Origin of the sequence: Pseudomonas nitroreducens TX1 (assembly GCF_000313755.1) — a bacterium.
GTDB classification, from domain to species: domain Bacteria; phylum Pseudomonadota; class Gammaproteobacteria; order Pseudomonadales; family Pseudomonadaceae; genus Pseudomonas; species Pseudomonas nitroreducens_A.
Map to the genome: position 1 here is coordinate 1 of NZ_AMZB01000121.1, position 56171 is coordinate 56171.

Consider the following 56171-nt stretch of genomic DNA (forward strand, 5'->3'; position numbering starts at 1 on the left):
CGCCGCCGCCCACTCTGGCACCAGCACGTCGACCATCGGATCCCCAGCGGTCACCACGTCACCCGGCGCAAGCGAATAGGTGCGCTCGACGAAGCCGCCGGCGCGCGCTTGCAGCACAGCCACATCACGATCATTGAAGGCCAGCACGCCGGAGACCTGCAGCGTGCGGTCGAGCGTGCCGCGGGTGACGCTGGCCAGGCGCACGCCGAGGTTCTGCTGGATGCCTGGCTCGATGCGCACCGCTGGCGTGCTGTCGTCGGCGTTAACAGCGTCGGCGTACCTGGGTACCAGCTGCATATCCATAAATGGCGATTTGCCCGGCGCATCGAAGTGCTGTTGCGGAACCATTGGGTCGTACCAGTAGAGCGGTTTGCCCTCTGGAGTAGCGGAAACTACCGATGACTGGGCCAGATTCTGAGGTACCAGCCAATAACCGCCAGCGGCCCCAACGGCCAGGGTGAGGATGAGTAGCGCGGAAGTATTCCAAGGGAAACGGCTCATGCGCGCCCCTCCTCGTAGGTGAAGTAGAGACGAGCAGCGACCTGTGCCAGGGCGCCTTGCAGGTCGATCTGTTTGAGCCTGGCCTCGACTAATTGCTGGCGGGCGCTGACGACGTCATCAAGCCGGGTCTTACCGGAGCGGTAGCTGGCGGTGGCAAGGCGCACCTTCTCCTCGGCCAGCGGTACCAGAGTGGCAGCGTTGCGCTCGACGGCGCGTTGCAGGCGCTGGTATTCGGCCAGATCGTCCTCCAGCGCTTGCTCGTGCTCGCGAGCCAGTGCGTCGCGCTCAGCTTCCAGTTGCCGAACCTGGGCGCGCCGTGCGGCGATTTTCGGGTCTTGGCGGGTACCGGTGAACAACGGCAGGTCGAAGCTCACCTGCAGCGTCATCATGTCGCCGAAGTCGCGGCCCCGGCGCTGGTAGTCCACCTCCCAGCTCCAGTCCGGTTTCTTCTCCGCCACGGCCTCTCGCACTAGGGCTTCGGCCTCGCGGGTCATCGGGCCGTAGGCGGCAAGTTCAGGGTGCTGATGCAGGTGTTGCAACGAGTGAGAGGCGTCAATGAACCAATGCGGAAAGTCTCCACTCAGGTCTTGCGGGGCGTCCTGGCCAATCCAGCGCTTGAGCGCTGCCCGTGCTTGGGTAAATTGGCGCAGCAGATCGTCCTTCTGTTCGTCGAGCAGGGCTGCTTCCTGACGCGGGGCCACCGCATCGACTGCACTTGCGCTACCACCGGCCAGACGTGCGCGGATGGAAGTGTCGAGGAGGCGATTCTCGCGGTAGAAGTCGTCAAACATCGCCAGCTTGCGTTGCAACGTATAGGCCGCGATCCAGGCCTGGGCGGACGCGCTGCGAACTTTCAGCCGTTCAACTCCAGCTTCGGCATCAGCGCGTTCAACAGAGGCCTGTGCGGTTTCTATGCGCGCTTTGCGCTTGTCGCTGTTGGGCATCTCCTGCATCAGGCCGACCACCTGCATGGACATGTTGTCGCGCTGAGTGCTCCAGCGCTCATCACCCTCAATGGGGACGTTTTGCAAGCCAAGATTGAGCTTGGGGTCGGGAAGCTCTCCGGCGGGAATGGCGGCACTTCTGGCCGCAGAGACTTTCTCGCTCTGTGCGAGTAAAGAAGGGGCGTTACGTTCAGCCAGCAACAGGGCGTCGTCCAATGACAGGGACGACGCCTGCGCCGACAGACCCGGCAACAGCGCGAGCAGCAGCCAGCCGGGATGGAGTCGGACGTGAGTCACGATGAGGATTCCTCTGGAAAACCAGCGCATGAGCGCAATCCACCCGGCAGCCTTCAGGGCCGCGGGCAGGGTTCAGGTCGAGAGAGGAATCAGGCGCAGGGAGGTCGCCAGAGATCGGCGGGAGCCTGGCTCAGAACGAGGCCGTTGTAGACGGACGGGGTCTTGGGGGCGATAGGGTGGTGCGGAGACTTCAGGACGCTGACCTGGAGCAGGCTGCTGGTCTTGCATTCCTGCCCGGTCTTGCAGGTCTTCTTGCCATGCTCTGTCATCTTGCCCGAGTCCTGGCAGCAATCCTGTTCCATACCTGCCATTTGGCCCATGCCCTGGCTCTGCATAGGGCAAGGCTCCGCCGGCGCTTCGAATCCCGCCATCCCCGTTAGGGGAAGCGAGAAAATGAGGAACAAAGCGGTAAGAAATCGGAGGTGACGGAGCATAGTTCTTTCAGTGTATGTGCACTCATTTGCCGCGGCAACAGGAACAAAGATGCGTGTCAATTTGTAGCTAGACTGCACCGTCCGCGAAATCACATCCATTGGTTACGATTGATTGTCTTTACTCATGATGAGCCGGCAGCCGTGGGTGTGCAGTATTGGCCTCTACTGGGTGAGGATGTGTGCCGCTCTGGCCGGAGATAGAGCCTGCGGATTTCGCACCCCAAGGCCTATTAGGCGTTCAAGTAGATTTCATCGAAAACGGCGTCAGAACACGGCAGATTCCGCACTCATTTGCGCAATAGGCGCAGGCCGTTCAGGACAACTATCAGGCTGACCCCCATGTCGGCGAATACGGCCATCCACATCGTAGCCTGGCCTGTCAGTGTGACCGCCAGAAAAATAGCTTTGATGCCTAGGGCGAGCCCGATGTTTTGCATGAGCACGGCGGCGGTATGGCGCGAGAGCCGAATGAAGGCCGGTATCTTACGCAGGTCATCATCCATGATCGCGACATCTGCAGTCTCGATCGCAGTATCCGTACCGGCAGCGCCCATGGCGAAGCCAACATTGGCTCGAGCCAGCGCAGGAGCGTCATTTATGCCGTCCCCAACCATCCCGACAGTGTGCCGACGTTTGATGAGGTTTTCTATTGCGTTGAGCTTATCGTTCGGCAGCAGGCTCCCTTTTGCCTCGTCGATGCCAACCTGAGCAGCAATGGTCTCGGCGGTATGCGGGTTATCACCCGTCAGCATCAAGGTCTTTACCCCCAGATCGTGGAGTTCACCGATTGCCGTACGGCTAGTCTCCTTGACCGTATCTGCTACTGCGAACAACGCCAGTGCCTGGGTTTCATCGGACAGAATGACTACCGTTTTTCCTTGTCGCTCCAAGTAGCCAAGCGCGGCCTCGATTGTCGTCGAGCTGAGACTTAGTTCTTTCAACAATCGATGATTGCCTAAGTGGTAACGATGCCCATCAATCGTGCCGCGGACGCCGCGACCGAGTAGTGCTTCGAAATCCTCTACATTCAATAAGGACACGAACTGTTCGGCCGCTTGCATGGCGATGGCCTGTGATACGGGATGATCTGAGCGATCCGCAAGGCTAGCCGCGACGGCGCGATAGGTTCTAGGTGCTCCGTCAGCTAGAGGCAAGAAATCGGTTTGGACAGGTTTTCCGTGAGTGATGGTTCCAGTTTTGTCCAATGCCAAGTGGGTGATTTTGCGGCCGATTTCCAGGTACACGCCACCTTTGATCAGAATGCCTTTTCGGGCAGCAGCAGCTAGGCCGCTGACGATGGTAACTGGAGTCGAAATCACCAGCGCACAAGGACAGGCCACAACCAGGAGTACCAGGGCCCGATAGATCCACTCGAACCACTCGCCGCCTAGCAGTAACGGCGGCAGGATCGCTACAGCCAGAGAGAAAACGAATACTGCTGGCGTGTAGATACGGGAGAACTGATCAATGAAACGTTGTGTCGGCGCGCGAGCCCCTTGCGCCTCTTCAACCGCATGGATAATACGTGCCAGGGTGGAATGGCTAGCTTCTGCCGTTACCCGATATTCCAGCTCCCCGGCCTGGTTGATGGTGCCAGCGAACACCGGATCACCCACGGTTTTCTCCACGGGCAGGCTCTCGCCGGTGATTGGGGCCTGGTTGATCGTCGAGTTCCCTCTGAGCACTTCGCCGTCCAAACTGATGCGCTCGCCGGGACGCGCCCGGATCAGACTTCCGATTGCGATACCGACCACTTCCGTTTCTACCCAGCGTCCATCGACCTGCTGAACGGTTGCTGTTTCGGGCGCTAGGTCCATCAGGCCACGAATTGCGTTGCGCGCGCGATCCAAGGACTTGGCTTCGATTAGCTCGGCGACTGCAAACAGGAACATGACCATGGCCGCTTCGGGCCACTGGCCGATCAGAATTGCTCCCGTAACAGCGATGCTCATCAGGGCGTTGATGTTGAGATTATGATTTTTGAGCGCAATCCAACCTTTCTTATAGATCGCCAGCCCGCAGAGCAGCACGGCTGTAACGGAGATGACAGCTACCACCCATTCGGGCGCCAACTTGGAGAAATGGAGAATCTCTGCCGAGACTGCCGCCCCACCTGACAGCCCCAGCCGCCACCAATAGCTTTTTTCCGGCGAGTGAGCTTCGGCCGATACTTTTGTCTCTGTTTCCAGTTGGGGGCTGAAGCCGAGTTCTCGGATTGCGCTCAGGGCCTGCGCAAGCGTGTCCGGATCATGGTTAATCGTTAGGGTGCGTTGCAGCAGGTTGAACTGCAGGGCGGCGATACCTGGCATCCCAGACAGTTTGTCTGTGATCAGCCGTTCCTCGGTAGGGCAGTCCATCTGGGCGATCATCACCCGTGTACTTACGGTGGTCGCGAGAGGTTCCGCTCGCATGCCCGCAGAGGCGATGGCCTCGACAAGGACCTGATGTGCCAGCGGTGCATGTAGAACGTTGAGAGTGCGGTTCAGGAGATTGAACTGCAGCTCCCGCACCTCTGGGAGCTTCTCCAGCTTGCTGCGGATGAGGGCCTCCTCAGTGGGGCAGTCCATCTGCTCAATGCGAAACGTGCTCAACTGAGCTGCTGGCTCCCCAGGCACGGAGCAAGCCATGTTGCAGCCACTCGGCGTCGGCGTGCCACCGCAGGAGCCATCCTTAGGGGAAGCAGAACAACAATTGGACATACGGAGTCTCCTCTACCATTGCCTAGTGAGCACCCTATAGTCACTATAGAGTCAAGCCTATGTTTGGAGACCGCAATGAAAATCGGCGAGCTGGCTAAGTGGGCAAATTGCCAGGTTGTAACCATTCGATACTACGAGAGCGCCGGATTATTGCCACCGCCTGAGCGGACCGGCGGTAACTATCGCATCTATACCCCTACCCATGCCGAGCGCTTAGCGTTTATCCGTAACTGCCGAACTCTCGACATGACGGTGGAAGAGGTGAGGCGATTACTGAGCTACCGAGATAACCCGGAGGATGATTGTAACGGAGTGAACGAACTGATCGATCAGCACATAGAGCTTGTGGCTACCAGAATTGCTGCCCTTCAGGCTCTCAACAAACAGCTGACAGAATTAAGGAAAAGCTGTGCCAAAGGTCGTGAAGCTGCGGACTGCCGGATACTCCAGCATCTAAATAACAGCGGGCAGCACCTCGTCGAGGAGGTATCACCAACCCCCGCGCATAGCTGCGATGATTGATTCACTTCGTGAAAAATTCCAGCTGAGGCTCTGTAGCTGGATACGTTGACGAATATCAATCCGTATGCATGGGTCTGATGTAGGTTTCTAGGTGAAACCTCCTTGCGCAAGCTAGTCGAGTTGCGCAATCCACTCCAGTGGAGCTTAGCCATGACGACGCGAATTCTAAAAGTACTCGTAATCACCACCTCGCTTTTTTCTGCTCTTGCGTTTTCCGCTGAAGAAAGTGGGCAGGTCTCTCCTTCTCAAATTGAACATCCAGTTGTAGACATCCAACAGTTTGATAAGCAGATGGCTCAGGCGCAGGATCATCTGAATAAGATGCAGGAGCAAATGAGTCAAATGCAGAAGACCAAGGATCCTCAGCAGCGCCAGAGGTTGCTACAAGAGCATCAAGCAATGATGCAGAGCAGCATGGGCATGATGAGCCAAATGTGGGGTGACGGCGTGATGGGCTGCTGGGGAAATAAAGGGATGATGGGGCATCGCATGATGCATAGCGAAATGATGGGAAATAGCCACATGAACGGGTGGAGCCAGATGCGAGGGCGGTACTCGAACCTCACTCCGGATCAAATGAGAGAGCGCCAGTACATGATGGATCAGTACATGGGGATGCAGCAGAGGATGATGGAGCAGATGATGCAGCACCAACGCTATATGGGCATGTAACCGTGCCGGGCTGAAAAAAGCTAAGTTGCCGATCAGTATTGCCAGTAGGAGCAGCGAAGCCCTGCCGTGAACACTGTCCAGCGAGACCCGCACAAGCCCTGCATAGAAGCCCCTGCCTCAGCCAATGCCGAGCGGCGCGCTCCCCGCTAGGAAGTGCTGGTCGAACTTACCAGCGGTATGCAGCTGCAGCGACGCGCGCGCGACTCGTTGTTTGTATCGTGAGGCCATGCGGGGCTCCAAGGATGCAAGAATGTATGGGCGAACGGTGGCGCGAGCATATAGATGGAGCGATTTCGTCTTGGGTCGACGCTGTCGCTCTGATGAGAGATTGCTACCGATCGCTAGTGGACTTTTGCGAAAAGCCTTGTGGCCGGCTTCACCTGTATTCGCTATCCGCTTTTCGCGACCTGCAAAAGGGCCACCACAGCTGGACACACCACGGATCACCAGGATCATTCGGAATGCCATATCGCTCCGGATATCGGTCGTGAGTGAAATTCGCGGTTCCGAACAGCGTGTCCCAGATGAACAGCAACTGGGCGAAGTTGTGATGGGGCGGCTTGCCGTGCTCATCAAGCTCGGCGTGATGCGCGCGGTGCGTGCTAGGCAGCTGAACCAGCCGCTCTAGCAGCCAGGTAAAGGGAACCAGCCAGCGCCATTTGTAGAGCACCTTGTCCCAGGCGAACGCGCTGTGCACCAATACGTTGGCGCAACCGAAAATCAGGTGTGCGATGAGCACCGCTTCGCCCAGGCCGAGATAGACGAGAGCCCCGGCGTACCAGATGTCCGGCATGAACAAGAACCAACGCCAGTTCTCCCGGTAGGCAACGCTGATGCTCATTTCCGTTGCGGTGTGGTGGGTACGGTGCATGTGCCACATGAAAGGAACGGTGTGGCCCAGTCGGTGGTACCAGTAATGCATGAAGTCAGCAGGGATGATGACCAGCAAAACGGCCTGCCAAAGTGGAACTGAGCCCAGTTGGCCAGCTGCGCCAGGTGCCAGTTGGGCCAGGATCAATGCAGCTCCGGCGATGATTGCTGGTTTGATCAGCAGTGCGAACTGGGCAAGGCTGATCGCGTCAACGGCAAGCTCGTCGGATTGGCGCCTGTTGAGCATGCGTCCGGCGAGCAACTCGAAGCTTCCCAGTAAAACCAGAAGGCCGCTGACAGCCCAGGTGTCCAGATGTGGCATCTAATGTCTCCCTCAAGATGTGAGGGAGAGTTTCACCAATCCTGCAGCCAGCTTACTTGAAGGATTTTGTTGTTATTCGCCTGTGAAGGGCGAAGCCCGAAAGTCCGCAGGCAAATGCGCGACAGGTGGGCTGAATCGGCAAAACCTGCTTCATGAGCGACAGTAGTGGCTCCGTTCGGGTCATTGAGCCCCTCTAGCGCACGCCGGAGCTTTCGCCACAGCAGCAACTTGCGCAGTGGCAAACCGAGCGACTCCTGTAGCCAGTGCGAGCAGTGTGCTTGGGTACTGGAATAGCGAGACCGGAATGCTCCCCAAATCTGCTCAGCTGTGCTGTCCTCGCCTGACGCCTCGACCAGTGACAACAGATACTCCAGGCGCGGGTTTGGTGTGATCTCTGGCTGCTCATGCAGAGCAAGCAACTCATTCAGCGCGTCATCGAAGGTCTGCTGCGTGGTTGCGGAGGCCAGCCTGAAGCGAGAGCCAGCTGGTACGTCGACTCGAAGCGCCGCATCAGGGCTGCTACGGGCCCAGCGCAACATTCGAAGGTATGACGGGTGGCTTGGCTCTACGGTGATGCTCGTATGCGGCTGCGGGCGCAGGAAACGGCGACGTATTTCGGGTGCCAACAGCCAAGCCTCCGAGGAGACGGCTGGTAAACCATCGATCTCCAACTCGAGCGGCTCGCCGTCAGCCAGCAACAGGGTCATGCCAGGGCGCTGGTTGTAGCCATTGGGCAGAGACTGCGCCCTGACGATGAACGCTGATTTCCCGATCAGAAGCTGGTTTGGTGCCATGGTGAAGGTGTCAGCCTGACGATAAGTTGCACATGAAGTTTATGACGCCCTCTTGCCGCTAGGGCGTACAGCCACTCTTGAGGTAGTTGCTCCGGATAGCGGGAGCTCCATTCTCAATCTCGACATCGGAGGCATACGCTTCCAACAGAAGCTCGCAATTGCCTCGTTGGGTTAACACCACGCCAGTCAATGTCGCATCCCTGCTGATGCAATCGAATCCGCCCCTGACGGCATAGGTCGCCTGCTTTCCATTGATGCTGACCTGTCCGTCGCCAGAGGCCTTGCAGTCCCCCCAGCGCAGCCCCTCTGCAGAGATCGTGAGGAGGGCCGGACTCGATGCGGATGATGCTTCGGCCCGCCACTGACCATCGAACCAGCTGCCGGCAATCGGTTGCTCGATGCCGGCAACGGGTTTATGGGCCTCGCTCGGTTTGTCGCACGCAGTTAGCCACAGCGCTGAGACGAGAAGCGGTAGCAACCCTATCAACCTGTTCATGATGTGCCTCCACATTGCATCAGGTCTTCGGGCCTGCCTTGCCCAGGAAGGCAGGAGTCTCACGCATTCACACCCCCAGTCAGTTCGGGGTAGTCACCGCCTCTGCATGCCTGGGCAAGGCGATTGAAATGAGCGCGGCCAGGAGAACGAATGCCGCTGAGATCCACAGGCAGGCCACCAGCCCATATGCCTGGAATACCCATCCTGAAAGCACTGTGCCGATCAGGCGGCCCATGGCGTTGGACATGTAGTAGAACCCCACGTCCAGCGATACGCCGTCTTCCTTGGCATACGAGACGATCAAATAGCTGTGCAGCGAGGAGTTCACGGCGAAGAGCGCCCCGAACAGCATCAGCCCACCCAGGAGCACGGTCTGCGCGGAGAGGTTCATGTCCAGGCCAAGGGCGATGGCGGCCGGCAGCACCGCAAGCATCAGCGCCCAGATGAAGGCAGCACGACCGTCAGGGACGTGGCCGCGCTTCTTGCCGGTCAATGCCGGCGCGAAGGATTGGACGATGCCGTAGCCGATCACCCACGCGGCAAGGAAGCCTCCGACCAGCCAGAAGTCCCAACCCAGCGTCTCGCTCAAATAGACCGGGAGCGCGACGACGAACCAGACATCCCGAGCACCGAACAGGAACATCCGTGCAGCAGAGAGAATGTTGATTGCTCGGCTTTTGGAGAGCATGTCGCGGAACTTGGGCTTGGCCTTGGCTTTGCCCAGGTCTTTTTTCAGCGACAGCATGCTGCCGATCCAGATGAGGGCTAGCACCAGGGCCATGGCCAGCACGGCGCCTTTGAAGCCGAGCAAGGCCAGCAGCGCGCCACCCAGGAAGAAGCCCACGCCTTTGAGCGCATTCTTCGAGCCTGTAAGGATCGCCACCCACTTGTAGAGCTTGCCCTGCTGCGCGTCCGGAACCAGGAGCTTGATCGAGCTCTTGGCGCTCATCTTGTTGAGATCCTTGGCAATCCCGGAGAGCGCCTGGGCTCCCATAACCCACGGTATCGTGAGCAAGGCAGACGGCACGGTGAGCATCAGCAGCGCCACGACCTGCATGGCGAGTCCGATGTTCATGGTGCGGTTCAGTCCCAGCCGCGCGCCCAGGTAACCGCCAACCAGATTGGTGACGACACCGAAGAACTCATAGAACAGGAACAGGGCTGCGATCTGTAGCGGCGAGTACCCCAGAGAGTGAAAGTGGAGTACCACCAGCATGCGCAAGGCGCCATCGGTGAGCGTGAAAGCCCAGTAGTTGCCCGTTACCAGCAGGTACTGGCGAACTTCTGGTGAGAGCGACGATAGCGCCTTCATGATCGAGCCCTGCTCCTTCAGCCAGCCAGGCCGACCAGCTTTGCCAGTTCGACAGTGCGGTTGGCGTAGCCCCATTCGTTGTCGTACCACGCATACAGCTTCACCTGCGTGCCGTTAACAACCATTGTCGAGAGCGCGTCGATGATCGAGGAGCGTGGGTCGGTGCGATAGTCGATGGAAACCAGCGGGCGCTCCTCATAGCCAAGGATGTCCTTCAGCTCATTCTCGGCGGCACGCTTGAGCAACTGGTTGACCTCGTCCACGCTGGTTTCCCGCTCGACTTCAAAGACGCAGTCGGTCAGCGAAGCATTTGCCAACGGGACGCGAACAGCGTGGCCATTCAGGCGGCCGCGCAGCTCCGGGAAGATCTCCGCAATCGCGGTTGCGGATCCGGTAGAGGTGGGGATCAGGCTCATACCGGACGCACGAGCACGACGCAGATCCTTGTGCGGCTGATCCAGGATGCTCTGGGTGTTGGTCAGGTCGTGGATGGTGGTGATCGAACCATGGCGGATGCCAAGGTTTTCGTGGATCACCTTCACCACCGGCGCGAGGCAGTTGGTGGTGCAGGAGGCCGCCGTCACGATGCGATGCTGTGTCGGGTCGAACAGGTGTTGGTTGACGCCCATAACGACGTTCAGTGCACCTTTTTCCTTGACCGGCGCACTCACGACAACGCGCTTCACACCTTGATCCAGGTAGGTCTGCAGCACGGCAACGGTCTTCATCTTGCCACTGGCCTCGATGACCAGATCGCAGCCCGACCAGTCAGTGTCAGCGATGGCCTTGTTCGCCGTGATCTTGATGCGCTTACCACCAATAACCACCGAGTCACCGTCGGAGCTCGCTTCGTGATGCCAACGACCGTGAACCGAGTCGAAGTTGATCAGGTGGGCGTGCGTGGCAGCATCGCCCGCCGGGTCATTGATCTGTACGAACTCAAATTCCGGCCAGTCCCATGCCGCGCGCAGCGCCAGGCGACCGATACGTCCGAAACCATTGATGCCTACTTTGATGGCCATGTTTTTGTTCTCGAGTGCAGTTAGCGAGCGTTCGGCGATTTTTTGCCGAGCTGACTGATGTAGTTAATGTGTGCAGGGTGCTGAATCGCACGGGGCCGAAGCGCTTGTACCTGGGCAACGGCTTCGCGCATGGACATGCCGCACTCGATCAACAGCTGGGCTGCGATCAGGCCTGTGCGACCAGAGCCGCCCTTGCAGTGAATGGCAATCTTCTGGCCGCCATTGACCAGCTCTTTGAGGCGATCTCGATTGGTTTCCCACGCAGTGGAGAAAGCTTCACCGGGTGCCTGGTCATCCTCAACGGGCAGGTGGAACCATTCGATCCCTTGCAGTTGGCATTCCTCGGGAAGTAGATCGACTTCGTTCTGCAGCAGTTCTTCTTCTGGCATCAGGGTCACCAGAGCTACCGCGCCGGCATCGCGAAGCGTGGCTAGCGCCTCGGACACCGACGTGTCCTTGGTGCCGGGGCATGGGGTGAAGATCAGTTGGCCGCTCATATCGGACGCGGTAAGAACGGAATACGGATGCGATTGCACGTTCAAAAAGCCTCAGATGGATCGTTGATTGACACGTTTGGATAGTTCTTCCGCCGACTCCTTGCGCTCGGAGTAGCGGTCGACCAGGTAGTCGGCGCGATCACGCAGTAGCAGGGTGAACTTCACTAGCTCCTCCATCACGTCGACGACTCGGTCGTAGAACGGAGAAGGCTTCATGCGACCTGCCTCGTCGAACTCCAGGTAGGCCTTGGGCACGGAGGACTGGTTGGGGATGGTGAACATGCGCATCCAACGGCCAAGCACGCGCATCTGGTTAACGGCGTTGAACGACTGCGAACCGCCGCAGACCTGCATCACCGCCAGGGTCTTGCCCTGTGTGGGGCGCACGGCGCCCATGCTCAGCGGAATCCAGTCGATCTGCGACTTGAACACGCCTGTCATGGCGCCATGGCGCTCCGGCGAGCACCAGACCATGCCTTCCGACCAGAGCACCAGGTCACGCAGTTCTTTGACCATGGGATGGTCATCGGACACGTCATCCGGAAGGGGCAGACCTGACGGATTGAAAATCCGCGTCTCGGCTCCGAAGTGCTCCAGCAAGCGAGCAGCCTCCTCGGTCAGCAAACGGCTGAAGGAGCGTTCGCGCGTCGACCCGTACAGCAGGAGAATGCGCGGTTTGTGAGTCGATTTCTGCTCGATAGCCAGTTTGTCCGGGGACGGCAGATCGATCAGTTCGCTGTCGATATTGGGGATATGGTCATTGGTCATGATTTCACTCCTGGGAAAGGGCGCCAGAGGCTTGATCGAACCAGCGACGCTTGAGCCACCAGGCAACGCCGACCAGAGAGATCAGTACGGGTACTTCAACCAGCGGCCCGATCACGGTCGCAAAGGCGACGGGGGAGGCTAGGCCGAAGGTGGCGATGGCCACGGCAATGGCGAGTTCGAAGTTGTTGCTCGCGGCGGTGAACGCCAGCGCGGTGGTGCGTGGGTAGTCGGCCTCCAGCAGCTTGCCCATCCAGAAGCTGATGAAGAACATCACCACGAAGTAGATGGTTAGCGGGATCGCGATACGCAGCACGTCCAGCGGCAGTTGCAGCACCATGTCGCCCTTGAGGCTGAACATCGCAACAATGGTCAGCAGCAGAGCTACCAGCGTCAGCGGGCTGATCTTCGGAATGAAGCGATCCTGGTACCAGGCTGCACCCTTGCGGCTGATCAGGATTTTCCGGGTCAGGAAGCCAGCCAGGAACGGGACGCCCAGGTAGATCAGTACCGACTGCGCGATGTCGACGAAGCTCGTTTCAATGACGCTGCCTTCCAGGCCGAACAGGGGCGGCAACACGCCCAGGAAGATCCAGGCGTACACGCTGAAGAACAGAATCTGGAAGATGCTGTTGAAGGCGACCAGGCCCGCAACGTACTGGTTATTACCGCCCGCGATCTGGTTCCACACCAGCACCATGGCGATGCAACGCGCCAAGCCGATGAGGATCAACCCCGTCATGTACTCGGGCTTGTCGGAGAGGAACACCACGGCCAACACGAACATCAGTACCGGGCCGATCACCCAGTTCTGAATCAGTGACAGGGCAAGAATGCGCTTGTCCTTGAAGACTTGCGGCAGCTCCTCGTATTTCACCTTCGCCAATGGCGGATACATCATGACGATGAGGCCAATGGCGATGGGGATGTTGGTCGAGCCTATCGACAGGCTGTTCAGCCAAGCCGGCAGCCCCTGGAAGAAACTGCCGAGCGCTATACCAAGCCCCATGGCGAGAAAGATCCAGATCGTCAGGTAACGATCCAGGAAAGAAAGACGACTCTTGCTCATGATGGGTCTCCGTAGCTTCAGAGCGTGCCGATGCGTGCCAGCTCCGCCTTGAGTTGGGCTGCATCGAGTTGTTCAAGGGGCAGTGCGAGAAGCGCCGAAATGCGCTGCTTGATCTGCTCGAGCGTGGCATCGAAGGCAGCATCCATCTCTACCTCGCTACCTTGCAGGTCGGACGGGTCGGCAAGTCCCCAATGGGCCTTCACAGCGGGCCCGAAGAACACGGGGCACGCCTCGCCGGCGGCCTTGTCGCAAACGGTGATGACAAAGTCCGGTGCCAGGTCGGCATGTGAATCGGTGGACTTGCTGCTCAGGCCATCAGTGGCGATACCGGCGCGCTGCAGGGCTGTGATGGACAGCGGATTCACCTCCCCCTTGGGTTGGCTACCGGCGCTGTATGCCTTCATGCCGGCCGGGGCCAAGTGATTGAAGACAGCCTCAGACAAGATGCTTCGGCAACTATTGGCGGTGCAGAGGAACAGGACTTTCATCGAATCTTCTCGGCAGTCTTCAGCAGCAGGCAGCAACGCGCTCGGGGCGGTCGCCCATGGTGTCCAGTCGCTTGGAACTCGTGCTCAACCACTGGCGGTTAGCCTCAAGCGTCGTCACGAGAATCTCGCGTACCCAGGCGGGTAGGTTTGGATGCAGCCGGTAGTACACCCACTGGCCTTGCCGGCGGTCTTCCAGTAGCCCACAGGTACGCAGCTGAGCCAGGTGGCGAGACACCTTCGGTTGGCTTTCATCCAGGGCACAGGTCAGTTCGCAGACGCAGAGTTCTTCCTCGCGAGCGATCAACAGCATCATGCGGATGCGGTTTTCGTCAGCCAGGCATTTGAAAACCTGGGTCGGTGTCAGGGAGTCAGTCATGGCGGTTCTCAGTGTTTGGTTTTCACGAGGACGAACATCTTGATGCGCTCGTGAATCTCGTGAAGCGTGTGACGGAAAGCGTCGTGGCGACTGCTGGTCACCGGATCTTCGGAGTTCCACGCCAATGCCTCGCCTACCCCTGGAAGGGTTGTGCATTCCTGAGCGGCTTTGTCGCAAAGGGTGATGACGTAGTCGAAACGTTCACCCGTGAACTCTTCGATGGATTTGCTGTGCAGCCCGCTGGTATCGATGGCGAGATGATCGAGGGCGGCATAGGTTCGCGGGTCGATCACTCCAGGCTGAGTTCCAGCGCTAAAGGCCTCGAAGTGCTCACTGTCAGTGTGTCGAAGAAGCGCTTCGGCGAGCTGGGAGCGAGCGGCGTTGGTGGTACAAACAAACAGGACGCGGATCTTGTCAGTCATCTCTGAGTGCTCGAACGCATATGGTTTTTCGAATATACGTTTTTTCGTATAAACTTCAAGTGACAGTTCTGTGAAGAACAATTTGGGCCGACGTCCGGAGCAAGTCTGCGGGGCGTTTGGGCTGAGTAAGGGGCACTATCCTCCGGGGAGGGCGGCGACCACTGAAGGAGTACTAAGCGCGCTGTACCCGCGTACCTTGATTCTGCTTCTTCGCGTGAACCCTTCTCCTGAATCCATGCGCTGTTGTGGTGCCTAGACATTCGGTTGCCAGCGGAATAGCGTGCATGGCCGTCGCGCCACCCTCTTCGGAGACCTGGCATGAGGGCGCGCAATCCGATGAAGCGAGACGAGGCAGGAGCCGTATGAGCGCCGAAAAAGAAAAGAACAAAGTCGCAGTCTTCTCCGCTGGCTCCTTGATTGGTGCTTTAGGAGGGCTCATAGGCTTAGGTGGCGCAGAGTTTCGGCTTCCTCTGCTGATTGGCCTGTTCGGCTTCGGGGCTCTTGAGGCAGTTATCCTCAATAAGGCGATGAGTCTCATCGTCGTCGCGACGGCTTTGCCGTTTCGTGCAATGAGCGTCCCCTATGCGGACGTCCTCGAACGTTGGGACATCATTGTCACACTCCTTGCCGGAAGCCTTGCAGGAGCTTGGTATGGGGCGGGATGGGCAACCAAACTCAAGAGCCAGACTCTTTACAGAGTGCTGGCAGTGCTACTGGTAGGAATCGCCGTTGCATTGCTGTTTGGTCATGACGCAAACGCGACGGGTGAGCCACTGTTTCATGGCGCAGCGTTGATTCTGGTTGGTGTGGTCGTCGGTTTCGGAATCGGCGTCGTGGCTGCACTGATGGGAGTCGCAGGCGGCGAACTACTCATTCCCACTATCGTCCTGTTGTTTGGAGCCGACATAAAACTTGCCGGTAGCCTTTCACTGGCTGTGAGCCTGCCCACCATGATCGTGGGGTTCACCCGCTACAGCCGTGCCCAGAGCTTTTCGGTAGTTAGAACACAGCGGACGTTCATCCTGATCATGGCCGCCGGCTCGATTGTTGGAACCTTTATCGGTGGGCAGCTACTTGGACTGATTTCCACCACGTACCTGCTACCGTTGCTCGCCGCTATTCTGCTGATCTCCTCGGTGAAGGTCTGGCGACATAGCTGACACCGATGTCCCTTGCGGGTGTCGCCGCTTTCCCGAGGCAATATCCACCCACATACTCATTCGAAGGAGATGCCGAGCACACCAGAAGCCTTTCAGCCTTGGTGGTGCTCGGCGCAGCCTTTAGCTGTGTCCGACCAGCGATTGCAGACGATCTATGCCGACAGGTTCGTCTTTCAGCAGCGGGACAACCGCGTAGCGGGAGGAGTGCTTGGTTGCAACCGCATCGATTTCGCGGCGCTCATTCTCTGCTCTCCTGCGCAGCAACGCGGATCTTGGCGCTGCTGCAGCGACGCTGTTATTGATCACCCAAGCCCATGGCTCGATACCTGCGCGGCGCAGATCGTCCTGCAGGTTTGCCGCCTCCAGAACTGGAGTGGTTTCGGCAAGCGTTACCAGGAGCACCTTGGTCTGCTTCGGATCCTGCAACTGCATCATCGGCGTGGTGTAGTCCACCTTCGTGTCGCCCATCTGGCGGACAATCTCGCGGTGATAGGCCCCTGTGGCGTCCAGTAGAAGCAGGGTGTGTCCTGTGGGGGCCGTATCCATCACGACGAACTTCTTGCCAGCTTCCCGGATGACTCTGGAGAAGGCCTGGAACACGGCGATCTCTTCGGTGCAGGGCGACCGCAGGTCTTCTTCCAGCAGGGCACGGCCTTCCGCATCGAGACTGGCGCCTTTTGTCTTGAGTACGTGCTGCCGGTATCGCTCGGTCTCAGCCTGAGGATCGATTCTGCTGACCGTGAGGTTCTCCATGACGCCTTCAAGCGTCTCCGCGAGATGCGCTGCCGGGTCAGAAGTCGTGAGGTGCACCGGAAGGCCTCGGCGGGCCAGGTCGACTGCCACCGCTGCGGCCATGGTGGTCTTTCCTACACCGCCTTTGCCCATCAGCATGATCAGACCGTGCCCTTCGGCGGCGATGTCATCAACGAGCGGCGACAGCTTAGGTAAGTGAAGCTCGGTGTTCGTCCTGGTCTCCGCGACTGGCCCGACGGCCACATCAAGGAACAGGTGCTTCAGTGCATCAAGCCCTACCAGGTTGAAAGGTTTGAGTGCCACCTGATCGAGCGGAAGGCTACGAAGTACCTCCGGGATCTTCGCTAGTACCTGCTGCTCCCGCTGGTAGATGGCGGCTGCAAGTTCGTCGCCTTCTGCAGCGGCGGCCGGCAACACACCATTCACCACCAGGTACTGCTGCTTCAAGCCGATATCGGCAAGCTCCTCATGGGTGCGCGCAACTTCGCGGAGCGCAGCATTTTGGGCTCGTGCAACGAGTATCAGGCGAGTACGTACGGGATCAGCCAGCGCTGCTACAGCCGCTTTGTACTGGGCGCGATGCTTTTCCAGCCCTGCGAGAGGCCCGAGGCACGAGGCATCGCCCTTACCGCTCTCCAAAAAGCCGCTCCAGGCTCCTGGAAGCTGCAGAAGGCGGATGGTGTGCCCAGTCGGCGCAGTGTCAAAAATGATGTGGTCGAATTCAGCGATCAGCGCGTCATCGGTGAGTAGTGAGGTGAACTCATCGAAGGCCGCGATCTCAGTGGTGCAGGCCCCGGAAAGTTGCTCCTCGATACCTTTCACGACATCTTCAGGCAGCACACCTTTCACCGGCCCGACAATTCTGTCGCGGTATGCCTGAGCTGCCTGCTGGGGATCGATTTCCAGTGCAGCGAGACGGGGGACTTCCTGGATCTCGGTGACCTTGTTGCCGATTTCTGTACTGAAAACTTGGCCCACATTGGACGCTGGATCAGTGCTGACCAACAGGACGCGCTTGTTCTCGCCGGCCAGTTGGACGGCAGCAGCGCAGGCGATAGATGTTTTGCCGACGCCGCCTTTGCCAGTGAAGAAGAGGAAGCGGGGTGGGGATTGAAGAAATTGCATGGAATCCTCCTATCAGCAGCAACGACCGGAAGAGCAGCATCCGCTGCTCTCCGAGTCCGTAGAGGGTGAGGCTTGAAGGGCGGCCCAGTGAGCCAACTCTGTGCGCGATGGATAGCGCCCTGCCATAGCGATTTCGCCATCTACCAGGGTCAACGGCAGGCTGCCCTGGCCAGAACGCTGCAGAAATTCACGGACAGCGGATTGCTCGGCAAAGGCCTGAGGCTCATGCGCCAGATTGAAACGCTGAACATTGGCGCCTTGCCGGATTGCCCACTCGACATCACTCGCGAAGGTGACAAGGGACTGATCCACTTCAACCCCGCAAACGCCGGTGCTACAGCACAAGGCGGGATCGTATATCTGGATGAGATGCATGCTGGTTCTCCAATGACGACTGATGAAAAGTCAAAGAGCACCAAGGCTTGTGGCTGTTATATGCCAGCTTCGCTTCGCCGGTTTTGATCAAGGGCACGCCGGCGAAGCGTCGATGGGAAACGAGTTCTTATGAGCGACTCGTTGGTGTGCAGCAGGTCGATTTCTGGGCCACAACTGCAGCGGGAGACTCTTGCGTACCACAGCAACTGGCCTGCGCCGGTGCTGCGGGTGCACAGCAACTCGACGACTGCTCCTGCTCTTCGAACTGAAGGCTGCAGACTCCCGTTTCGGGTAGTTCGAGCTCGACACGCCGGGCAGCTTCCCAGTCGCCCGCGAGCCCTGCCGCTACAGAGCGAACTTGCTCATAGCCCGTTAGCATCAGGAAGGTCGGGGCCCGGCCGTAGCTCTTCATTCCGACAATAAAAATCCCCTCGTCAGGATGAGAGAGTTCATCGATGCCATGTGGGCGAACCGTCCCGCAGCTGTGCTCGTTCGGATCAATCAGCGGGGCCAGTTGGGTTGGGGCTTGAGTGGCAGGATCAATTGCCAGCCTTAGCTCTCCCAGCAGCTGAAGGTTGGGCCGGAAGCCCGTGGCTACGATGATTTCGTCGACTTCCGGCAGTGTTTCGCCATTGCTATGGACGACGAGTCCTTGGCCAGTGGTATCAACCCGGTTGATCGATATGCCTTGGAACAGAGTGATCTTCTCCTGTTCGAGCAACGCTCGGATGCGAAGGCCCAGGTTGCCGCGCTCGGCGAGCTTGTCGTTGGCACCACCGCCCAGAATTTTCTCCAGAGAGTGGCCACGAATGCCCCAGAACACCTTGGTGCCAGGCAGTCCAACCAGATCCTGCAAGGCGTTGAAGGCAGAGTGCCCGCCACCCACGACCAGTACGCGGCGGCCCACGTAGCGCTCACGTGCACCACCGGTTACATCGGGAATGCCATAAGCAATATGCGCGCTCGCTTCCAACTCGCCCAATGCGGGAATGCCTGAGGCGCCCATCCAGTTCGGAGTTTCATAGGTGCCTGAGGCATCGACCACGGCGCGAGCGAGGATGTCCTGCTCACCGTTGGGGCCAGCAATGCGCACCAGAAACGGTGAAGCAGTACGACCCTTGGTTTTCAGCGCATCAGCCCCCGACTTGGTCACCGCGAGGACGCGAGTATTCAGACGTGTCCGCTCCCGGATCAGCGGAAGAGCAGCGAGCGGAAGGAGATAGCGATCCAACAGCTCGCGTCCGGTGGGATATGTGTCAGGACGCGGAGCTTCCCAGCCAGTCGCGGCCAGAAGCTTGGCCGCCTCCTTGTCCACGTTGTATTCCCAGGGCGAAAACAAGCTGACGTGCCCCCACTGGCTGATGCTTGCTCCAGCCTGATTTCCTGCCTCAATGACTAGCGGATTCAGATCACGAGCCAGGAGGTGGGCAGCAGCGGCCAGTCCAACTGGGCCGGCGCCAATAACGACAACGGGAAGGTCAGTCAGGCTCATGCTGATTCTCCAGAGACAGGTTGATTCGAAGAGATGACCCGCTCGACGATGGCGCAGTCCAGCCAGCGGCCTTCCAGGCAAGCGTGTTTCTCGTAGACGCCAACCTGTCTGAACCCGCAGGAGCGGCAGAGCGCGAGGCTCGCCTCGTTGAAGGTGAAAATCCGAGAAAGGACTTTCCAGAATCCGCGTGCTTCTGCCTCCGCCAACAGGGCATTCAAGAGCACTTTCCCGATACCACGACCTCGCGCATCCCGGCGCAGGTAGATCGAGAAATCAGCGATACCGTCATAGCAGGTGCGCGCGCGATAGCTGCTCAAGTTCGCCCAGGCAACCACCTCACCATCAAGCTCAACCACCAGAACTGGGTAGCGCGACATATCGGCCACCTTGGGCTGCATGTCCTCGACGGTGCGCGGCTGGGTCTCGAACGTGGAGCTGCGATCTTCGATGCCTTGGTTGTAGATATCGGTGATGGCTTGGCTATCACTGAGCTTTGCGAGGCGGACTAGCATCGTGCTTTCCTTTTGATTGGTAGTAACAACAATATAGTTAAAAAAGGGGGAGCTACCCCCTCACTTGTCCTTGGTCTGACCTGGGCAGCATTCACTGACAAGGCCACAACGAATCTCGGCAGCTCGAGTGAGCTGGCGGAGTAAAGTCAGCGCACCCTGGCGAACCTCGGCCGGCATGCCGCTAATCATTTCCTTCTCTTCGGCGATCAGGTCGGCTCGAATACGTTCGTACAAGTCTGCGCCGGCTTCAGTAGCTTGAACTCGTACTGCACGGCGGTCTTCTGGATCTTCAACGCGCGACACGTAGCCCTTGCGCTCGAGGGTATCGACCACCCGGCTCGCAGTGCTCTTGTCCAGGAACATCTCCTCAGCGAGTGCCTGGAGGCGGAGCGGCCCCTGCTTCACCAAGGTCTCAACGGCGTAGCACTGAGTCACTGAAACGTCGTAGCAGCAAATACGGTCGCGGTCTCTGAACTGGTAGACCCGCACCAGTTGGTTCAGCGCTTCATACAGGGCTTCTGCATCCTGGCTCAGGTCGTCGGTACGCTTGTTCGGCATGTCATTTCCAATTGGTTGTTACATGCAACAATATTCCGAGCGAATACTACGGTCAAGCGCCTGCCTCCTTCGATTGACCAGAATGGTCACGTTGGTCTAGCTTGGTTGCTACTAACAACTATACGTGCAGGGTACCGTGACTCAGCTCGAATCACACGTTCCAGCCGCCCCTAATCGTCTCCGGTTGGTGTCCGCACTGGGCATAACCCAGATCTTTGCGTGGGGCTCCACCTTCTACCTGCCGGCAGTGCTGGCAAGCCCGATTGCACGGGACACTGGCTGGTCTCTATCGGCAGTTGTCGGTGGTCTGTCCTGGGGGATGTTAGTGGCAGGGCTCTGCTCGCCTGTTGCTGGCCGCCTGCTTGAGCGGCACGGAGGGCGTGTCGTACTCGCCTTCAGTTCGTTGATGCTGAGCGTGGGTCTCTTGGTGATGTCCACCGCAAGCAGTTTGTGGGTCTACTACTTGTCCTGGTCAATTCTTGGCTTGGGGATGGCCAGTGGTTTGTATGATTCGGCCTTCGCCACACTAGGTACGCTGCTGGGAGCGCGCGCTCGTGGGGCGATCACGGGACTCACCCTAATTGGCGGGTTCGCGAGCACTGCCGGGTGGCCCGCCATGGCTGCACTTGAATCCTGGTGTGGGTGGCGGGAGACCTGCTGGGTGCTCGCAGCGGTACATGCAGTGATCGGCTTGCCGATCCATTGGCTGGCAGTCCCCAAGCCAGTCAACGTGGCGAAAGAAGTGCCGAAGCAGAGGCAGATTGCCCTCGCTGAGGATCGATCTACTCGCCAGCTCTTCTGGTTAGTGGCTGGCCTGCTGACGGTCATTGCATTCGTTATGGCAAGCCTTTCGGTTCATCTGCTGACGTCATTGCAGCAGCTTGGGATTCCGACCGTAACAGTGCTGGCAATCGGCATGGTCATCGGCCCGGCTCAAGTGGTGGCGAGAGTGCTGGAGTTCTCCCTTGCGCGACATCTCCATCCGACCTGGTCTGCCCGAGTTGGTGTGCTGATAAGCCTGATCGGTATCTGCTTACTCATCCCAGGCACTCCATGGCTGGCATTCGTCGCTGCTGCGCTATATGGGGCGGGCGTCGGAATCCTCACTATCGCGAGAGGAACACTGCCGCTGGTGCTATTCGGCGCCGAAGGCTATGGAGCGAGGATGGGAGTCTTAGCACGACCAATGCTTCTGGCGCAGGCCGCCGGGCCATTCGCTGCAGCGTTTGTGCTGAGTGGGCAACGAGCGTCGGTGATGCTCGAGCTGATGGCGGTACTGGTCGCCATCGCATTGTTCGCAAGCCTCAAGCTACCGACAAGGTCGTTGGTTTGAGGGTAGCGCGATGGTCCGCTATTGGCCGTGTTCTGCCTGTCGCCTCTTCTGCGTGATTGGTCAAGTCGGATGCAAACGGTGGTCAGCGGCAATGCAATTGGGCGGTCAAGTGCGATGCAATTACGCACGCTTTCATGGAGTAGGCGGGAAACAGGACACCTTGGGTCCACGCGAAGCGTTCCCTTTACGATGCTGATGTGATTGACGAAGCCTTTTGCACCAGGACTGATTTCTACTGAAAGGCCGATTTCGCGCAGAAAAGCGACAGCCCTCTGAGCGTGCGGGCATTTCATCGCGAGTGGTGAGGTTTGTTCCACGATTAGTCTCATAGAGGCCGTGCCCCTCAGGGCACGGCTTGCAGTCATCGGGTGAGGACGCCCAGGTACTCGTAACCGATCGGGAGGGGCGTGCCATTTTGCAGCCAGGCGGTGCCATCGGTGAAGCCCGTGCTCATCTCATCCAGCTTTTCCGACCATGCGTCACGCTGTCCTTCCCAGGCTCCTTCGCTGTTCACTCCACTACCTTTGCCCGCCTTAGGCACAATCGTGTCAGTGAAGTTGGAGCGGGTGTGGAAACCAAGGCTGCGGCTGTTCACCTGAGCCAGCGCTACACCGTCGATTCGATGTGCCCCTCTGGTGTTGGAATCGATCTTTGTCGCGTAGATCGGCAACTGCGGCTCGGTCAGCGTGTCAGCGTTCAGGCTCGTCATCCGCATAGTCGCGCCGGATTTGTAGTCGAGCACCAATTCTCTGAAGTCCTTCTCGTCGTCGGACAGGAATACGCGATCCCGACGGTCCAGCTTGACCGTAATGCTCACCAGACCGACCGAGATGTCGTGTGGCTCCTCAAACCCGATTACCTTGAATTCGTGGGTGCGCTTCATCTCCAGGCGCAGCCAGTCCAGCACCAGCGACTCAAGGCGCATACGCTCAAGGGCGATCACCCGTTTGCCATAGCGCCAGATCAGCTTGTTGAGAAGCTGTTCTGAGGCCTGGGCCACGCAGTCCCGGATTTTCACGGCGAGTTCGGTCGAGCTCATCTTCTTCAGGGCCTTGGAGGTCCTGACCTCCGTCCAGAAGAGCTCCAGCACCAGGTGGATCATGGTTCCCTGAATGCGCGGGTCCAGGCCAATGACCGGCTCTGGGAACATCTCTGCGCGGAGTCTGTTGCGGGCGAAGGACAGGAATGGAGCCTCAGCGTAGTCCTTGAAGATGCGAACGCCGCCCTTGATCCAGGTGAGTTCCTCTGCAGATACCGGGCCCACGGTCTCGGGGACCACCAAGCTACGGTCGAGATGACCAAGCAACTGGTCGACAAACACACCGTGAGACTGCACAGACGGCGTTGCCGAGGGCCAGGCACCAAACAGTTCGCTGGGGCTCACCGCCGCGCCCTTATCGTTGTGCGCCGGGCACGACACGGTTACGTCCGGGCTGATGCTGAGGAGCGCAGCTACGACCTTGCTTGCGTACTCCAGCGCACCCTCGCTGGAGGCTGCCGGGATACCCGAGGAGATCTGCAGGTCGAGCGGGAGGAATGGCGAGGGGTCAATTCGCGCCGGAAGGACAGTGCTGGAGGCCCCGATGATCCAGACCGAGTCGAATTGCAGGCCTATGGCGTCCTCGTAACCGAGGATCGATACCGGAGCTACGTGGGAGATTCTCGGCTGGAACTGACGGGTATCGACGACCTCCCTCAGCCACATGAACGCGCGGGTGTATTCCACGCGGCCCAACTGGGTGTCCAGAGTCCGGAAGAGAGCCAGGGCTTCATCCCATGCCTTGAGCGTCTGGAAGTTCGCAGAGTCCAACTCTTTGGTACCGGGCCAGCCCATCCCGGTCAGGGCTTGGCTGAAGTGGTCAGCCCATTGAGAGGGATAGCGTTTGGATTCGCCATTGAGCTGCGCTGCGAGCATGCCGGCGAAGCGCTCACGGAAATCCGGAATCGCGTCCCCCTTGAACACGCCGATCGCTCGGAGGAAGTCTTCACCACCCATCGAGAGACCCAAGTTGTCGCGCAACCAGAGATCGACAAGAGCACGGGAGTTACCCTCATTCACATCGCCGGCAATCCACGGCGAACGCAGTACACGGCTGAAGGCCTCAGTGTCAGCCTCTTTCGGGGTAATCGAGAGGATATCCATTGCTGCGCGAATCAGCGGTCGGCTTCCCAGGGTGGCACCGCTGGAAATATCCCAGGGGGTTCGGCTATCGGCGTCAGACTCGCCGGGAATCAGAGATGCCGGACTGCAGTGGAGAGACAACGCCTCGATCAGCGGCGCTTGGTAGGTGCGGATGTCCGGCACGAGGATCGCCAGTTGCGGGGCTGCGAGGGGAGTTGCAACGTACGGAGACAGCTGCTGGTTCACCCATTCGGCAACCAGCCCAAATTCGTCGCCTTGGTTGCTTGCTTTCATCAGTTTGGGTGTGGATTGGGAGCCACAAAGCTCGACGTCCACCACCTCGGTTCCACGCGCGGTAATGGCATCGAACAGGGCCTTCTCGGCCGGGTTCATGTCGATGATGCCAACGATGACGATCTTGCTCGGCAACTTAACCTCACCGGACAGAACGGCCTTACGGAGCAGCTCAGGGAGCTGAGCGCGGAACACCATTCCTTGGGAAACATTCTCCCGGTTGAGGATGTCTTGGATCTGCCAGAACACCTCCAGCTCACGTTTGAAGCGGAATCGATCTTGATCCATCGGGATGCGGTACTTGAGAGCTTGCGAGTAGGCGCTACCGATGCGGCGGGAGGTGGCCATCGACGAAATGAGGGTCGCCGGCATCAGGCCGGACTGGTCTGCAATGCCCTTCACTACAGCAAGCTCCTGAATCGGATAGAGCAACTGCTCTGCCGGCATCAGTTCGAGCCAGGCGTTTTCAATCCAGGACGACACGGTCTGGATGTGGCCCTTGTTGAACCAGGCCTTCTTCCCGGTCATGGATTGAAGGAGCGCCGACTGGAGCCTGAGGTGTCGAGCTACGCGCTCGGTAGAGGTCAACACCAATGTGCTGTCGTTCAGTTCCGCCAGCTCTTTCAGGAATTTCATCTGATCTGATCTCCGTATGAGTTGGAGTCAGATTAACGAGGCATTTCTGTGCCACCACCCGTCGGAGTTGCCAGTTTCGCATCCGAATTTCGCATCCGAAATCCTGATTTGGAGCAGTCGCTGACCACTATTGGGGAAAGAACCCAAGCGATCCCTTCCGATGATGATCAGCCATCCCCGAAGTACCGCTGTTGCTGTGCCAGAGCTTGAGCTTGCGTTGGTTGTCCAGCCTGTGATGCGGGTTGGTAGTGGCCTTCCCATGCCTGTCGCCTATGAGTGCCTGCTTCGCGTCGTCCAAGCGGGGGAGTTAGCTCCTCCGGCTCGGATCATCGCAGCTGCCGAAGAGGACGGGTCAATTGTAGGTCTCGACATGTGGGTTGCCTCGCAAGCCGCCCGGATCGCTGGGGCCTTCCCTCACGCATCCCTGTGGGTGAACAGCTCACAGATCTCCATCGGTGACAGCCGCTTCATTGAGCACGCAATCTCGGAGTTTGATCGACACGGGGTCACTTCGCGTATGACCTTCGAGATCACCGAATCGGCAAATGGTGATGCATTCAAGATCATCCAGGGACTCGAGCGCCTGAACCTTCGGGCAATGCCGGTGATGCTGGATGACCTGCGTGACGGGTTCGCAAAGCGGCAGCTGTTGATGAACAAGGCCGTTACCGGGTGCAAGCTCTCACGGCGAACAACTCAGGAGCTTGCTACGAGTTCCTCTGTCCGAGCAGAGGTTGAGAGCCTGGTTCGATCTTGCAGGGCCGCGGGTAAGAGGGTGGTACTGGAAGGGATCGAGCATGCGGGAGAACTGGAGTTGGCACTGAACCTCGATATTGAGCTGTGCCAGGGGTTCTTCTTCGGGCGGCCGGCCCGGCCGGAGATTTTCCTACACGAAAGAGGCTAGCCAGGTCACCTATCCTCCTCCGCGTCGCGTGGGTTTGAGACTAATCCTCCACCTTGAATTGCCATTGGCCAATACTCAGCGCAAATTCTGGTTGATGGATCGATCCGCAGGGAGGAATGGATGACGGCGATGTCATCCACCGTGCTCCTGGCTTTGGTCAGATGTCGTTGATTCGACCTCGGCGTTCTGTGAACTCCCGAACCTCGTCGCGAGTAACCTTGCCTTGCGTTACCAGGGCCATCGCTGTTTCTGCCATCGACTTCCGCGCCTGACGTCTCATCTCGTTCGCCAACAGGGGGAGACTCTCTGGACCGCCTTGTAGTATCTGGCGCACTCCTGTCGTGACCTCGATCGACTCGAATACCGGAAGTGGATCACGAGATCTGTCGGAGAAACGCAGGAGGTGCTGCCAGAACACTCCACGCAGAGTTACCGGGAGTAAGCGGGCATACCTTGGATCAACCAGGGCTAACAGACGTGTGTAGGTGTCGGGAGCACCGTCGCTATGGATAGTGCCAATCACGCTGTGGCCCGTCGACGCTGCCAGCACAGCAGCGTTTGCTGTTTCTGGGTCACGGATCTCACTGACCATGATGGTCTTTCGGTTTTGACGGACGAAGTCACGGATGGCTTGTTCGAAGCTCTCCACGTGCTCTCCGACTTCTCGCTGGATTACGCCGCCCCCCTGGAACAAGTATTCGATGGGGTCTTCGCAGGTTCCCAGGAGACCGCGCTCACGGCGATCCATGTTCTCCAATGCGGCGAACATGGTGGTGGATTTGCCGGAGTTCATCGCACCAGCAAAGAGGGTCAAACCTGCCCCCTTCAGGAGCGGCTTGATGATGTTGTAATCGATCTTCAGGTCCTTGTTGAAGCTGGGAACCCCCTGAAGCAGGCGGCGCATGGCGATGACCCAGCCTTCATGACAGTTGGAGAGGTTGCAGCGGTACCTGAACCCGTTGAACGACTCGGTGAAATCTGAAGACTTCCGCTTATTCCCTTTCCCCTTCTCGGAGACCATTCGGTCATAGAAGTCCCTCCACATCGGCAAGATGTCTGGGCTTTGCACCTCGCCGAAGTTGTCCACCATCTCCATGACACTCTCATAGAGCGTGATATTGGTGGCCTCTCTGGAGAAAGCCTCGGCGTTGAACTCCTTGGAATGGTTCTGCATGGGACTCCTTATGCGGCTTTCCGATCAGCACAGGCAGTAGCTGCACCCGACGGCGTGCGCGATGAATTCTTCGATTGGATTAGTCGCCAGGTGGCGCGAAAGTACGCCCTGCAGTCGCCTTATTCAGGGCCCTTCTAGCGGGTTGTCTCGCCCTGTAGGACTCGCTTCTGGTAGGTAACCCAGGCGGTTGTCGACTTACCTGCCAGCTTCGTGGTGATGATGATCCTGGTGTTAGACCCGGCTGCCTCGGTCAAGTAACCGGCGTAGTTGTCCTCCTTGAATGGTAAGTCGACACCGACGTAGCAGCGCTCCGAGTCGAACTTCACAAGAATGTCTGATCCAAGTGGGTTCTTTGCTGGAATGCGATAGTCATTGCCCAGAAGGCCTTGCAAAACCGACGTCTTCGACCAACTGGCGAGAGCGCTGTAGGTGTGAGTGGCCTGGAGGTTTGCTCCAATCGTGGTACCGGTTGCCCTGGTGCGGGCAATCTCACAGATGGGGACCAGGTTCTTTGCCTGCTCGATGGAGGAGAAGATCTTGTGGTGTTGATAGCTCTGCATGAGGCTGGGCAGCACGGCGGCTGTGAGTACAGCCGCAATCGCAATGCATACCGCAATCTCGATGAGGGTGAACCCCTTCGTACGTCCCATCGTCTGCATCAGTGTTTCAGCGCCGTGGAGAGGCTTATCAGCGGTAGGTAGAAACCGATCGCGAACATCAAAATGCTCACGGACATTGCAGCAAAACCGATTACTGACGACATCTGCGCCACTCTCTCGGTGTACCGCAGGTAGTAGGCCTTGAGCGCCTCGGCCATGTTTACGAGTACAGTGTCCCGCCCCGCCGGGGTTTGGCTATCGAAGCCTTGAAAGTTCTGGGTGATGAGCGGAGGCCATTCGGGGTTGTCGAACACCTCGGATAATTCTCGGCCCTCGTCAATGAGTTGGGTGTACGCATCTTTGTAGAGACCGTGTGCCCGGCCACGGGACCGTTGCATCATGAACTTGAAGCTTTGTGGGTTCGTGAAACCGCTACTGAGGAGCAGCTGGTAGGTCTGGACAAACTCTAGCCCCATCCTGACTTTGTTCCGCTCGTTCAGGAACGAAAATCCAGGGAGTGTCCGGACCATTTCCCACAGGCGGTTCCGGCCCAGATAGCAGCCTACGGCCAGTGCTAGCAGGATGTAGAAATACTGGGTGTAGAGCGTATTAAGCCCCATCACCATGTGACTGAACGAGTTCAACGTGAGGTCTAGGCGCTGAACATTGATGAAGTCGTCGATGGTTCCGCCAGCCCACAACGGAATACCAGTCAGGAACGATAGGCCGAAGCCGGTGTTGATCATCGCCTTGCGCATCAGGGCCGAGAATTCCTTCTTGGCCTCCAAGCGTTCCGCGATCGACTTTGATGCACGCCTGAGAGACTCCGCCAGGCGGCCAGTTTTGTCCCCAGCTTCGGCAAGCAGGACTGCGGTTTCATCGAATCGGAGAAGGGTCAGGTAGTCCCGCGGGGTCTGGCAGGCATCTACTTGGGCGAAGGTCAGTTTGAGTTTCTTGTAGTCAACCGACTCCAGAATTGCTTTGTCGAAGACTTTACCCGACGCGACTTTCGATGCGATCGCCGACAGCATCAGGACCTGCTCGACAAGAGGGAATTTTTTGTCCAGCAGGGCCGATTTCAATCCACCCAGGTGATCGATTGCCACGCTGTGGACGATCGACTGCGGGATACCCGACATGGCAATGGCCTGCTCTTTGGTTTCCGCCTCGACGCTGACGGAAACCACTCCACCCGACTCACCGAAATACTTCAGTTGGTAGTAGGCCATTGCCGCGCTCTCAGTTGCAGGGGTAGGAAACGGTGACTTTGGAGTTGCCGGTCGCGGTAGCAGAGTTCGGCACGATGTTGTTGCCCTGGTTGAGGGAAGTGACCATGTCGGCCGCAGTGTTGCTGTCGGCACTCGAGAGCGTGTAGCTGATGGTGACCTGGGTGGCGGACACGGAATCAACCGTCCATGCAGTGTTCCAGACAGTCAGCGCTGGAACCCCCCGATCCTGGAGCTTCTGAGCGGTGATGGTGGTCGTGTTGCAGACATTGGTGCGGGCGACCTGGCGGGAGATTGCGCTGGGGAAGTCTTTCTGGAGCTGGCCGAGTGCGGTGCTGACCTTGGCGTCATCGCGTTGTTTCAGGAAGCCGGGCAGCAGGAAAGCGACCAGGACCGCCATGATGGCCATGGCAACGCCCAGTTCGACCAGAGTGAAGCCTTGTTGGCCTTTACGTTTGAATTTGCGTTCGATCATGGATCGGATTTCCTTCGTCTGTGGTGTATCGGGTGATTGAGCTTTGGGGGCTACCCGCCCCGCGGGTCAGGTGACTAGAGCTGCGCCACGAGGCCAGACATGCCCTGAGAGGGCACTCTTGAGCCAGCTGGCGTTTCGGTTCGGTCGGGTCTAGCGCCCATACGATGAGAGCTGTACGGACCAAGCTCTTTCTCGAGCTGTTCGAACCCAACAACGCCGTCGGCTACCAGTCGCAAACCGTCGTCCCAGAGGTCCTTGAAGGTCCCCTCCAACAGTTGTGAGCGTCTCAACTGACTGGCCGTGATTCCACCCAAAACGGCCTCCTGAATTTCCGGGGTCATTTCGAGAATCTCGATGACGCCACGGCGGCCTTTAAGCCCGCCAGACTGGTGCCCGCTGGTGTTGCAGATTTGGCAACCCTTCGGGTTGGCCCTGTATAGCTTCAGGTCGCCATTGCCGTTGAACACAGGGTTAGAGCCGTACAGGCTGAAGCGCTGCTCGTCAGATCGGAACAGGTACTCCACACGGCAGCTCTTGCAGAGGCTGCGCACAAGCCGTTGAGCCATGATCGCCCTGGTGTTGCTGACGATGATGTCGGCCGGGATATCCATGCGCGCGAGACGGTCCAGAGACTCGTGAGAGTTGTTGGTGTGAAGCGTCGTGAGTACCAGGTGGCCGGTTTGGCCTGCTTTGAATGCGTACTCCGCTGTCTCGTTGTCGCGCATCTCACCAAGCAGGATCACATCAGGGTCTTGCCGGAGCAGAGCGCGGAGAGCGGCGGCAAATGAGAGATGCTCGCCACACTCGGTGTGGGACATCCCTTCATGCTGCATCTCGACCGGCTCTTCGATTGTGTGGTAGTTGCGGTTCGGGTCCCGGCCGTAAATGTCCAGCAGCGTGGCATTGAGAGTGGTGGTTTTTCCCGATCCGGTAGGCCCGGTAACGATGATCAGCCCGTTCGGGGCGTCGGCGATTCTGCGGATCAAGGCAAGGTTTGACTTGGCCATGCCGAGCTTGTTGAGATCCGACAAACTTGAGTCATTGCCCAGCAGACGAACCACGATTTTGGGTGTGGCTTCGGAGCCGCGCGAGACGGGCAGTGTGCTCACACGCAGATTGATCTTTTTGTGAGAGGACAGGGAAAAGCTGTATTTGCCGTCCTGTGGTTTGTTCAGCTCCAATGTGAGGCCACAGTTGTTCTCAACGATCACCCGCAGGATCGCTTCGTGGATGACAGTGCTGTACCGCTTCCGGGTCAGAAGCTCTCCGTCAAGACGGAAGCGAACCTGGATCTGGTCACCCTGAGTTGGCTGTAGGTGGATGTCACTGGCATTGAGCTTTGCCGCTTCGCGGACGAGGTCCTCAACCCGTTGAATCGCACGGGCCTTGAGCTGCTCGCTGTCTTGGACCGAGCTGTCGTCATCTTCGGTGTCGATAGCCTTGATGGATTCGAGACGCGAGTGACTTACAACTCCCACCTTAGGGCTGGGGATGTTGTTCGAGCGTGCGAAGCCTGTCGCCCTTTCGACCATGCGCTTGTGGAAGGGGTTGGCGATGTAAATGGTATTGCCGTAGATGAACCACGGCTCACCATCCTGCCCCTGGGTGATCGTGAGGCCCTCCTCCACTTCATGGAACACATCTCGATCCAGTGCCTTCCCGATGGCATGAGCGACGGCCTCATCGTCCTTACACACGCGCAGGATGTCAGGCACCACCTGCTCCATGGTGTCTGATGCCGGCTGTGTATCTGCCTGCTGCTGTGTGATCTTCCCAGCTTCAACCAGGTGGCGAAGTATCTTGCGTTGGATTCCAACGATGTTGGCGCTCACGCTTACTCTCCCGCCAGGCGCTTGGAGTTGGTCCAGTCAATCACCAGTTCCCTGGTGCCCTTAGGGCCCTTGAGATAAGCCCTGTCGACGCCAAAGCGCAGCAGGGTGTAGCCATTCACCTTCTCGCCGTTCCGCAGGACCTGGCGACCTTCATTGGTCACCACTACGATGGAGTCCGCTCGAACTTCCACGAGCTGCAGGCGCTTGGTCGATGGGTCCTCTTCCGCGGGTTTTTCATCCTTGGCAGGTCCACCAGGAAGAGCTGCTGTGGTTTGAGCAGGGGTGCCCGTCGCAGGAGGGGGCGGCGGCGGTGTAGTCATGCTCGCCGGCGGCTGCTCACCCATGAAGGGCGGAGTTGTCGACATGGGGGTGTTCGGACCAAAGGGCAAATCAGTTTTTTCTGCCCGGCTTCCCGCCGATCGCACTTCCTCGCCCAAGGTGGCAATGTCTTTAACGCCAAGAGGTTTTCCGTCTTCGTTGACGATGAATCCTGCGTCCGACATTTTCTTGTAGGAGTCTGCCATCTCAGCTTGAAGTTTCAGCTGGTCACGCTTGTACTCCATGTCACCCAATTGCCGATTACGACTGCGATGAGTATCCGCGTCATCGGTATCGGCAAATGCATGCAGCGATACTGCAATCTGCGTTGCCAACATGATACTCGTGAAGGATTTATTCATTATCAGATACCCACTACGACAATATTGAGCTTCATTACTCCATTGGAAATAGAGTAATCATAGAGATAGACCGGGATTTCCTTTTGAAGCGCCCGGATGCTGGCGATTAAAACTTGAGGGTCGCCACTAACTTGAGCCGGCCAATTTGATATTGGCCCTGTGTAGCTATTGCCCATCTCGGCGATGTTTTTGCCCTCGAAAGGTTCAAATTTCAAACCGTCGAGTGCGAACGTAGAGGCGGCTTTTCTCCATGAGTTCTCGAGTTTCGGGAGCTTTTCCAGATCCGAGTAATGCTGAAGGTCTTGCCTTGTACTTTCGATAACTGCGTCGATCTGTTCGTAATCGCTTGGCAGCTTCCGGTTGTCCCCGAATGCCACGGTGAATCTCACCGCCAACAACACAGCTGCTGCGATGGCCAAGAGCATGAGGTTGGAGAAACCAAGCGAAGAAACCGATACCTTAGCGCGCTTAATTAGCATCAGTTCTTCCCTCCACTTTCATCGCTCTGAGCAATACGAATTACGTAACTGAGATGAGGGGTTAGCTCAGACTCCACACCAAGGACTTTCTTGGCGGGGTCAAAACTCAGGTTTTTACTGCTGAGGAATCGGTGCAGGGTAGTGAACCCAACCTTCGTTTCCCCTTCCGGGGCTGTAGAAAGGCCGCTGTCATACGAAATCAGCGTACTGATCTTAGTGAGCGTGCCCGAGTTATCTGGCCACTTATCCAAGTGTTCACGCTGAAGTTCTGCAAACTTCGAGTCGAGTTCGTCTCGCTGAGCTTGTTTTGAACGATAGGAAGCCATGTTGGCGTTGTAGAGTGTAAACATGGCGTAGTTGTAAACTGCTGTGGCGAACACAATCAGGCCACAAATGCTTGCGACGATGTACCACCGCTTTGTTTGATCGTGGCGTTGTTTCTCGAAAAGTTCCTGACGGGTGTAAGCGGGCTTGGCTGGGAGCACCAGGTCGACGTTATCGATGGAGATCCGCTTCGCATCAGCGAGTTCGTATTGTGGCAGTTCACTGATGAAGTTATCTGCGTACTCCGAAGAGAGTCGAATACTCCTCGGGTCGTGAAGGTCCCCTTCGGGGTCCAGGCGCAGGAAAAGCCCGCGGTCCTGGCCCAAATCGAAAATGATGACATCCGTCCCGAGAGGGACAGCGTTATTGGCGAAGAGAAGCTGCCAGAGGCCATAAACCTTGATGCCCGGGTAAGAGTCCCGCATCGACTTGAGTTCTTCTTCGTCGATGTAGATGGCTGGCCGGCCATCCTCGCGCGGGCCCTCAATGAGCGTGTAGACCTCTGACTCGCGGGAGCTTGTCAGCGCCTGCGAGCCGATAGAGTCACGGCAGATGATGACCTCTTCGCCACCAATCTCGATTGGTACGCCAAGAAGTAGCTTGGACATCAGAGGGCGCCTTCAGCCAGAGTGGGGGTTACCACCAGGACCAGTTCACGACGGTCGAGCTGGTTGTTGATGTCCTGGGTCAGAGGGTTCAGAACAGCCTTGGTGACCAGGTTCTGCCATGGGAGGTGGCGCATAGCTTGGTTCATCTTCTTGGTAATCAACCCGCCGAGATGAACTGCGCGGCCGGAGCTGGTGATCAGTTGGGTGCTGAATTCCTTCAGGTTCACTCGCGGGGTCTGGAATTCGTAATCACCAATGGCGATGGTGTCGTTACCACTGAGATTCGAAATGACCGGCCAGATGTCGACAAGCAACTGATCATCGTCCAGGACTCGGACAGTCACGCTCAGTGTGACGCCCACCTTCAGACGGCCCAGTTTCGGGGTGACGGTGACGTTTCCGGCCTCATCCTGCGACTGCTCAACGTCGACGATGTAGGTCAACTCCTCACCAGCGTAGATCTGAGCAGGAACGCCGTTACGGACTGTGATGTTCGGCTGGTCGGTCAACTCCACCCGACCGAAATTCTCAAGGAACCGCACCAGAACATCGGCTTTTACATGCTCCGATTCGTACGTGCCCTGCACGTTCCAGAATGGATCGCTGCTGCCATCAGTCTTGGTGTTGAAGAAGTTCAGGCCCAGGGGGTTGCCGTTGAGAGTGCCTTTGACCAGAAGGTTCCAGTCGACCCCCTTCTGCTTGTCATTGTTCAGGATGACGTCGTACGCCTCGACCTGGACGTTGACGATCTTGGTTGCTTCTCCGATCGCACGTTTCAGATAACGGTCCAGGATCTTCATCTTGGCTGGCTTGCCGCCGGCAGTGATGATGCCGACTGAGCGAATGCCTTCGATGTAAGGGGCAGTGCCATCGTTGAACGAGAGCATGCCAAGGTCTGCCGGAGAGGGAGCGTCAAAGTTCAACCCACTCGACATACCGTTTTGGCCTGCGCCAATCGGGCTTGGGCTAGTCGCTACTGCTGCACTACCAGTACGACCCGACTTGGCAGTTGCAGAATCCTTCTCTGCTCCAAGGATGGTGCGAGCGCCATCCATAACCTTTTGCCACTCGTCCTCGGACAGCTGCAGGCCGATCGTGGTACCTGTGGCGACGTTGGAGTCCTGCTGATTGCCGGAGTCGGTGTCGCCTGCTTTCGCACCGCGTGTCTGGGTGGATGCGATGACGTTATTAACGTTGCGGGTCGAGGCGAAAGTGGCAAGGTTCCATTCGCGGGTTTCGAAGTCGCTGACAAGTACACGCTTGCCGACGATTTCGATGTTCAGATCGCTCGTTCCTTCGATGTACTCAATGAAGTCCGCCAGAGACATGCCAGAGGATTGGACGTCGACCGGCTGATTCAGATCGACTTTCCCTTTAGGGATGATTGCGTACCCGGGCAACGTCTCTTGCAGGATGCTTCGCAGCGGACTTCCCTTGACCGTGAGGAATACCGGTCGTGCTTTAGCCAGGTCCTCAGTCCGAATCTCCCGGACAAAGGTGTTACCACGGGCTGCCTGTAGAGCATCTGCCGCGCCAGGGCGCAGAGGGGCATTCTTCGCTTCTTCGGAAATGTCGAATGTGTTGGTGCAGCCCAACAGGCCGGTAGCAACCAGCAGGGCCAATGAAATGGATTTCAGCTTCATGGTTGTGGTTGCCTTAGTTCGGGCGATCAGTGAGAAGGATCATGGGCGACGGATTGCCCTGCTCATCCTTCAGGTCCCAGAAATACTGGTAGCGAACACGTGCGTCGCGGACCGACGCGGTGAGCTTCCGCAGGGCGATGTCGCGGGCATCAGTAGAGATGAACTCGTAACGTCGGGTCTCGAGTTCCGGCTTGTTGTAGAACGCGGTCTTCACGCGCCAGCCAACCGGCATCATCCCTTCGACGATTTCCTTCAGGGTTGCCCCCTGGTATTCGGCTTCGACCGGCTCATTGATCACCACGGTGGGGTCAACACGTTCCAGGGTGACCCGCTTGCGCGCAGCGGTTTCGATCATCTCCGCGTTGTTCTCGGCCATCATCAGGAGCTGTTTGCTCTCGTGACGGATCTGCTCGATGTCAGTGAGCTGTGCGACTTGGACCTGATCAGCCTTCGCCTGCGCTGCCTTGTTCAGATCCAATGCTTTGCGAATCTCAGCCTCCTGCGCCAGCAGGTCTTGTTTGCGCTTGGCGGCAGCATCGATAGCCGTTTGCTGGGCTGCGATGAGGTTACGCTCCGCCTCCCCGCGCGCCGCGGTCAGTGCCTGGCGATTGCTTTCCAGGTCCTCCAGGGTCTTGCGGTACTGACGCTCGGTCGCGGTTTCTTCGATTGAAGCAACCGGGTTGTCGATGGAAAGGTCGAGCTTCGCAGCCGGCACTTCTGTCGTGCGCTTGTAGTCGATAGGCTGCATGACCTGCTGGGCCCGGCCGGCTTCGTAGGTCCGATCAAACGGTGAAAGGTTTTCGCTCCGCGCGAGATGCGAGTCATCGTAGGCGGAAGCGAAAGAGCCCTGGCTCAAGAGGCTGATGCCCAGGATGAGAATCGGTTTTTTCACTGCGGAGTCCCGTAGAGGCTTCTGTTACCTCAATAGTGGGAAGGCAGTGCTCCAAATCCTGGCCTATGGGTTTGGTTGGAAAATCTTTTTTAAAACCCGCATCGTGACCTCGTGTTCAAAACGTCGAGATCGTCATGTCTGCTACAACTCCGAAGGTCAAAGCCTCCTCCGGGATCGTTGCTCTGGTTGTCATGCTTGCCGTGGTGATTCTGGGGTACTCGATCTACCTCGAATCCTCACATAAGGCCCTCGATTTCCAGGCTGAGGCGCTCTCGCCACACCTGTTCATGTTTAAGCCTCATGTGGTCATTCAGATCATCGGCGCCGGCGGCTTCAAGGGCACCTTGGTTGCCGTTCTCGTTGAGGTCCTTCACTGCATCTTTGCTGCTGCAATGGCCTACTCCATCGCCCGGCTCGTTGGTGCTCAATACTTCAGGCCCAGGAACGTAGCTCCTGCAGAGGAGAAACTTCAGGACCCCAACGAGTACGAGTGCGCCATCCCAGGCTCAAGCATGATGATCCTGCTTCGGGGCAACAAAGATCCTCGCACCGGGGAAGAGATTGAGGGTGTGACTGATACCGACCCCTACAATCAACGCTTCTTCCGTTGCAACCGAAAAAGCGTTGCTCTGAGCCGCCCTCCGACCACCCCCATTGAACACCTTGAGTTGGCAGTTCACGAGCTCCTTGCAGCGCATGCCACGGTGCCTGCAAGCGTCGGTGCTCATCACGCGGATGCCACGCTGCGCGAACATTCAATGGCGATCGCGAAAGAGGTCCGCTCCTACATGAAGCGCCAGCAAGTTCAGGAGCCACTGGCATACTTGGCTGGGCTTGCCCACGACCTGGACAAACTGCTGGCCTACACCGAGAAGTCCCCCGGTAAGTGGGCGAAGAACAAAGATGCGACGCACCACAACACGTACAGCGCCTACATCGTCAGGCAGCTCCCTGAGTTCATGAACCTCTCCCCTGAGGATCAGAACGTCCTGACTCTCGCCCTACGGTACTACCATCACCCAGCCATGTTGCCGGTCCACTCTGGGCCCCGCGTTGAGAAGCTGATCCAGGCTCTTCGTATGGCAGACGGGTTCGTGATCCGAGCCGAGAAGCAAGACGGAATTCGCGCTGCGAAAGAGAGCAACCAGACGGATGAGCTTATTCGGGAGGCTCTGTTGAAGCTCTTGAATGAGGCAAACATCAACAACTTCCGTGAGACCGGGAATGCTGAGGGTTGGACCAAGGATGCGATGGAGTTCGTCATCATCCCGATGTCTGGAATTCTCGAGGCCATCGGCGCTCACCTTCCTGTCGAACTCAGCCGGCAACTGCAGATGGGGGTGGACACCCGCACCTTCACTCACCCGGCGATTCCTCTGATGCTGGAAACCCTTGAGGGTATGAGGCTGCTGATCCATAGCTACAACCAGCATGACAGCGCATCCGGGCTTTTTGACGTAAAGATTGGGGTGGTGAACTTCAATGCCTGCGTACTTCTCGACAAGGAGAAGATCCAGGAATTGGTGCCTGGCCTCGTCGAACGCTGGGGGATGTCGACCTACAAGATCCACATCCGGCGGCCGACCAGAGATGGTGCGGCAGAAACAGAATCGGGCGGTGAGTAACCGCCCGATTTAGCATGCGAAATCTGGCTTGAAAAGCCGCCTTACTCCGTGCCGAGTATTCGCAGAGCGGCCTCGGTACGGATAGTCCTCTCAGCGCGGTCTTCATTCCCGATCTTGTTCCAGCAGGCGTACGCTTCCGGGAAGTGAGATTGCCGTTCCGCGAGCCGACACATGGTGATCTGGTATTCATCACCGCTCAGATACGCCTTCGCAAACTGAGCAAGTGTCTGGTCCCGACCCGTCTCCCAAAGCAGAGACACCACCGTGTCGATCGCCATCTTGCGACTCTTCCCGTTCATCCCCAATTGCTGGATTTTGAGGTCCCCTTCCGGGGTCCGGTACACGAACTTCGACAGGAGCTTCTCAGCGTCTTGGAACTGCCCTCGTTGAATTGCCTGTTGAGCCCCTACGATTAGGCTTCGATCCTGCAGATCGGTCTCGGTGACTGGGAGCAACGATCTGCCCCCAGAGCACCCCGCCAACACCAGGCAGGCGGCAAGCGCGAGAGTCCTCATCGCTACTCCTTGAAGTGGGTGACAAGCGTGAATGCATCGCCGGCACTGAAGAGCACGTTGTGTCGGTTCTGCAGCTGCCTCAGGAGCGAGGGTTTGACGCCGAACATGCGGCTGACTTCGCCGTATGTGGTTTCGGGAGTCTTCAACAGGAAGTAGGTGGCCACGTTCTTCAAAAGGTCAGGAGTTACCTGATCAGGCTGCTGCACACCTGCCCACACCCCTACACCGTAACCACGGCCTTCCGTTGCGATCCGGTTTACTGGGCTGAGCGGTGAGGAGGATATCTGTTTGACGTGTTTGCCTTCGTCCGCGATCAGGATGTGGCTGGGGTACTCAGGGTTGTAGAGGCCGGTACGGCGGGTATCCATCACCCCCATAGCGAATACCCGGCTGGCAACAATCCGCATGATGATCTGCTGATGCTCGGATGAGATGTCGGTGATCACGTATCGGTTGATCTTGCCCGCGGCCGATCTCGCTGGATTACCCGTGAACAAGCGAGACTTCACCATCCCCTGGATGATGCTACGGAGACCGAAGAGCGAGTCCTTCGACCAGAACTCCCAGAAGGTCCCATTCCCAGTAGCCTTGTTCTGCAAGGCTTCGAAGTTCAGGTGCTTTACCGCGTACTCATGGAGCTTGTCTTCAAGGTCTTGGCGGATGTCGAGCACCTTCTGCTGAATAACCGTCAGATCGTCTCCCTCGGCTTTCATCTTGAAGATGGCTTTCTCAGCTTTCGATTTCGCCTGGCCGTATGCCTTCATGATGTCCGAGACGGAACCCGAGTCCATGCTGGCAGAGATCGAGTTGAAGACCAGGTCAATCTCGTCCAGTACCTGGTCAAGAGTCGGTGAGGTGCGGGCCCAGGAGTCCATGTCATCCTGGGAAATGCCAGCCTTCCTGTACACCTCGGTGAGGATCTCTTCGAGGTAGTCCAATTGCCGCTTACCGGTGTTGGGAGCAAACACCTTCACCAGTTGCTTCATTCCTTCGATGGTCATGAGGACCCCACCACCTTCTTTGGTCCGAGGAACCTGCAAGGGGTTGAGGGAGCCACCACCTTCGAAGTAGTCGAAGGTGATGTCATTGAAGTCCTCGGGCCTTACCAAGTGACTGAGGCCGGCTTTCTCGAAGCTCTCGTAAGAAAAGTCGCCCTTGATGTCCAGGACGTGGAAGGTCATTCCCCGCTCATAGACCCTCGCAAGCAGGTTCTGAATGGTGTGGGACTTACCCGCGCCACTCGCGCCCTCGAACAGGACGTTGAAGTTGCTGGACTTCGCGACGGTCCAGTCGACGTTTTGACCTTTGCTGTCAGCCCCGATTCGGATTGGATCGTAATGTGAGAGGGAGCCAACTGCCCGGCTCAACGCTGTAGGGGTGGATGGTGCAGCTTGATACATTTGATCCCCTCAAGGAATTTCAGATCCGCAGCTATCCGCTCAGGAAGCTCGGAGCCTGGAGTAAGGCGGTGGTAAGGAAACTTGCAAGAGGTGCACTCAAGCTCCTCATCTCGGAGTTTTTGCGCACTGCCCGTGGTGTCAGCGATGACTGCGATACCATCTTCTCCACCACATTCGCACTCGACCGCCAGGCCACCCTTGCTAAGCTTGACCGGCCTCTCGTCGAAGTTGCCTTTCACCTTTGCCGACGGGGTTGCGTCAGGGGCCAATGTGAACAGCCACTCCTGCCAGTCCTCATCGTGTGCTTTCGCTATCTCCTCATCTTTCTGCTTGGCATCCAGGGCATGAAGGATGTGCGCAAGCTCATGGGGTACCGCCTCGTTGACGATGGTCTCCATGTCCTGGTGTAGATAGAGGGGCTGGATGCGCAGTACAGCGATGCCGTGGGCTTCGCCGCTGATCATCATCAAGTCGGTAGTGGATGAAGTGGGGTCCGTGATCGAGGGGTCGAACCGGAGATCAAGCCAGACACGCTCCGCAGGGAAGTCGACACTAGCTAGCAGCCGATTTACCTCCTTTGCGACGTAGAGCTCGCGGGGGTACTCGGCGTTGTGCTGCTTGATACGTGTGAAGTTGGGGGTATGGGCACTCATACCCCAATAGTGGTTGTGGAGTGCCCTTTTCGGCCTGGTTGGCCAATGCTGCTCAGGAACGATTGTAGGTCGAGGCTATCCGGTCCCAACCAGAGAAATCGCCGGCATTCCCCTCGCGGATAAGCGTGTCCATCACTTCGATGCTGGCGGTGTCCTGGATGAACTCGATGACATCTCGTGATCCCTTCCAACGGCGGACCCCCACCGCAAAAATAGCTATGCGGCATCGCTCCAGAGCGGACGGGTCTTCATCATCGAGCCCCCTCTTAGGTGAAGGCTGATACGGCGCCTGGTGGGCGATGGGCGGTTTAGCATGCGAAATCGGGCTGTCCGGTGGTGAGCACGGCGCCGACGCAGGATGCTTGCTCAGCAGACCTTGTATGGCCACGTCAGAGAAGGTTGGATAGAGCAACTTGATCAGGCCCAGGCAGTAGAACTGGAGATGAAGTACATCGTCCTCTGACAGCCCTACTCTGATGTCCACCGGATCGGTTCCATCCTGACCGCACTCCAAGGCGCTGATCATCTTTCTGAACTGCCCGTCCAATAGCGTGAAGCCCTTGAGGGTTTTGGGGGCTGAGCCTGCCCGGACGACCTCATAGTCACAGCGTGGTTGCTCGTCTGAGAGCCACCTGTATAGCTCCCGTACAGCACCTGGCCCGAGGTTCAGGCTCAGCTTCTCAGGGTCGTCGTTGAGGAGGTACTTCCCACTATTCTTGTGCGTGAAGGTCAGACGTAGTGCCGAGTGGACTGCGGTGCATACGCCGGCGCTATTCACGTCATTGCGCACGTAAATCGCGCAGTTCAAACCGTTGTTGCTAAACACCTGGTGTGCCGCCAGGTACTTCCCTTTGGCAGGCATATCCGGATTGGCTGGAGTGAAGCGAAATTCCCTGCCTGATCTCTTGGGTACCAGGTGCTCCGCGTGGATGCCCTTGAAGTCGATCAGCATGGTCTGCGACCTCTGAGAATCTGTCTGAAAATTTGGTAGGCGAGCGGAAGCCCTCCGCGGGTGCCTGTGGCACGCAGAGTCGTTTGAAATTGAGGGTGGACTTGGCTTGGTTCAGACATGACAGGGCTTCTTGAGTCGATGCCCTAGAGATTACCGGGAGACGCGATGCCTTCCAGTCAAACTTGCAGGGAGAGCGCCAGGGGGCTGCAGAGCAACCCCCTTCAGCGTGACCAGGTTCACGCGCGTCCCTTATCCGAGTTGCGCTGCCGCGGCAGTTACCGCAGCAGCTGAACATTGGAGTCGAAGTCCCACAGTGAAGTGAGTACGTCGATCTTCTGGACGCCGCCCATGAAGGCTTCGAAAAAGGTGTCATCGGCGAAGAGAACCAGCACGTGGTTCCCCGGGTTTGCCATCTCATCCATAGGACTGAATGCGTAGTAGCCCATGCCAGGGAACTGCTGCTGCAGCTTCTGATTCCAGCCCTCGATGTGATCGCGAACGAGTTCAAGCGGCATGGAGTCTGGAAACATCAGCTTCGGCGCAGTATGGCGGGCTACGTTGCCCTCAACCCCTCGGGGGAAATGACTCTCGAGAGTGAGACCTTTGAAGGATTTCAGCTGGTCAAAGGCTCTGTTCGATACACCGTTCATGATTCACCTCTCGATTTCGGATTTGGGCGGGCGCCACCTCCAAACGCCCTCATTGAGGAGGCTTGGAGGTGACGCCCGCCTTCCCCCGAAAGGGAAAGGCGGTGTCACTGCAGGCTTAGAACATGTTGAGCACCGCTGTAACCAGTCCTTCGACGGTTGCAGCAATGGACCAGCCGATACCGGCCATGAACAGGTACCAGCCGAGCGCGCGGGCGCTTCGACTTGATGCGTCGTGGTCGGTGTACATGTGGAAGTATTCGCGGTCACCGAGGTTGGCTTCGCCAACGATCAGGTCCACGTTTTCTTCCTTGGAGATACCCAGGGCAAGTTTGGCGTCGTAGTCGAGGGCCACCGAATCTTTCTTCAGCGGACGGCCCTGATTTGCACCCATGGCGTAGAGGATCACGAAGTGACCATTCGCCGGGTTGAACAACTTCACCAGCTTTTTACGGCCGACGATACCCGAGGGTTTGTTCTCCGATTGGATGTGCTGCCAGCCCAACCGAACAATCGACTGCCCAACATCAGCATCAGGGAGACTGAAGACGTTGGTGAACATCACCCCATTTACCGGCGGGCGTGCAGCGAAGTGCTCCTGGATCGGGCGCGGGTCAAAGACCTTTACCAGCTTCCAGATGGCACCAGCCACAGTCAGAACTACCGAGTCGGCAAAGTGGGTGAGTTTGGATTTCAGGTTGGCTTTCAGTACATGAGTCATGGTCTATCTCCTCTGGGGGCCGGGCCCAGCTCGCACACACGAAGGTGGCTAAATGAATTTGCAGATCCCCGCCGGCGCTGGGGTCTGTTCACAGTGAGTTACTCGGTGTCGTCAAAGGCGTAGTCGTCGCTCTCCATGTCGCGCATCAGCGCTTTGGAGACCGGCTTTTCCTCCTTCGTTTTCCGCGCCGCTGCACGCTTCTCCCGCATCTGGTCCCTTCGGGTCAGGTTGCGGATCGTTTCCCCCTTGCGGGAGTTGTCGATGAAGTCGTGTTGCGTCATGACCTGCAAAAACGCCTGCAGGCATGCAAACGGATCTTCGTCCTCATCCATCATGCGCAGCCGAATCGACAGCACGTAGACAGAGTTGGAGATCAACCAGCAGCAGGGGTCGGTAAACATCGGCTCCAGTGCTTCCCTCGCAGAGGACAGCACGCAGTTCCGATTGAGCTCCCAAACCATGGAGCCCCGTTTGCCTAAAACACGCTTCCCTGTGAAGGGCTTGCCAACGCGGCGATACACGTATCCGAGCTCATCGGTTTGCCACTTGCCATCCTTGATGACAGGCGACAACCCTAGGGCCTTCTCGAGTCGCTCGATGGTGGAGTTGTCCGAACGAGTGTCAGAGGTCGTAGTTACCTCGGCCACATCATCGTCCTCGTCCAGTTCCTTCAACCCAGCCAGATAACCGGAGGTCGACCAGAGGGCCTTCCTGTCGATCACTATCTTGGTGGTTGGCTTCCGTGCTGCTTTGGGTTTCTCAACTGTGGGATTGCTGATGGCGTTGCCAAACAGATCAACCTGAGCACCCATTTCTGGTGTGCTGGTGTCGACCAGGTCGGCGTAGCCAAAGAGATTTGCTTGCATCGTGCGCTCCATAAGGGCGCACCACTCCCCTGACGGGGTGTGGTGAGCCCGTCAGGGGTGGGAGGGAGGTAGTTCTTAGAGGAACAGCGCGAAGTTCTGCGTCATGGAGTCTTTCGACTCTTCCTGCACAACAGGCGCGGAATCGACCTCGTCCGGGACCGAGGTTTCTTCCACTTCGTCAGTAGCCTGGGCCACCACGGCCGGAGCCAGGATGGTTTGAGCTACAGCTGCTGCGGGAGCAGCAGTACCGGCCTGAACGGTGCTGACAGCCGAAGCTGCCGGCACAGTTGCCGCGGCCACCGGAGCGGTCGTGGCAGGCTGGTTCGAAGTTGCTTGTTGGGGTTGAACCGGGGAGGCCCCGGTGATCGCAAGAGCTTGCTGCGCGGCGTTACTTGCCGCAGGGGCGGTGGTCACCAGTACCAGTGCTTGGCCCTTCTTCAAGCGATCCCAAACAACGGTCTGGTCACGCATGGATTTCAGGCATTCGCACAGATTCTGGAACTCCACACCGGTGAGGACGCCAGTTGTCGGCACCTTGTCCAGTCCGCTTTTCAGGGCGTCATGGAGGGGCCGAATCAGCGGGTGAATGAAAGCCAGAGAATCCAGCTTCACGCACATCGCTTGAGCACGACGGACGGTGCGGGGGTTAACCTTCACCTCGCCCGAGTTGCTCCCAGCTTCCTTCGTTTCCAGGGTCTCCATAATTTCCTTGGATTCTTTGCAGACATGCTGAATGACTGCACCCAAGACCCCTTCCCGCAAAGCCACAACGCTGTCGCGCTGGGCTTCGTACAGTTCAGCATCGAACTCGCTGTCCTCCATCGTTACCGGAGTGACCACGAACGCGAATTTGAACCGTGCGGCTACCTCTTCCCAAGTCGGTTGGCGTTTACGCAGATGCTCCACCAGCAGATTTACCTGCGTCTGGTCGGCACCTTTGTTGATCGCCTTTTGGCTTTCATCGAGCAGGTGCTTGTCGCACATTGCCTGATAGCCAGGTTCATCTGCAGCGAGTTGCTGAGCCCACTCTTCCTGGATCTCTTTCAGCTGGCGAAGCTTGATAACCGCTTCGCTACGGCTCATCACGGCCCCAATGGGGCACAGGACAGAACCGTCTTGCTTCAGGATGGTCTCGCCGTTTTCACGGAGACGAGCGTAGTTACGGAGGAACTCCTTCGGAAAGATTTTCCCCGTTACCAGTTTGCGGATCTCATCGTGCAACTCTTCAACCTTGATGTTCAGCACATCGAAGTCGACCTGACGATCGGCTGCCATGGCGGAAACCAGGAGGTTGATCACTACAACTTTGTTGTCGCCTACAGCGTTGATTACTTGAGTCATGGTATTTCCTCGCACCCGCCGCGCACCGGGGCAATGTTTTGAACACCCGGGCGCGGAGCCGGGTGGTTTGAGATCAATGACCTCGAGCAACCACCCGGCATGAGCCGGATGGTTGGTCCAGCTCACTGAGCAAGGTTTTGCCCCCGAAGGGGCGTTACAGCAGACGCAGAATCGTGCCTTCTCCCAGTGGTGTACGTTGGGAGTAGCCGTACTCTGTTTTGTCCAGCACGTAGGAGTGGGTCTGACGCATCCAGACGAAGCTCAGGATGAGGGCGTTGCCTTCCTCCCGAAATCGCAGGTCGCGTGCAAACGTCCCGACCTCGTCGATGTATCCCTGGAGCTCAGCTTGGGTAAGCCGAACACCAGTGGATTCCCGGCGAAAGTGAAGAACGCTGTCTACTGACTGCCCATTGACTTGAGTTTCCATTGAATTGCCCTCCCCCGCCGCGCACGGGGTATTCATGAGAACACCCGGGCGCGGAGCCGGATGGGTTCCGGCCGTAGCGGGGAGAAGAACCGCCCCGAAGGGCGGCTTCGATGGTTACATCAACAGCTGTTTGGCTTGCTCCAGCAGAGCTGGGCCAACGTCATCAGCGGTCGCTGCTTGGGCGAACGGAATACCTTCCTGCGCCAGCCAGTCCGTGCGGACGTGCTGACCAATGAGGAGGTACACCACCTTGATGCCAGCTTCGACTGCAGAAGCGGTCTGCTGGACAGCAAGTTCTACACACGAGGGTGCGCCATCGGTGAGGACGAACATCAGTTTCCTCTGTGCCGGATGAGCAGCCAGGCGTTGAGCAGCTTGGAAAACAGCTTCGCCGATGGGGGTGTGATTCCCGCCGGTGATGCTGTCGAGACCGCCTATACGTTCCACCGCAGTCTGGTGCGAGTCCCCGAAGGTACGCACCAGGGTATTGAGGTGGCCAGTTTTTGGAGCGAACCCCAGAAACTCACGGGGCGTGTTGATACGTTCGAAAACCTTCTCCATTACCAGCATGGACTGCTGGATGGACTTGGCCACAGTGAGTACCTCGAACTGTTTCTCATCAATCGCCACTCCGGCTTTAAGAGCCTCAGACTTCTCTTTGGCTTTGGCCAGGAGCAGTGCCTCGTCAACATAGTTCGTTGAGCTCGACAGATCTCCGAGTACGGAAACAGCGGCAGTAGGAAGGATCGCCTCTTCTTTACGTTCAAAGATTCGACCATCCCCCATTCCTGCACGGTAGAGGTGCGACTGTCCGAGTGTTCCGCGGCGCGCCGAGTAGACGTCCGCTTCCTCTCGGTTCAACAGGTAGGCCTGCAGCTTCGTGGCCAGCACGTTGACCTTGCGGTCGAGTGCATCAGCCAGTTCGCGAGCACGGTCCTTGTTGGAGGGACAAACCAGCATCCCCTCAACCAGGCCCTGTACCTTTCCTGCCCCAAGTGAGGGCTTGAACTCCACGTCACCAGGCTCGACCTCGAAGGCCGGGACCGGAACAGCATCCTTGTAGTCCGGGTTGGTCCCGTTCTGAATGCTGGCCGCGAGTTGTTGGAGAACTTTTCCCATGTCCATGACTTCGGAGTCATCCCCGCCATCGCTGCTGAGCATCTGCTCAATCAGTTCAGCCAGGTCGACGCTGTTTTTCCCCTGGCCTTGGCCCTGGGAGTCATCGGACGTGTTTTCTGCATCGCCATCATTGCTACCCTGACTTCCGGATTTACCGTCGTCAGGTTCCTGATCGTCATCTTGGCTCTGGCCTTGACCAGCATCTTGATTCTGATCTTCTTCCTCATCGCCCTCCCCTTCTCCTTCCGGATCAGGTTGAGCGTCCTGGTCTTCCCCCTCGTTTTCCTCCGACTGTTCGTCTTCAGGCTCGTCTTGGGGTTGATCATCCTGCTGGTCACGCTGCTGCTTCAGCATCTCAATGAGCCGAAGGGTGAGAAGCCCGGCGTCCTCAGTGGAGCGAACGTTCGGGTACTCAGCCAACAGAATGGTTTCCAGGTTTTCGCGAATCTGATCGGCGTGCTCACCGAAGTGGGCATCAAAGTTTTCCCTGATCAGCTCTACAGCTGGCAGGTACTCGCTCCACCGGCGACTGCGAAGGAAGCACAGGGTGTAGCTTGCGAAGGCTTCTTGGGGGCTTTGGCTACCGTCACGGAAGATCTGACGATCAATCATGATCGCCGCTCCACGACGGAAGTAGTGCTCAGAACGGCGCGAAGCAACCGTCTGCGCATACTCCATGTACACGTCGTCTACCGCATTCAACAGCATGCCCGCGAACGGACCATGCTCTGCGTTGAATTGCTGGTAGTACGGGACATTGCTGTGCATGCAATGCCCTACTTCGTGATAGCCCGTACGTTTGAACAGGGTGAGGTCGTCGTCAGTCAGCTTTGCCGGCAGAGCAGGCAGGTAGACAGTCTTTCCGTCCGTTCGTGGTGCTTCATTTGGACGTACAACGAATTTGAGCCCTGAATTTCTGGCCAGTACACGGAGGAACGAAATCCAACCGTCCTGGAACTTTTGTGTGGCGCGTTGCAACTTGCTCATGATCAGACTCCCTTCCGGATCGCATGGGCTTTCAGGGTGTGCTCCTCGGCTTTCCCACGCAGGTCACGGAGATCCTGAGTGGGCACTTCGAAGCGGGTGTAGATCACTTGGTCTGCAACGTGCGCTGCCCATTTCAGGTACACGCGGGCGGCAACCCGGTGGTACTTGATCAGGACTTTGTTTTTGGCTGCATTGATTGCTTTCTGGAACATATTCATGGGTATTCCCTCGCTCCCGCCGCGCACGGGGCATTTGAAAAACACCCGGGCGCGGAGCCGGGTGTGTGTGAGATCGATGACCTCGAGCAAACACCCGGCTTGTGAGCCGGATGTTTGGTCCAGCTCACTGAGCGGTGGTGACTACCCCGAAGGGCAGTCACCTTGGGATCAGCAGGATTTCCCGCGGATCAAATCGGCTTCCAGGTCATGACGCAGAACCTGGTGACGATGACTCCAGAACTGCTCCTTGCTCCGCACGTGGATCGCGGGGCTATGGCGCTGTTCATTGGCGCGAGCCAACACCTTCTTGGCAAGCCTTTTGGCCTTGCGGCCGTGGAGCTTGCTCATCAAGCGGTGATACGCATGGAGCACGTAGCCAATCCAGAACATGTCCAGAGCAGCATCAGCTTTTGCGAAAGCAGCTTTCATATGAATTACCTCTCACCCGCCGCGCACGGGAAATGAAGAAATTAAGCCCGGGCGCGGTGCCGGGCTTGTTGGTACAAACCCAGCTAAGCCGGATCAGATCCAGCTCTAGTGGAGGGATAGGCCGAATGGCCTGTCTTATAGGAACAGGGACATTCCGAGGTCGATCACCGTCTCGACTTTCATCTTGACGGGACCGAGCAGGTCGGCATTTTCGAGCGCCTTCAGAACCTGCGGCGATCCCCGGTACCAGTCCATCTCTTCGATGTCCTGGCGTTGGAAAGGTCGCATTGGGTCCAGGGTGTACTCAGCATCACTCTCAACCTCGAATTCCGCTCCAGCTTTCTTGAGTTCGGCAAGAAAAGCCCGAACACAGACATCCAGAACAGTCTCCTCGGTTTTGAGTCTCCACAGCCCCTTCCCGCACGGAAGCAGTATTGAACTGTCGATGAAGCCTCGCTCCTCGAAAATCTCGCGCGCCTTCGGGGACATGGTTGCCCACTCCTGTTCAGACGCGATGCCTATGCGAATGGCTGTCCCATTGAAGGCGACTTCCACTGCATTCCCTGCCATCCGGAAGCCCAGGGGAAATCCCGCATCGATCAGCACCCGAACAACCTCCTCCAGCTGGGCAAGCCCACTGTTGAATTGGCTGGTCGTGCAACCTTTGACGCGGGCGTATAGCCCCCGGTGCTTAAGAGCGAACTCCATGACTACTGCGTTAGCCAGGTTGAGCTTCAGTTGGGAAGTCTCAATCGGTTGAGGCGAATAGCCATTGCTGCGAGCTTCGGTGACTTGGGCACATACGTGATCCCAGGCCTCATCTGCTGAACTGCATTGGAGCTCTTTCTTTCCGGACACACCATGACCGACGTTCCCCTCCCACACTGTCATGAGGAAGGAGTTGACGTCGGCCTGGACTGCTTTGAATCGACCGGCTTCGTTGGTCAGGTAGTACATCTTCTGACCCCCTTAGGCCGCCTGAGTAGCAGGCTTAACTGCCGACTTGATCGCATCCAGTTGATCCGCCACCGAAGTGGTGTACTCCTCTGGAAGCTCAAGCTGGCGACCGAACGTTTCCTCAAAGAGCTCAACAGCAAGCTGCTGGTCTGCTTCCTCAAGGTTGGCGTAGATCGCGTCAGTGAACGACTCGTGCAGGTCCCCATAGATCGCAAGCTTGTTGACCCAGCGCTTCAGCTCCCGGAAGGAGATGTTGTCAAACGCCTCCTCTTGCGAGAACGCAACGCGGAACCGGAATGCGAACTCGACCATCATTTGGATGGAGAGATCATCAACGCTGGTGTTCAGACCGCGCAGTGCTGCCATCTCCTTCTCCGCCGACATGAAGTTGGCTTTGAACGAGGTGAAGCGGCTGCGAACAGCGGCGTTCTGTCCCTTTGTGCCGGCGTACCGGGGATCACGAGAGGACTTGCCACCAGTGTTGTCGGTTGCGAACAACCGGAACGACGGGTGACGAACGATGTTCATCCCACCTTCGAGGCCAAGCAGATGCTTGGGGTCCAGTTCAGGGTCAATCCCATGGTGCTTCAGCGTCACGACCTCATCACCTTGGAGGATGTCGTTCAGACTGAGCAGCACGCCGGGATTCAAGCTGCAGATTTCGTCGATGGTGCAGCTCAGGCCATGCCGGTAGGCATAGCTCAGAACTCCATCAACGCTCTTCACACCGTCCTTCCCGAGGGTACGGAACCCTACGAGATAACCTTCGTCTACGCCGGGACCGGCGTTGATTGCGATCGAAGGACGGTTCAGTCGCCCATTGATCTGGTTGATGAGGGAGGACTTACCGGTCCCCTTCTCACCCACCAGCATGATGGAGTCCTTAGTTGCGATGCTCAGGAGAATCCGGCGAACCAGGCTCTCGTTGAACACGTAACTGCTGTCGATGCTCGGCGCGAGCGGATGACGCTCTGCCGGTACCGGAATTGGCTTCTCGAAGCCCTTGAGGGGCTTATTGAAACCGAACAGCTCGTGGACCATGACCGACTCAAATTTCTGGCTAGTAACAGCCTTGATGTGAGCCTCTTTGATCTCTGCGACGGTGATGTTTTTGTTGGTTACGTTGGTCATTTGTGTTTCCTCGCACCCGCCGCGCACGGGGCAATATTTGATGACACCCGGGCGCGGAGCCGGGTGTGTTTGAGATCGATGACCTCGAGCAAACACCCGGCAATGAGCCGGATGTTTGGTCCAGCTCACTGAGCAAGGAAGGCCCCTTTCAGGGCCAGGATTTAGACAGCTACACGCATGTGCATGGGGACCGAGTCCGGGTCGAAGAACCCGAAGATCATCATCCGCTCACACAGCTGCTCTTCCGACACTCCAGCTCGCCGAGCGAGCTGGGTTACCGTCAGGCTGCAATCGATCTGCAGGTTATTCAGAACGGCCCAGAAGGACCGCTCAGGAAGCACTTGCACCTCAATGGTCGGCAGGAAGCCGATCATCTCGATTTTCTCAACCACACCTTCAGATTTCTGGTCGGTGACTGATCCATGCACAAACCCCTTCTTCCACTCATCGTGGTTGACGGTGTCTGGTTCCTCTGGGTTGTCCCCTAAGGTCATCCCGCGGAGCGCAGCCAGGCGGCCTTGCTCCCACGTAGTACCGAAGTAGATCCCATCGATAACCATGAGCAGTTCACTGTCTTCGTATTGGCGATGTTTCATTGCAAAGCTCCTACCCGCTGCAGCCGGGAGATTGAATTGAGAACTCCCGCCTGCAGGTCGGGAGGTGCCGACCTGGCTTAGCCTGGTTGGTCTTCGTACCGGCGGGCGATGTCGGACCAGTTGCCTGGTTCCTTCGCTACCAGCCACCCCATGCACCAAGCCCTGCCCTCTTGGGACATGACTGGATATGGGTTTTGCTGACTGGTAATACCGGCTTGAAAAGCTTCTTTGCCTTCTTGAAACGCCTTCATTTCTGCTCTCCGCCTGAACCCGTTTGCCGGGCCGGCTCACCGATGTGCTTCATCTCCACATGACTGGCCGCAAGGGCCAGGTCCAACGCAAACCTCGTTACGAGGAATGCGATACCCAGAGGGGTATGGAGAAGGATCGGTTTGAGCAAGTTTCTTATGATGTTCGTGGTGCTCAGCACGCGGTCAGCCATACGAACCGACCAATACAGCGCCGGAACTATTGCTTTGGGTGCAGGCACATCTCCACCGCATCTAACAAATAGAGCGAACCCTATCGAGAGTCTTAGGTTGGAAACGAACTTCGGTTTATTTTTCTTCATGGTGTTCACCTTTGAGTTGTTTGTTAGGACATAGATTTCTCCTGTGCTAACCCCGAAGGTGATTCTTCCCCTAGGGGAGTTCACACCCCCAGGGTTATCCATGGAAAGTTACATCGTGCTGCTTCGTGTTCCGCCCACGTGTTCTCCGGCATGCCGGCGTTCAACGTAGTCACAGACCCAGTAAATGGCGAATGCCAACACCAGTATTCCGATCGTCACACTGAAAGACATAGTCGCATCCTCGCGATAGGGAAAAAGAGTTTCTTTCGAACCTCATATCACCTTAAGGGCTGCGTGCACGTTTCTTAGCTCGACGCGATTTTCGTTTTACCGTGCGCGTCGGCGTCTGTTTCGGACGCTTCTTTCGACCCTGAACCGTTGAGTTCAACGTAATGAGTGCAGTCATCAGTATGGAAACCATAAAGACTATGCGGAGTTCATTAGTAGACCATCCTACGAACAGAGAAGAGGCAGAAGCACCCATGATGGACGCGATGATCACGACCATCAGGTTTTTGATATAGCTCATTTTGCCTCCAAAGTTCCGCCGTCGCGTGTTGGGTTAAAACACGTCCAGGGCGTCCCGCCGGAAGTGTTGAACTTCCGGCCCGGGAGGGCTGGAAAATTAGCCCTCCGGTTGGAGGAAAAGCGGCGGTTGATCGTCGAAGCCCAGGGAGAAATCGAGTGCCCCTTGCTTACGCAGTTCGACTCGTTCTTTGACTCGTGCTTCTAAACGACATTTGATTTCGTCTCGAAGATCCTCGTGTTTCCACATAGGCATCGAACGGGACCAGGAGCCAAGATAATGCGCACCGTGAAACTCACTCCGAATCCTCGGAGAGAGCAGCCTGTGCGTCAGTACCTGCTTGTTTGAGCCCCAAACCACATTTACGCCTTCTTCCCCATCGGAACTGATGATCAGCTCGGAGGAGTTGGCGATGAATTTCAGACGCTCGTGGTGGGATAGATTCGAATACTCCTCAGCGAGCAAGGAGCCCTCGGCCAGATAGTTCTGCATGAGGAAGTTGCCAATCTTGCGACTGGCCAGATCTTCAGCTTCCTTGGTCTGACGTATACCTACTGCACGTTGAGCGTAGCGCTCCATTCGATAAGACTCACGCATGTAGCCTCCTCGAGGGCGCACCAACCCCATCGGGGCTGTTCCGCCCCACAGGGTTGATTTCTATTTCAGATTAGGTCTGCCAATGTCAGACCATTCTTGACGCTGTATCCAGACAAACAGCCTTCGAGGCACACGTCCGCCATGTCGCACCGTTTGGATTGACTTTCGCAGGGTGAGTCGTAGGCCATATGGGGGGCTCTGAAGAACTCTCCAGCACGCAGCCGTTTGGCTACAACGCGGGCGAAGTCGAGGGCCTCCTCTATGTCAGCTGCCGTCCGCTTCACCCAGGTAACCGGGTGCCAGATGGCGTTTACAACTTGTTCGGAGTCCGGCTTCGAGATATTCGGCTTCCGCCCTGAGGCAAAGCCGCATAGCTTCGGTTCCTTGATTCCCAACTGAGCACAAGCCAGTTTCACGGCAAGCCAGTAGTAGGTCAGCTGCAGCGAGTAGCGTGCAAACATCTTCCCTTCTGGTTGTGCCGCGGTTTTCCAGTCCAGGATCACCACGTCGCCTACATCAGCCAACATCTTCCCGCTAGGGTCGAAGATAGGCCTGGTGCATTCACCGACGAAGTCGATTACTAGCTTGATGAAGACTCGGTCAGCGATTTTCATCCTGAACTCCCCTTCGATAATCAGAGGCTTGAGCCCAAGATTACGGAAGTAAGCAGGAAAGCCTGATGCCAATTGTTTACCGATCACCTCAGCCGTTTCCCGAGACTTTGATTTAGCCATGCTGATGAGCTTGCCCGACGATGACTCGTCAAACTTGCTCATGAACGAATTAGCCATTTCATCGTCCGAGATATACCCCTTAATGAAACCCTCAATCACCCAGTGCAAGGCAGTGCCAAACAGCAGGTTAAGTGGAGTCGCTTGGGGGGTTACACGAGCTCGGTAGTATCCCAACAGTCGTGTGCAAACCATGGCTTTCATGATTTGCGTAGGAGACAGCGTTATTTCTTCAGATTCCGGGACCGGATTGAAGATGTAGTGAGGATTCACGAACGAAGTCATGTAATCACCTTTTCAGGCGCACACGACTACCCGAGGGCAACGTGTCGCCCTCGTGGGTTCTTGAATGGATTAGAAGTCTACGACTTCAGGTTCCTTTTCAGGTTGGTCATCTTCTCCCTTGAGAAAACGCTCGCGCGCTTTTTCGAGGGCTTCTCCTTCTGGTTGTTCCCACAAGGAAGGTGCGTTGAGAAGTTCAACTTGGCCTGACATGGTATTTCCTCCTATATCCCCGCTGCACCGGGAATAAGCTCACGAAGAGTTCCCGTGCAGGGGTAAGCGCTAGCGCTGGAGGTGTGCCTTGAAATGGGTCGCGTGAGAACACACTGACCTATATGGCGGTGAGATACACGTTCCTGGTGACACATCTACCCAGCTGAGTTCAGCAAGGGACGTGCCTGGTATCTCGAGGATGTGGACAGGTCAGAAGACCGTCCGATTTGTTCCAACGATGTCTGTGCTCACCGGACTCGAGTTCGAGTTTCGATTAGCACCCCGGAAAACCTCAGTGAGTTCACTGACGTAGTCTGGGTTTGCTCTTTCAAAGAGAAAGGCAATTAGGACGCCACATTTTTATCTGACCCCCTCCCCTCTCGTCAAGTGATCTTGATGAATTCGATTCCACCGCTCCTATCTCAGTTTCGCATGCAAAAAAAACCCCAGACCAGCAAAACGCTGGACTGGGGTTCTTGTGCGCTCACGCGCAGGCCTTTTCCAAGCCGGTCACTACGGCTGGCTTGAATCCGACGAAGGCGCCACCGTCACAGGCTTTCGCCCGAAGAAGGTGGAACCGCTCAGGTAACGGCTGATCAAGGACCTTCTCCGCCACGATGATGTCTTCCCAGTCCTGGCCCTTGGCTCCAGGAACGTGGATCACATCAGGCAGCATGAGGGCAACCTCGAAACCCTTGCGCGTCAGCTCAACAAAGAGCTTCCAGGCGTAGGTTTGACCATCACCATGCTTCCCACGCGCTTCGTTGTACGGGTCGTTATCTGACCAGATAACGACTCGGTCGAACTCAGCGCGATCGACATGCAATGTCGCCAGAGTGGTACAGGCATGCGCCACTCGAACAGACTCACCAGTGGCTAGGTGGATCGACCATCCTTTCTCTACGCCTTCGGTCACATGCAGCGTCCTGCAACCTTCGACGTTAGCTACTCGGATCGAGGAACCATTGAAACCCGACAACGGGGAATCGATCTTCTTCACTTTCGACACACCATCCAGCTTATGTCCATCCGGGGTCAGGTAGATCTTGTGGACGTTCACCACACGACCTGTCCTGCTCCGGAATGCCGACACAATGGCCGGGAAGCGACCGATGCATTCCTTTACCTTCTCGCCTCCTTTCGTACGAGTTTCGTAATACTCGAGGGCAGGATGGAATTTCACGTCACCGATGTTGCTATTGAGCGGGATACCGCGGTGTTGAAAGTACAGACGGCCAGGTTCAGCAGCTGGATCGGTCAGCTCGAGTAGACCGCGAACGGTCCTCAGGTGCTTTTCCTTTCTCTTCTGCTCATCCTCCGGGCTGATACCACGCCGTTCACTGACCACTACAGGAGTGATCTTGCGGGTGTGGTTATGGCCGGCTGTGAGCGCGTTTCTGACCTTGAACATTACGTCGGTATAGTCTCTACCGACGCCGTCCAGGATCAGCAGGCTGATCGGATCACGGCCTCCGTCCTGCAAGCAGGAGCAGATTGCCCGATCTTCATAGCCAGCCTTGTTTGAAAACCTGAAGTCGTCTTTCCCTCCACCATTCCGGTGACGGTTTGGGAAAGGGCAGTCGACCAGGTGTCCATGGTTCTTGAGCGCTTCATCAAACGAGCTGGTCATACGTGGGATCACGTTTAGCCAGCCGCCATTCTGCTTCACCAGATCCAGGACTTCTTCAGACAGTTTCGGGCGATTATTGTCTTGACGATCCATAGCTACCTCCAAAAACGAGACAGCCATGTCCCCTAAGGGATTGGCTTGCCCTTAGGGTGGGATTTGCGCGAGCGCGAGTTTTTAAAGAGCCCATCTGCAGAGTTCTGCGGACGGAACCTTCTCCATACTTCCGAGCGGAATTTCGCATGCGAAAGTTGGCGGAAAGATCACCGTCAACGCTAAGGATGGCTCTAGGGGAAATCAAGGACTCTAAGTCCACAAAAGCAGAAAGGCCCGACGCCGTGAAGCGCCGGGCCTTGCTGTTTGTTCCGTCGAGGGCACCTCTAATGCTACCGGTGGGGCGGGTAGCATTAGGGGTGCCCTAGACAAAGTCATAGGGCACATGATCAGCAATCAACGCCGGCGGCTGCAAACGCAGCGCAACGGTCGTGGTTAGCCTTCGTCACAGCGTTACGCGCATCATCTCCCTGGAACAGGAAGAGAGCTGCAGTAACGGCAATGGCAAAAGTGAATGCATATTTCATGGTGTGGTCCTCAATGTGAATTGAGACGACCACTACCCTCCCGAAGGCGATGTGGATCGCCCAAGGGGTCGAGTGAGATAGCTTTGGAAACAGTCTGCGACGGGATAGCGAATGATGAGGCCAAGGGGGCACACACCAAACACCAAACCGAGCGAATGTCACCACAACGCAGCAACTAGCTCAGCAAAATGGCGAATGGATGTGTTCACACCAAAACGCGAAATCGCAGAGATGAGTCCATTACGAACCCACTCAACACTGACTTGTTAAAGAACGGTGGTACGGGTTGAGCTCGATGAGCAAGATGCAATGCACCTGGAACATCGAAACGATGAACCAGGAGAAAAGCACCAGGTTCATCGCAAAGCAGGTGATCAGAACGACGACTGAGTTCAGTCGTTGAACCAATCTCCCACCAAAACCCTTGAATACAAGAGTTGGGGCGGGGTGTGATCAGCTATCAGTGAGTTCACCGACAGCGGGAGATCACGAGAAAACGCCCTCACGATAGGTCTGGAAAACACGCCATTCAAGTACACGGTGTCCTGAAATGAAAAAGGCGCCTCAGTTGCCTGAAGCGCCTTTAGATTGTGGATCTGGCGGTCGTCAGTTGGTCTCGGCCATCGCTGCTACGCTGACGATCTCAATCTGATCTACCTTAACCAGCTTCTGCTGTTGGCTTCCACCGACCAGCAATACGGTCCAGGCTTTGGAGGGATCATCGTGGACGCGATCGTTGGCCAGATATCCATTTACGATCG

At 57.4% G+C, this 56171-nt stretch carries 59 protein-coding genes (1 of these 59 running past the window's edge); 6 read left to right on the forward strand and 53 right to left on the reverse strand.

Translation table 11 applies throughout. The features are described 5' to 3' along the window. The 4 genes from C167_RS32710 to C167_RS0118335 all read right to left on the reverse strand — a co-directional run. Positions 1-501: efflux RND transporter periplasmic adaptor subunit (locus C167_RS32710; RefSeq protein ID WP_200860163.1), on the reverse strand; the 501-nt coding region annotated here is incomplete at its 3' end. Then, entirely contained in the window at positions 498-1772 is a 1275-nt protein-coding gene (locus C167_RS0118325) for a TolC family protein (protein WP_419146529.1), read from the reverse strand. The genes C167_RS32710 and C167_RS0118325, both read right to left, overlap by 4 nt. A 59-nt stretch (positions 1773-1831) precedes the next feature. After that, positions 1832-2062: a hypothetical protein gene (locus C167_RS0118330; protein WP_327137903.1), complete on the reverse strand. Its 231-nt coding sequence runs from the start codon at positions 2060-2062 to the stop codon at positions 1832-1834. 401 nt (positions 2063-2463) lie between these two features. After that, positions 2464-4803, reverse strand: coding sequence for a heavy metal translocating P-type ATPase (locus tag C167_RS0118335; RefSeq protein ID WP_017519750.1), 2340 nt, complete (start codon positions 4801-4803; stop codon positions 2464-2466). A 147-nt stretch (positions 4804-4950) separates the two neighbouring features. Between C167_RS0118335 and cadR the strand changes: the two genes are divergently transcribed. Beyond that, complete coding sequence (gene cadR / locus C167_RS0118340) at positions 4951-5397, forward strand: Cd(II)/Pb(II)-responsive transcriptional regulator (RefSeq protein WP_017519751.1); 447 nt, start codon at positions 4951-4953, stop codon at positions 5395-5397. A gap of 150 nt (positions 5398-5547) precedes the next feature. Next, the gene (locus tag C167_RS0118345) at positions 5548-6069 is read left to right on the forward strand and encodes a hypothetical protein (RefSeq protein ID WP_017519752.1); all 522 of its coding nucleotides are present in this window, start codon (positions 5548-5550) and stop codon (positions 6067-6069) included. 376 nt (positions 6070-6445) lie between these two features. Here the strand turns inward: C167_RS0118345 and C167_RS0118355 are convergent, their stop codons facing one another. The 11 genes from C167_RS0118355 to C167_RS0118405 form a co-directional block, all read right to left on the reverse strand. After that, the gene (locus tag C167_RS0118355) at positions 6446-7261 is read right to left on the reverse strand and encodes a sterol desaturase family protein (RefSeq protein ID WP_017519753.1); all 816 of its coding nucleotides are present in this window, start codon (positions 7259-7261) and stop codon (positions 6446-6448) included. Positions 7262-7293: 32 nt separating this feature from the next. Further along, on the reverse strand, positions 7294-8055 hold the full coding sequence (locus tag C167_RS0118360; RefSeq protein WP_017519754.1) for a helix-turn-helix domain-containing protein: 762 nt from the start codon (positions 8053-8055) through the stop codon (positions 7294-7296). A gap of 58 nt (positions 8056-8113) precedes the next feature. Continuing rightward, complete coding sequence (locus tag C167_RS0118365) at positions 8114-8551, reverse strand: hypothetical protein (RefSeq protein ID WP_017519755.1); 438 nt, start codon at positions 8549-8551, stop codon at positions 8114-8116. A 79-nt stretch (positions 8552-8630) separates the two neighbouring features. Next, positions 8631-9863 carry an organoarsenical effux MFS transporter ArsJ gene (arsJ, locus tag C167_RS0118370; RefSeq protein WP_017519756.1) on the reverse strand — a complete coding sequence of 411 codons (1233 nt, stop codon included), beginning with the start codon at positions 9861-9863 and terminating at the stop codon, positions 8631-8633. Between the two features lie 17 nt (positions 9864-9880). After that, positions 9881-10885, reverse strand: a complete 1005-nt coding sequence (locus C167_RS0118375) for an ArsJ-associated glyceraldehyde-3-phosphate dehydrogenase (protein WP_017519757.1) — start codon at positions 10883-10885, stop codon at positions 9881-9883. 20 nt (positions 10886-10905) lie between these two features. After that, positions 10906-11382, reverse strand: a complete 477-nt coding sequence (locus C167_RS0118380; RefSeq protein ID WP_017519758.1) for a cyclin-dependent kinase inhibitor 3 family protein — start codon at positions 11380-11382, stop codon at positions 10906-10908. A 51-nt stretch (positions 11383-11433) separates the two neighbouring features. Next, a complete protein-coding gene (gene arsH, locus C167_RS0118385) occupies positions 11434-12150 on the reverse strand; it encodes an arsenical resistance protein ArsH (protein ID WP_003109846.1) in 717 nt (238 codons plus the stop codon). 4 nt (positions 12151-12154) lie between these two features. After that, on the reverse strand, positions 12155-13216 hold the full coding sequence (gene arsB, locus C167_RS0118390) for an ACR3 family arsenite efflux transporter (protein WP_017519759.1): 1062 nt from the start codon (positions 13214-13216) through the stop codon (positions 12155-12157). A gap of 17 nt (positions 13217-13233) precedes the next feature. Then, positions 13234-13704: an arsenate reductase ArsC gene (locus tag C167_RS0118395; protein ID WP_017519760.1), complete on the reverse strand. Its 471-nt coding sequence runs from the start codon at positions 13702-13704 to the stop codon at positions 13234-13236. 19 nt (positions 13705-13723) lie between these two features. After that, complete coding sequence (locus C167_RS0118400; RefSeq protein ID WP_017519761.1) at positions 13724-14080, reverse strand: metalloregulator ArsR/SmtB family transcription factor; 357 nt, start codon at positions 14078-14080, stop codon at positions 13724-13726. Between the two features lie 8 nt (positions 14081-14088). Next, positions 14089-14502: an arsenate reductase ArsC gene (locus C167_RS0118405; RefSeq protein ID WP_017519762.1), complete on the reverse strand. Its 414-nt coding sequence runs from the start codon at positions 14500-14502 to the stop codon at positions 14089-14091. A gap of 362 nt (positions 14503-14864) precedes the next feature. On the opposite strand from C167_RS0118405, the gene C167_RS0118410 reads away from it, so the two are divergent. After that, complete coding sequence (locus C167_RS0118410; protein ID WP_017519763.1) at positions 14865-15662, forward strand: sulfite exporter TauE/SafE family protein; 798 nt, start codon at positions 14865-14867, stop codon at positions 15660-15662. A gap of 120 nt (positions 15663-15782) precedes the next feature. Here C167_RS0118410 and arsA read toward each other — a convergent pair whose 3' ends face one another. The 5 genes from arsA to C167_RS0118435 all read right to left on the reverse strand — a co-directional run bounded on the left by arsA (position 15783) and on the right by C167_RS0118435 (position 20477). Then, positions 15783-17540, reverse strand: coding sequence for an arsenical pump-driving ATPase (gene arsA, locus C167_RS0118415; protein WP_017519764.1), 1758 nt, complete (start codon positions 17538-17540; stop codon positions 15783-15785). Between the two features lie 12 nt (positions 17541-17552). Continuing rightward, positions 17553-17885 carry an arsenite efflux transporter metallochaperone ArsD gene (arsD, locus tag C167_RS33840; RefSeq protein WP_235154345.1) on the reverse strand — a complete coding sequence of 111 codons (333 nt, stop codon included), beginning with the start codon at positions 17883-17885 and terminating at the stop codon, positions 17553-17555. 157 nt (positions 17886-18042) lie between these two features. After that, on the reverse strand, positions 18043-19407 hold the full coding sequence (locus tag C167_RS0118425) for an FAD-dependent oxidoreductase (protein WP_017519766.1): 1365 nt from the start codon (positions 19405-19407) through the stop codon (positions 18043-18045). Continuing rightward, positions 19404-19919: an arsinothricin resistance N-acetyltransferase ArsN1 family A gene (locus C167_RS0118430; protein WP_017519767.1), complete on the reverse strand. Its 516-nt coding sequence runs from the start codon at positions 19917-19919 to the stop codon at positions 19404-19406. The genes C167_RS0118425 and C167_RS0118430 overlap by 4 nt, the downstream gene beginning before the upstream one ends. 60 nt (positions 19920-19979) lie before the next feature. Further along, positions 19980-20477 carry a MarR family winged helix-turn-helix transcriptional regulator gene (locus C167_RS0118435; RefSeq protein ID WP_003109836.1) on the reverse strand — a complete coding sequence of 166 codons (498 nt, stop codon included), beginning with the start codon at positions 20475-20477 and terminating at the stop codon, positions 19980-19982. A gap of 187 nt (positions 20478-20664) precedes the next feature. On the opposite strand from C167_RS0118435, the gene C167_RS0118440 reads away from it, so the two are divergent. After that, positions 20665-21810, forward strand: a complete 1146-nt coding sequence (locus tag C167_RS0118440) for an MFS transporter (protein WP_263750723.1) — start codon at positions 20665-20667, stop codon at positions 21808-21810. 361 nt (positions 21811-22171) lie between these two features. On the opposite strand, the gene C167_RS0118445 is transcribed toward C167_RS0118440, so the two are convergent. Next, positions 22172-24862: a PD-(D/E)XK nuclease family protein gene (locus C167_RS0118445; protein ID WP_017519769.1), complete on the reverse strand. Its 2691-nt coding sequence runs from the start codon at positions 24860-24862 to the stop codon at positions 22172-22174. A gap of 160 nt (positions 24863-25022) precedes the next feature. Between C167_RS0118445 and C167_RS0118450 the strand changes: the two genes are divergently transcribed. Beyond that, complete coding sequence (locus C167_RS0118450) at positions 25023-25766, forward strand: EAL domain-containing protein (RefSeq protein WP_017519770.1); 744 nt, start codon at positions 25023-25025, stop codon at positions 25764-25766. A 157-nt stretch (positions 25767-25923) separates the two neighbouring features. Here the strand turns inward: C167_RS0118450 and C167_RS0118455 are convergent, their stop codons facing one another. The 10 genes from C167_RS0118455 to C167_RS0118500 form a co-directional block, all read right to left on the reverse strand. Then, the gene (locus C167_RS0118455; RefSeq protein ID WP_017519771.1) at positions 25924-26940 is read right to left on the reverse strand and encodes an ATPase, T2SS/T4P/T4SS family; all 1017 of its coding nucleotides are present in this window, start codon (positions 26938-26940) and stop codon (positions 25924-25926) included. A gap of 134 nt (positions 26941-27074) precedes the next feature. Further along, a complete protein-coding gene (locus tag C167_RS0118460; protein WP_017519772.1) occupies positions 27075-27599 on the reverse strand; it encodes a type II secretion system protein in 525 nt (174 codons plus the stop codon). Continuing rightward, on the reverse strand, positions 27599-28768 hold the full coding sequence (locus C167_RS0118465) for a type II secretion system F family protein (protein ID WP_017519773.1): 1170 nt from the start codon (positions 28766-28768) through the stop codon (positions 27599-27601). Before C167_RS0118465 ends, C167_RS0118460 begins: the two co-directional genes overlap by 1 nt. A 10-nt stretch (positions 28769-28778) precedes the next feature. After that, complete coding sequence (locus C167_RS0118470; protein WP_017519774.1) at positions 28779-29240, reverse strand: type II secretion system protein; 462 nt, start codon at positions 29238-29240, stop codon at positions 28779-28781. 74 nt (positions 29241-29314) lie between these two features. Then, positions 29315-31072, reverse strand: a complete 1758-nt coding sequence (locus C167_RS0118475) for a GspE/PulE family protein (protein ID WP_017519775.1) — start codon at positions 31070-31072, stop codon at positions 29315-29317. Positions 31073-31074: 2 nt separating this feature from the next. Next, positions 31075-31752, reverse strand: coding sequence for a hypothetical protein (locus C167_RS0118480; protein ID WP_017519776.1), 678 nt, complete (start codon positions 31750-31752; stop codon positions 31075-31077). 2 nt (positions 31753-31754) lie between these two features. Beyond that, positions 31755-32231, reverse strand: a complete 477-nt coding sequence (locus C167_RS0118485; protein WP_017519777.1) for a hypothetical protein — start codon at positions 32229-32231, stop codon at positions 31755-31757. Further along, positions 32231-33163 (reverse strand): hypothetical protein, encoded by a 933-nt coding sequence (locus tag C167_RS0118490; RefSeq protein ID WP_017519778.1) that lies wholly within the window; start codon positions 33161-33163, stop codon positions 32231-32233. Before C167_RS0118490 ends, C167_RS0118485 begins: the two co-directional genes overlap by 1 nt. Then, positions 33163-34806 carry a type II secretion system protein GspD gene (locus C167_RS0118495; protein ID WP_024763850.1) on the reverse strand — a complete coding sequence of 548 codons (1644 nt, stop codon included), beginning with the start codon at positions 34804-34806 and terminating at the stop codon, positions 33163-33165. The genes C167_RS0118490 and C167_RS0118495 overlap by 1 nt, the downstream gene beginning before the upstream one ends. A 13-nt stretch (positions 34807-34819) precedes the next feature. Then, entirely contained in the window at positions 34820-35698 is an 879-nt protein-coding gene (locus C167_RS0118500; protein ID WP_017519781.1) for a hypothetical protein, read from the reverse strand. Between the two features lie 134 nt (positions 35699-35832). Here C167_RS0118500 and C167_RS0118505 point away from each other — a divergent pair, with 134 nt between their 5' ends. Further along, entirely contained in the window at positions 35833-37323 is a 1491-nt protein-coding gene (locus C167_RS0118505) for an HD domain-containing protein (protein ID WP_017519782.1), read from the forward strand. Positions 37324-37364: 41 nt separating this feature from the next. Here C167_RS0118505 and C167_RS0118510 read toward each other — a convergent pair whose 3' ends face one another. The 22 genes from C167_RS0118510 to C167_RS0118615 all read right to left on the reverse strand — a co-directional run. After that, on the reverse strand, positions 37365-37838 hold the full coding sequence (locus C167_RS0118510) for a hypothetical protein (RefSeq protein WP_017519783.1): 474 nt from the start codon (positions 37836-37838) through the stop codon (positions 37365-37367). Positions 37839-37840: 2 nt separating this feature from the next. Further along, positions 37841-39238, reverse strand: a complete 1398-nt coding sequence (locus C167_RS0118515; protein ID WP_017519784.1) for a helicase HerA domain-containing protein — start codon at positions 39236-39238, stop codon at positions 37841-37843. Further along, positions 39202-39891 carry a hypothetical protein gene (locus C167_RS0118520; RefSeq protein ID WP_017519785.1) on the reverse strand — a complete coding sequence of 230 codons (690 nt, stop codon included), beginning with the start codon at positions 39889-39891 and terminating at the stop codon, positions 39202-39204. Before C167_RS0118520 ends, C167_RS0118515 begins: the two co-directional genes overlap by 37 nt. A gap of 52 nt (positions 39892-39943) precedes the next feature. Beyond that, entirely contained in the window at positions 39944-40843 is a 900-nt protein-coding gene (locus C167_RS0118525; RefSeq protein WP_017519786.1) for a hypothetical protein, read from the reverse strand. Positions 40844-41118: 275 nt separating this feature from the next. Beyond that, positions 41119-41493 carry a hypothetical protein gene (locus C167_RS0118530; protein WP_017519787.1) on the reverse strand — a complete coding sequence of 125 codons (375 nt, stop codon included), beginning with the start codon at positions 41491-41493 and terminating at the stop codon, positions 41119-41121. Between the two features lie 115 nt (positions 41494-41608). After that, on the reverse strand, positions 41609-42211 hold the full coding sequence (locus C167_RS0118535; protein ID WP_017519788.1) for a hypothetical protein: 603 nt from the start codon (positions 42209-42211) through the stop codon (positions 41609-41611). A 98-nt stretch (positions 42212-42309) separates the two neighbouring features. Next, positions 42310-43077 carry a hypothetical protein gene (locus C167_RS0118540; RefSeq protein WP_017519789.1) on the reverse strand — a complete coding sequence of 256 codons (768 nt, stop codon included), beginning with the start codon at positions 43075-43077 and terminating at the stop codon, positions 42310-42312. A 75-nt stretch (positions 43078-43152) separates the two neighbouring features. After that, positions 43153-44418 carry a DUF3150 domain-containing protein gene (locus C167_RS0118545; protein WP_017519790.1) on the reverse strand — a complete coding sequence of 422 codons (1266 nt, stop codon included), beginning with the start codon at positions 44416-44418 and terminating at the stop codon, positions 43153-43155. A 154-nt stretch (positions 44419-44572) separates the two neighbouring features. Further along, positions 44573-44845 carry a hypothetical protein gene (locus tag C167_RS0118550; RefSeq protein ID WP_017519791.1) on the reverse strand — a complete coding sequence of 91 codons (273 nt, stop codon included), beginning with the start codon at positions 44843-44845 and terminating at the stop codon, positions 44573-44575. 114 nt (positions 44846-44959) lie between these two features. Then, positions 44960-46951 carry a hypothetical protein gene (locus tag C167_RS0118555; protein WP_017519792.1) on the reverse strand — a complete coding sequence of 664 codons (1992 nt, stop codon included), beginning with the start codon at positions 46949-46951 and terminating at the stop codon, positions 44960-44962. A gap of 2 nt (positions 46952-46953) precedes the next feature. Then, positions 46954-47169 (reverse strand): hypothetical protein, encoded by a 216-nt coding sequence (locus C167_RS0118560; protein WP_017519793.1) that lies wholly within the window; start codon positions 47167-47169, stop codon positions 46954-46956. 168 nt (positions 47170-47337) lie between these two features. Next, a complete protein-coding gene (locus tag C167_RS0118565; RefSeq protein WP_017519794.1) occupies positions 47338-47598 on the reverse strand; it encodes a hypothetical protein in 261 nt (86 codons plus the stop codon). A 135-nt stretch (positions 47599-47733) separates the two neighbouring features. Further along, positions 47734-48555 (reverse strand): hypothetical protein, encoded by an 822-nt coding sequence (locus C167_RS0118570; RefSeq protein WP_017519795.1) that lies wholly within the window; start codon positions 48553-48555, stop codon positions 47734-47736. Between the two features lie 12 nt (positions 48556-48567). Then, positions 48568-49686, reverse strand: a complete 1119-nt coding sequence (locus tag C167_RS0118575; RefSeq protein ID WP_017519796.1) for an AAA family ATPase — start codon at positions 49684-49686, stop codon at positions 48568-48570. 161 nt (positions 49687-49847) lie between these two features. Beyond that, on the reverse strand, positions 49848-50282 hold the full coding sequence (locus C167_RS0118580) for an AsnC family protein (protein ID WP_017519797.1): 435 nt from the start codon (positions 50280-50282) through the stop codon (positions 49848-49850). A gap of 247 nt (positions 50283-50529) precedes the next feature. Then, a complete protein-coding gene (locus tag C167_RS0118585) occupies positions 50530-50853 on the reverse strand; it encodes a hypothetical protein (RefSeq protein ID WP_024763847.1) in 324 nt (107 codons plus the stop codon). Between the two features lie 625 nt (positions 50854-51478). Then, positions 51479-51976: a hypothetical protein gene (locus C167_RS0118590; RefSeq protein WP_017519799.1), complete on the reverse strand. Its 498-nt coding sequence runs from the start codon at positions 51974-51976 to the stop codon at positions 51479-51481. Positions 51977-52041: 65 nt separating this feature from the next. Then, entirely contained in the window at positions 52042-52992 is a 951-nt protein-coding gene (locus tag C167_RS0118595) for a PD-(D/E)XK nuclease family protein (protein ID WP_017519800.1), read from the reverse strand. A 69-nt stretch (positions 52993-53061) separates the two neighbouring features. Next, positions 53062-53202, reverse strand: a complete 141-nt coding sequence (locus C167_RS34560; protein ID WP_157791854.1) for a hypothetical protein — start codon at positions 53200-53202, stop codon at positions 53062-53064. Between the two features lie 484 nt (positions 53203-53686). Further along, complete coding sequence (locus C167_RS0118605; RefSeq protein ID WP_017519802.1) at positions 53687-54925, reverse strand: DUF7146 domain-containing protein; 1239 nt, start codon at positions 54923-54925, stop codon at positions 53687-53689. A gap of 347 nt (positions 54926-55272) precedes the next feature. Beyond that, positions 55273-55410, reverse strand: a complete 138-nt coding sequence (locus C167_RS34565; protein WP_157791855.1) for a hypothetical protein — start codon at positions 55408-55410, stop codon at positions 55273-55275. A 606-nt stretch (positions 55411-56016) separates the two neighbouring features. Continuing rightward, a protein-coding gene (locus tag C167_RS0118615; RefSeq protein ID WP_017519804.1) for a ParB/RepB/Spo0J family partition protein crosses the window boundary here: on the reverse strand, positions 56017-56171 show its end. The gene runs 979 nt beyond the window's last position; only the last 155 of its 1134 coding nucleotides appear in the window; its start codon lies off the right edge, out of view; the stop codon is at positions 56017-56019.

What these genes read in the sequence shown, in the direction of transcription:
- C167_RS0118530 (WP_017519787.1), bottom strand. Translation starts at nt 41,493, where the DNA reads ATGAACGGTGTATCGAACAGAGCCTTTGACCAGCTGAAATCCTTCAAA.
- C167_RS0118570 (WP_017519795.1), bottom strand. Translation starts at nt 48,555, where the DNA reads ATGTACTACCTGACCAACGAAGCCGGTCGATTCAAAGCAGTCCAGGCC.
- C167_RS0118335 (WP_017519750.1), bottom strand. Translation starts at nt 4,803, where the DNA reads ATGGCTTGCTCCGTGCCTGGGGAGCCAGCAGCTCAGTTGAGCACGTTT.
- C167_RS0118345 (WP_017519752.1), top strand. Translation starts at nt 5,548, where the DNA reads ATGACGACGCGAATTCTAAAAGTACTCGTAATCACCACCTCGCTTTTT.
- C167_RS0118445 (WP_017519769.1), bottom strand. Translation starts at nt 24,862, where the DNA reads ATGAAATTCCTGAAAGAGCTGGCGGAACTGAACGACAGCACATTGGTG.
- C167_RS0118425 (WP_017519766.1), bottom strand. Translation starts at nt 19,407, where the DNA reads ATGAGCCTGACTGACCTTCCCGTTGTCGTTATTGGCGCCGGCCCAGTT.
- C167_RS0118585 (WP_024763847.1), bottom strand. Translation starts at nt 50,853, where the DNA reads ATGAAGAAAAATAAACCGAAGTTCGTTTCCAACCTAAGACTCTCGATA.
- C167_RS0118455 (WP_017519771.1), bottom strand. Translation starts at nt 26,940, where the DNA reads ATGCAGAACCATTCCAAGGAGTTCAACGCCGAGGCTTTCTCCAGAGAG.
- C167_RS0118375 (WP_017519757.1), bottom strand. Translation starts at nt 10,885, where the DNA reads ATGGCCATCAAAGTAGGCATCAATGGTTTCGGACGTATCGGTCGCCTG.
- arsH (WP_003109846.1), bottom strand. Translation starts at nt 12,150, where the DNA reads ATGACCAATGACCATATCCCCAATATCGACAGCGAACTGATCGATCTG.
- C167_RS0118380 (WP_017519758.1), bottom strand. Translation starts at nt 11,382, where the DNA reads ATGAGCGGCCAACTGATCTTCACCCCATGCCCCGGCACCAAGGACACG.
- C167_RS0118450 (WP_017519770.1), top strand. Translation starts at nt 25,023, where the DNA reads ATGATGATCAGCCATCCCCGAAGTACCGCTGTTGCTGTGCCAGAGCTT.
- C167_RS0118400 (WP_017519761.1), bottom strand. Translation starts at nt 14,080, where the DNA reads ATGACTGACTCCCTGACACCGACCCAGGTTTTCAAATGCCTGGCTGAC.
- arsB (WP_017519759.1), bottom strand. Translation starts at nt 13,216, where the DNA reads ATGAGCAAGAGTCGTCTTTCTTTCCTGGATCGTTACCTGACGATCTGG.
- C167_RS0118490 (WP_017519778.1), bottom strand. Translation starts at nt 33,163, where the DNA reads ATGTCCAAGCTACTTCTTGGCGTACCAATCGAGATTGGTGGCGAAGAG.
- C167_RS0118520 (WP_017519785.1), bottom strand. Translation starts at nt 39,891, where the DNA reads ATGAGTGCCCATACCCCCAACTTCACACGTATCAAGCAGCACAACGCC.
- arsA (WP_017519764.1), bottom strand. Translation starts at nt 17,540, where the DNA reads ATGCAATTTCTTCAATCCCCACCCCGCTTCCTCTTCTTCACTGGCAAA.
- C167_RS0118330 (WP_327137903.1), bottom strand. Translation starts at nt 2,062, where the DNA reads ATGGGCCAAATGGCAGGTATGGAACAGGATTGCTGCCAGGACTCGGGC.
- C167_RS0118460 (WP_017519772.1), bottom strand. Translation starts at nt 27,599, where the DNA reads ATGCAGACGATGGGACGTACGAAGGGGTTCACCCTCATCGAGATTGCG.
- C167_RS0118545 (WP_017519790.1), bottom strand. Translation starts at nt 44,418, where the DNA reads ATGACTCAAGTAATCAACGCTGTAGGCGACAACAAAGTTGTAGTGATC.
- C167_RS0118435 (WP_003109836.1), bottom strand. Translation starts at nt 20,477, where the DNA reads ATGCCGAACAAGCGTACCGACGACCTGAGCCAGGATGCAGAAGCCCTG.
- C167_RS0118590 (WP_017519799.1), bottom strand. Translation starts at nt 51,976, where the DNA reads ATGCGTGAGTCTTATCGAATGGAGCGCTACGCTCAACGTGCAGTAGGT.
- C167_RS0118580 (WP_017519797.1), bottom strand. Translation starts at nt 50,282, where the DNA reads ATGAAACATCGCCAATACGAAGACAGTGAACTGCTCATGGTTATCGAT.
- C167_RS0118465 (WP_017519773.1), bottom strand. Translation starts at nt 28,768, where the DNA reads ATGGCCTACTACCAACTGAAGTATTTCGGTGAGTCGGGTGGAGTGGTT.
- C167_RS0118495 (WP_024763850.1), bottom strand. Translation starts at nt 34,806, where the DNA reads ATGAAGCTGAAATCCATTTCATTGGCCCTGCTGGTTGCTACCGGCCTG.
- C167_RS0118575 (WP_017519796.1), bottom strand. Translation starts at nt 49,686, where the DNA reads ATGACCAACGTAACCAACAAAAACATCACCGTCGCAGAGATCAAAGAG.
- C167_RS0118525 (WP_017519786.1), bottom strand. Translation starts at nt 40,843, where the DNA reads ATGCTGATCGACTTCAAGGGCATCCACGCGGAGCACCTGGTACCCAAG.
- C167_RS34565 (WP_157791855.1), bottom strand. Translation starts at nt 55,410, where the DNA reads ATGAAATATGCATTCACTTTTGCCATTGCCGTTACTGCAGCTCTCTTC.
- C167_RS0118365 (WP_017519755.1), bottom strand. Translation starts at nt 8,551, where the DNA reads ATGAACAGGTTGATAGGGTTGCTACCGCTTCTCGTCTCAGCGCTGTGG.
- C167_RS0118510 (WP_017519783.1), bottom strand. Translation starts at nt 37,838, where the DNA reads ATGAGGACTCTCGCGCTTGCCGCCTGCCTGGTGTTGGCGGGGTGCTCT.
- C167_RS0118395 (WP_017519760.1), bottom strand. Translation starts at nt 13,704, where the DNA reads ATGAAAGTCCTGTTCCTCTGCACCGCCAATAGTTGCCGAAGCATCTTG.
- C167_RS0118485 (WP_017519777.1), bottom strand. Translation starts at nt 32,231, where the DNA reads ATGCTAATTAAGCGCGCTAAGGTATCGGTTTCTTCGCTTGGTTTCTCC.
- C167_RS34560 (WP_157791854.1), bottom strand. Translation starts at nt 53,202, where the DNA reads ATGTCAGGCCAAGTTGAACTTCTCAACGCACCTTCCTTGTGGGAACAA.
- C167_RS0118405 (WP_017519762.1), bottom strand. Translation starts at nt 14,502, where the DNA reads ATGACTGACAAGATCCGCGTCCTGTTTGTTTGTACCACCAACGCCGCT.
- C167_RS0118560 (WP_017519793.1), bottom strand. Translation starts at nt 47,169, where the DNA reads ATGAATATGTTCCAGAAAGCAATCAATGCAGCCAAAAACAAAGTCCTG.
- C167_RS0118535 (WP_017519788.1), bottom strand. Translation starts at nt 42,211, where the DNA reads ATGACTCATGTACTGAAAGCCAACCTGAAATCCAAACTCACCCACTTT.
- C167_RS0118410 (WP_017519763.1), top strand. Translation starts at nt 14,865, where the DNA reads ATGAGCGCCGAAAAAGAAAAGAACAAAGTCGCAGTCTTCTCCGCTGGC.
- C167_RS0118355 (WP_017519753.1), bottom strand. Translation starts at nt 7,261, where the DNA reads ATGCCACATCTGGACACCTGGGCTGTCAGCGGCCTTCTGGTTTTACTG.
- C167_RS0118595 (WP_017519800.1), bottom strand. Translation starts at nt 52,992, where the DNA reads ATGACTTCGTTCGTGAATCCTCACTACATCTTCAATCCGGTCCCGGAA.
- C167_RS0118540 (WP_017519789.1), bottom strand. Translation starts at nt 43,077, where the DNA reads ATGCAAGCAAATCTCTTTGGCTACGCCGACCTGGTCGACACCAGCACA.
- C167_RS0118515 (WP_017519784.1), bottom strand. Translation starts at nt 39,238, where the DNA reads ATGTATCAAGCTGCACCATCCACCCCTACAGCGTTGAGCCGGGCAGTT.
- C167_RS0118360 (WP_017519754.1), bottom strand. Translation starts at nt 8,055, where the DNA reads ATGGCACCAAACCAGCTTCTGATCGGGAAATCAGCGTTCATCGTCAGG.
- C167_RS0118555 (WP_017519792.1), bottom strand. Translation starts at nt 46,951, where the DNA reads ATGAGCAAGTTGCAACGCGCCACACAAAAGTTCCAGGACGGTTGGATT.
- C167_RS0118470 (WP_017519774.1), bottom strand. Translation starts at nt 29,240, where the DNA reads ATGATCGAACGCAAATTCAAACGTAAAGGCCAACAAGGCTTCACTCTG.
- arsJ (WP_017519756.1), bottom strand. Translation starts at nt 9,863, where the DNA reads ATGAAGGCGCTATCGTCGCTCTCACCAGAAGTTCGCCAGTACCTGCTG.
- C167_RS0118565 (WP_017519794.1), bottom strand. Translation starts at nt 47,598, where the DNA reads ATGAAAGCTGCTTTCGCAAAAGCTGATGCTGCTCTGGACATGTTCTGG.
- C167_RS0118480 (WP_017519776.1), bottom strand. Translation starts at nt 31,752, where the DNA reads ATGAATAAATCCTTCACGAGTATCATGTTGGCAACGCAGATTGCAGTA.
- C167_RS0118605 (WP_017519802.1), bottom strand. Translation starts at nt 54,925, where the DNA reads ATGGATCGTCAAGACAATAATCGCCCGAAACTGTCTGAAGAAGTCCTG.
- C167_RS0118550 (WP_017519791.1), bottom strand. Translation starts at nt 44,845, where the DNA reads ATGGAAACTCAAGTCAATGGGCAGTCAGTAGACAGCGTTCTTCACTTT.
- C167_RS0118505 (WP_017519782.1), top strand. Translation starts at nt 35,833, where the DNA reads ATGTCTGCTACAACTCCGAAGGTCAAAGCCTCCTCCGGGATCGTTGCT.
- C167_RS0118430 (WP_017519767.1), bottom strand. Translation starts at nt 19,919, where the DNA reads ATGCTAGTCCGCCTCGCAAAGCTCAGTGATAGCCAAGCCATCACCGAT.
- C167_RS0118325 (WP_419146529.1), bottom strand. Translation starts at nt 1,772, where the DNA reads ATGCGCTGGTTTTCCAGAGGAATCCTCATCGTGACTCACGTCCGACTC.
- cadR (WP_017519751.1), top strand. Translation starts at nt 4,951, where the DNA reads ATGAAAATCGGCGAGCTGGCTAAGTGGGCAAATTGCCAGGTTGTAACC.